The sequence below is a fragment of the Nocardioides sp. TRM66260-LWL genome, from assembly GCF_020075545.1.
In the GTDB taxonomy this organism is placed as follows: domain Bacteria; phylum Actinomycetota; class Actinomycetes; order Propionibacteriales; family Nocardioidaceae; genus Nocardioides.
The window spans coordinates 229,118-285,950 of sequence record NZ_JAIQZK010000005.1 but is presented as its reverse complement, the minus strand read 5'-3'; the positions used below and the strand labels follow the sequence as shown (position 1 = coordinate 285,950).

Sequence of the window (56,833 nt, the reverse complement as noted above, 5' to 3'; positions counted from 1 at the left end):
GGTGACGATCAGCCGGCCCGCGCCGGACAGCGCGCACAGGCGGGTCAGCGCCAGCCCGATCGGCCCCTGGCCGAGCACGACGACGGTCTCGCCGAGCAGGATCCGCAGCCGGTCGACGGTGTTGAGGCCCACCGCGATCGGCTCGAGCAGGGACGCCTGCCAGGCCTCGACGCCGTCGGGCCGCGGGATCAGGTTCACGACCGGCACGGCGATGCGCTCGGTGAGGCAGCCGTCGGACCACAGCCCGATGAGCTTCTTGCGCTTGCAGTCGAACGGCTTGTCCTGCGCGCACTCCAGGCAGTCGCCGCAGGGCAGGGACGGCTTGACCGCCACGGCCTGGCCCACCCAGGCGGGATCGGCGCCCTCGCCGACGCTCTCGACGCGTCCGGAGAAGTCGTGGCCGGGCACCCGCGGGAACGGGGTGTCGATGCGGCCGTCGTACTGGTGGGCGTCGGTGCCGCACAGCGACGCCGACTCGACCGTCACCACCGCCCAGCCGGGACGGGCCTCGGGCTCGGGCCGCTCCTGCAGCTCGACCTGCTCGAGACCGACGAGCACCGCGGCCCTCACGCGTCGGCCCCGGAGTCGGCGCTGCCGTCGATCGCGTCGCCCGCGCCGACCGCGAGCAGCTCGCGGTCGCGCATGATCTCGAAGGCCTGCTCCGCGTGCCCGGCGGCGTGCCCGATGATCAGCGGCGACCACTCCTCGATCGTCATCGTCCCCAGGTCGGGGATGGTGACGGTGCGGGCCAGCACGTCCGGGCCGGCCGAGCCGCCGGCGGTGGCGAGCGTGCGGCGGGTGCTGGCGACCTGCCGGCGCGCGAGCTCGATCGTCGACTGCGGGTAGCCGACCAGGTCGTGGCCGACCTCCTCGCGGAAGACGAAGTCGAGCTCGGGGTCGTTCTCGAGGCGCTTGAGGTCGCCGAGCCACAGGATCGCGCACATCGAGATGTGCGAGACCACCTGGGCGATCGTCCAGCCGCCGTCGCGGTGGGCGCGGTGCAGGTCGCCGTCGCCCAGCGTCGCCAGCGCCGCGTCGAGCCGCTCGAGTGCGGCGTCGGCCTCCGTCAGCGCCGTGGCGATCGCCTCGGGCACGTGCTGCTCGCTCATCTGACCTCTCCTCGGATCCGTCCGTTCGCGCGCGGATGCGCGCGAGGAGAGCGTGACGCCGCTCACCTCCGCGCCGATATCCGACGGCTGCGGGTGGGTGTCCGCTGCGCGCGAGCGCGGGTCGCCGGACGTGTGCCGTCAGCGGCCCAGCAGGTCGAGGCCGCCGACGTCGAGCCACCGCACCGGCAGCAGCAGGCAGGCCAGGATGACGAGCGGGACGAGACCGCTGATCACGCTCATCACCATCCCGACGCCGACACCCCCGACCCCGGCGACGAGCCCACCGCAGACGCACGCGCCGACCATCGCGCCGAGCCCGCACACCCAGCCGGTCAGCGAGCGCTGACCGACGGTGAACAGCCGCATCGGCGCGCCGATCCGGGCCAGGCCGGCCTCCGTCAGCGCCGCCAGCAGGCCGGCCACCAGCGAGATGACGACGACCGCCGGGCTGAGGTCGAGCGCGACGTCCGTCCACCGCTCGCCCTCGACGTGCAGGATCCAGGCGGCGGAGAGCAGCACCGGGACGCACACGAGGGCGACGACGAGCGTCGCCTGCACGGCGACCCGACGCGTCCGGCCCACGGCGTCGAGGCTAGCGGGAGCGCCCCGCGTCGCGGTGTGCGAGCAGCCGCTCGACGAGGGGCAGCAGGCCGAGGGCGATCCGCTGGTGGCCGACCGCGTTGGGGTGGAACCGGTCGAGCAGGTAGTCGTCGACCGGCTCGAGGAACGACCGCGACGACAGCGAGACCTGGCCGGGGATGCGCCGGGCGGCCCGCTCGTAGGCGTCGATGCCGCGGCGCGCCGCGCGGAAGGACGGATGCGCGGCGTGCCCGGTGTGGAGCAGCACGACGACGGCGTCGGGGGAGTCGCGGCGGACCAGCGCCAGCAGCGACTCCAGGGCCGCCACGTACTCCGCCGAGCTCATCAGGACCCGGCTGCCGGTCAGTCCGCGCAGCAGCCGCTGGAGTCGCCAGCGGACGCCGGACTCCACCTGCTCGAGCAGCCGTCGACGTCGTCGGGCGGAGTGGAACGGACGCGGGTCCATCCAGCCCAGCGGCCGCCAGCGGCGCGGCAGCCGGTCGCGGACCCACGGGTGCAGGCGGGGCATCGGCTCGGCGCCACCGCAGGCGACGATCATCAGGTCGACGGCGCGCGGGTGCGCGCGGTACCGGCTCAGGTAGTGCGAAGCGGTGAACCCGGTGTGGCTGTAGTCGATCAGCTCGGCGCCGAGCAGCTCGCCGAGCATCTGCGGCCAGCGCGCCGGTCCGACGCCCAGGCCCTCCACGATGGAGGCGCCGAAGACGCCGAGGCGCAGCGGCTCGGCGCGCGGGACGACGGGCGCGATCTCCACGGGCGGCTCGGACGCCCGGGCCGGGGGCGGGGGCGGCCACGCGGCGGTCGGACGCCGGGGGCTCGACGGCACGGTCAGCCGACCGTCGCCATCAGGTAGCCGTCGGTGCCGGGGTCGAAGTACAGGGTGACCGACCGGCTCAGCGTCGTCGACTTCCCGTTCTTCAGGTACGTGCCGGTGATCAGGATGAGGGCCGGGAAGTTGTTGTCGACGGTGGTGTCGCCTCCTGTGGCGCCGTCGAAGACGGTCCGCAGGGTGGTCGACGACGCCGGGTCGGTGCGCTTGAACACGTACGGGTTCTGGAGCGACCCGACGCCCGCGGGGCTGATCGCCCAGCCGGCGTAGTCGGTGGAGCTCAGCCACGTGGTCGTCTTGCGCGTCACCGCCTTCGGGGCCGACGCGAGCCGGATGAGGTCGGTGAACTTGAACGTGCAGGTCAGGTCGGTCAGCGTCGCACCGAGAACGGTCACCGTGAAGCCGAAGTACACGCCCGAGTGATCGAGGCTCGTCGTGGCGGCGGTGCTGCCCTTGCCGTAGAGGGGCCCGCGGAAGCTGTTGGGGTCCCACGCCACCTCGAGCGTCGGGGCTCCGCTCGCGGCGAACGCCGGTGCGGCGGCCAGGGTCGTGATCGCCGGCGCGGTCCAGGCGGCGGTCCGCAGGACCGCGCGCCGCGACGTCGGCGCGGAGGAGGGCTCGGGGCGGGTGGGCTCGTTCATGGTGGGTCCGGTTCTGTCGGGGAGGGGCAGGCCGCCCGCAGGCTAGATCGTCGGCGGCGGCCCGATGCTGAGATCCCGCGCCGATGGACACGCGAGATCCGTCACGTGCGGGGGACGCCCGGAGCCTCCTCCCCGGGGTGCCGCGGCGAAGCCGCGCCGGTGCTAGGAACGAGGGATGCCGTTCTCGGAGCAGCCGTCCCGCCCGTCCGCCTTCTCCCACCTCAGCCACCTCGAGTGCTCGCGCGAGGGCACCCGTCACGACGCCGACGTCGTCCAGGGCACCTCGCCGGTGGGGGCGCCGCTGCTGGCGCGCTACGACCTGGAGCGGGTGGCGGCCACCGTCACGCCCGCCGAGATCGCGGGCCGGGCGCCCGACCTGTGGCGCTACCACGAGGTGCTGCCGGTGCGGGACCCCGCGCACGTCGTCACGCTCGGCGAGGGCATGACGCCGCTGCTGCCGATGCCGACGGCGGGGGCGCGGATGGGCGTCCCGCGGCTGCTGATGAAGGACGAGGGCCTGGTGCCGACCGGGGCGTTCAAGGCGCGCGGCGCGGCGGTCGGGGTGTCGCGGGCCAAGGAGCTGGGGGTGCGCGGCGTCGCGATGCCGACCAACGGCAACGCCGGCGCCGCCTGGGCCGCCTACGCCGCCCGCGCCGGCCTGGGCGCGCTGGTGGCGATGCCGGTCGACGCCCCCGAGATCACCCGGCGCGAGTGCGTCGTCGCGGGCGCCGAGCTGTTCCTGGTCGACGGGCTGATCGGGGACGCCGGCCGGCTGGTCCAGGCCGCCGTGGCCGACCGGCCGGGCTACCAGGAGACCTCGACGCTCAAGGAGCCATACCGCATCGAGGGCAAGAAGACGATGGGCTACGAGATCGCGGAGCAGCTGGGCTGGCGGTTCCCCGACGTCCTGCTCTACCCCACCGGCGGCGGGGTGGGGATCATCGCGATCCACAAGGCGATGCGCGAGCTGCAGGAGCTCGGCTGGGTCGCCGGCGAGCTGCCGCGGCTGGTGGCGGTGCAGTCCTCGGGCTGCGCGCCGATCGTGGACGCCTTCGAGCGCGGCGCGCGGGAGAGCGTCGCGCCGGCGGACCCGCGCACGGTCGCGTTCGGCATCACCGTGCCGAAGGCGCTGGGCGACTTCCTCGTGCTCGACGCGGTCTACGAGACCGGCGGCACCGCGATCGCGATCGACGACGCCGAGCTGCTCGCCGCCGAGCACACGCTGGCCCGCGAGGAGGGCACGTGGATCTGCCCCGAGGGCGCCGCCTGCTTCGCCGCCGTCGGGCGGCTGCGCGAGTCCGGCTGGCTGCGCGGCGACGAGGAGGTCGTCGTCCTCAACACCGGCAGCGGCCTGATCTACCCCGACACCGTCACCGCCGACGTCCCGACGCTGGCCAAGGACGGCGTCATCCCGGCGCCCGCGACGGGCGGCCCCCGATGAGCGCGACCGTCACGGGCCCGCGTCCGCCCGGACGGGTCTTCGCCGCGATCGAGCGGGTCGGACGCCTCGTCCCGCACCCCTTCTACCTGTTCTGGTACCTCCTGCTGGCCACCGGCGTCCTCTCGGCCGTGCTCGCCGCCGAGGGCGCCACCGCGCAGCTGCCCGGGGCCGAGAGGCCTACCGAGGTGCGCAACATCCTCTCCGTCACCGGGCTGCAGCACCTCGTGACGACGCTCGTCCCGAACTTCATCGGGTTCCCGCCGCTCGGGGTCGTGCTCGTGGTGCTGCTCGGCGTCGGCGTCGCGGAGCGCACGGGCCTGCTGCGCACCGCCGTGGCGGCCTCGCTCTCGCGGGTGCCGCGACGCTGGATGCCGCTGGCGGTCTGCTTCGTCGCGGGCCAGGGCCACGTCATGGGCGACGCCGGCTTCATCGTCCTGCCCCCGCTGGCGGCCCTGGCCTTCCGCGCGGTCGGACGCCACCCGGTGGCCGGCATGCTCGGCGCCTTCGCGGGGCTCTCGGCCGGCTACGGCTCGGGGCTGCTGATCGGCGCGCTCGACGCGAACCTCTCGGCGCTGACGACGGCCGCCGTGCCGTCGGGCACCGAGGCAAGCACGTCGGTGCTGATGAACTACTGGTTCCAGGCCGCCGCCGGCCTCGTGCTGCCGATCGTCGTCGCCGCCGTGCTGGTGCGGTGGGTCGAGCCGACCCTGAGACCGTACGACCCCACTGCGGCCGACGGCTCCGAGCACAAGCACGACGACCTCGCCACCGTCACCGACCAGCAGCGGCGCGCCCTGCGCCTCGGCGGCCTGGCCCTGCTCGCCTACCTGGCGGCCGTGGTGGCGGCCTGGCTGGTCCCCGGCGGCCCGCTGCAGGGCGAGGACGGCGCGCTGATCGACTCGCCGTTCTTCGAGGGCATCGTCCCGCTGGTGACGATCGCCTTCCTCGTCGCCGGGCTCGCCTACGGCATCGCGGCAGGCACGATCACCCGGGCCGACGACGTGCCGCGGCTGATGGCCGAGGCGGTGATGGACATGCGGTTCTTCATCGTCGTGGCGTTCTCGGCCGGTCAGTTCATCGCCATGTTTGCGTGGAGCGGCGTGGGCGACTGGATCGCCGTCGAGGGCTCCTCGCTGCTGCGCGACGCGCACGTCGGGGGGCTGGCGGCCCTGCTGCTCGCGCTGCTGGTCACCTCGGTGCTGGCGCTGGTGATCTTCTCCGGCTCCTCGCTGTGGGCGGTGCTCTCGCCGGTGTTCGTGCCGATCTTCGTGGGGCTGGGCATCCACCCGGCCACCATCCAGGCCACCTACCGCATCGGCGACTCCATCGCGAACCCGATCTCCCCGCTGAACCCGTACCTCTACGTGCTGCAGGACGAGGCGCGTCGCTACGACCCCGACCTCGACCTCGGCCAGGTCTTCGCCCGCATGGCGCTCTTCGTGCTGCCGGTGGCCCTGTTCTGGGTGATCATCCTGATCGCGTTCTACCTGCTGGGCGTCCCGACCGGGCCGGGCGCCCCGGTGCGGCTGTGAGCACCCCGCCGACCGCCGGCGGCCTCTCGACGGCCGCCGCCTGGCGTCGCGACCTGCACGCGCACCCCGAGGTCGGGTTCACCGAGCTCCGCACCGCCAGCCGCATCGCCGGGCACCTCACCGACCTCGGCTGGCGGGTGATCGCCGGGCCCGACGCCATGCCGCCCGACCAGCGCCTCGGCGTCCCGAGCGACGCCGAGCTCGATGCCGCCTTCCACCGCGCCGAGGCCGGCGGCGGCGACCCGCGGTTTCTTCCGCTCGTGCGCGGGGGTCACACCGCCGTCGTGGCCACCCTGGGCACGGGCTCCCCGCACGTCGCGCTGCGCGCCGACATCGACGCCCTGCCGATCGCCGAGACCGACGACCCCGCGCACCCGCCGGTGGCGGGCGGGTTCGCGTCCCGTCACCCGGGCGTCATGCACGCCTGCGGGCACGACGGCCACGTCGGCATCGCGATCGAGCTGGCTGAGCGGCTCACCGCCGACCCGCCGCCGGGCCGCGTCACGCTGGTGTTCCAGCCGGCCGAGGAGGGCGGACGCGGCGGTGCCGCCGTGGCGGCGTCCGGGCTGCTCGACGACGTCGAGCTGCTCGTCGCGCTGCACCTGGGGCTCGACCTGCCCACCGGCGTCGTCCAGCCGTCGAACGACGCGCTGCTGGCCAACTCCAAGCTCCGAGCGACCTTCCGCGGCCGCGCAGCCCACGCCTCCCTGGATCCGCAGGACGGCCGCAACGCCCTCCTCGGCGCAGCGTCCGCGACCCTCGCCCTGCAGGGCATGACGCGGGTGGCCGGGCACGCCACCCGGGTGTCGGTAGGCCGGATCAGCGGCGGCACCTCGAGCAACATCGTCCCCGACACCGCCGAGATGCTGCTGGAGGTGCGGGCCGACGACGGCGACGTCAACGCCGACCTCGAGGCCCGGGCGCGCGCCATGCTCGCGGGCGCCGCGCAGATGCACGGCCTGGAGGTCGACGTCGAGCTGATCGGCGCGGTCACCACCGCCACCGCCGATCCCGCCGCCGTGGCCGCGGTCGCCGAAGCCGCCCGCGCCGTCGCACTCGACGTCGTCGACGCGGCCGCCGGCTCGTCCGTGGCCAGCGACGACGGCACCGCCCTCATGCGCCGGGTGCAGGCCCACGGCGGCCTGGCCACCTACATCGGCCTCGGCTCGACGCTCCCCTCGGGGCACCACACCCGCGCCTTCGACCTCGACGAGGCGGCCCTGCCGCTCGGCGTCGACCTGCTCGAGCGGCTGGTGCGGACGTTCACCGCCTGACGGCAGCGACGAGCCGGCGGGCGGTTCAGATGTCGTCGAGGACGCCGGGCAGGCCGACGAGGTCGAACAGCTCGGTCAGGCCCTCCTCGACGAAGGTGTAGGGCGAATCGTCGTCATCGGTGACGAAGAAGCCTCGCAGCCGCTCGGCTTCGGGGGCGGAGCCGGTGTGCTCGAGCAGGAACGCCCGGAACACCTCGACGCCCGCGCGGACGTCCTGCTCGTCGGCGCTGGAGGCCTCGTCGTCCTCGAAGTATCTGGAGGGGGTGTAGCCGAGGAACAGCTCCGCCGTGCCGGCCGCGCCGGTGCACCACACGCCGGCGAGGTCGCTGTCGTAGACGTGGACCCGCAGCGGCAGCTGCCGCGGGTCGTCGTCCTCCAGCGTGTGCCAGCCGGTGCCGTCATGCCCGCGATCGACCGAGAGACCCATGGACCCTGCTCCTTCGACGATCAGGTGGATGAGGGGTGACAGCGTCACCCAGCGCCAGGGGCCGGCTGCGCCTCTTGGGCAGCCAGCCACGTCGCGTGCTCAGGATGCCGCGGATGCGACGCGGCGTCGCGCATCATCACCAACGCGTCCGGCCGCGTCGTGCAGATGTCCGGCTCGCCCCCGAGCAGCGCCGGTGCCAGCACGTCGAACAGACGCGCAGCCTGCACCCGGGAGTACTCCGAGTGCCGCTCACACGCCTGCACCCACAACCCGCCCTCGAACGGGCCGTCCTCGATCGACCAGAACGCCCCCGACTCCTCCAGCACCGCTCGGCCGCCGACCCGCTCGACCACGGCAGCGTTCACGTAGCTGGCCCATGAGTACCCGCGCAGGAGCGCAGGCTCCCACGACATGGTGTATGGCAACACCGCCTCGACCGAGGTCCTGCCGTCCTGCGAGTCGCAGTCGACGGAGGCATACATCGGCTCGATCGGCAGCGACGCCGTCACCCCCTTGAGGCGGCCCAGCGCCTCGGACGCGATCTGATCCATCTCCTCATCAGACCGATCGAGCGTCACCGGAGCCGACGCGAACAGCGTCGCGCAGTCATCGAAGATCAACAACGAACCCGAGCGTCGCATCTCCAAGTGCGCCAGAAGCCTCTCCTCCCCGCCACCGGAGAAGACGCTCGCGTCCGACCAGGTCTGCCCGCCCCGGACTCGATCCACGAAGACCGACCACGTCTCCTCGGTCAGGTCCGCAGACCACGCGTCCTTCCTCGTCTCGCCGATCGCCATCGGGCAGACCAGCCGACCGAAGGAGTGCTCCGAGCCCCGCCGCGGCACCGCGTGGACCTTCGCGTACGGGTCCGGTACCGCGTGCTCCAACGCCTCGCTCCACATGTTCCCGGCCAGCAACGGCATGAGCTCGACAGCAAACCGCGCGGCGACCTCGCCATGCACCACACGGTCGGGCAGCACGTCGAACCACGCACCGACACCCACCACCCGCGGTCGGATGTTCCACGTCGACTCCGACTTCATCCGGACCCGGCCTCAGTGCGCCATGTCGACGAACCGCGAGTAGTGACCCTGGAAGGCCACGGTGATGTCGCGGGTCGGGCCGTTGCGGTGCTTGGCGACGATGAGGTCGGCCTCGCCGGGGCGGGTCGACTCCTTCTCGTAGACGTCGTCGCGGTGCAGCAGGATCACCATGTCGGCGTCCTGCTCGATGCTGTTGTGCAGGCAGATGCCGTTCGCGACGAAGTTGTGCACCCCCATCACGGTCGCGTCGTAGACCGGCTCGACCCCCGCGGGCTCGATGGAGGCGATCGAGTCCCAGTAGACGTCGTTGGTGGCGAGCACCTCGAGCTCGGCGTCGCCGAGCACCTCGGCCACCCGCGCCATGCGCTGGCGGCTCGGGGCGCGCTTCCACATCGTCGAGCCCGAGAACGAGGTACCCATCGCCGCGGCGAAGGCGCGGTGGCTCATGCCCTGGTCGGCCAGCACCTCACGCACCCGGCCCCAGACCTGCTCGGGCACGGTGTCGAGGTTGGTGTTGGGCCGCACCTCACGCAGCATGGCGGCGAGCCGATCGGCCTTCTCGCCGCGCGCGCCGTGCACGCCGATGTCGTCGAGGAAGCGCAGCTGGTTCTCCGCGCCGACGACGTGCACGTGCCAGCTGTCGCGGTAGCCGCTCTTGCGGACGCGCTTGAGCCGGGTGAAGACGTTGTAGCGAGCCAGCAGCCGCGCGACGTCGTCGGCCAGCCGCCGGCTCGTCGACGCGTAGTAGACGCGGCCCAGGTGGTGCTTCTCGTCGAGGTGGACGCAGCCGTCGGTGGCCCACAGGTGCCGCACGAACAGGCCCACCTGCTCCTTCGGGAGCGCGAAGACCCAGTCGGGCACGAACTTCTCGTGGCTGCGCAGACCGAAGAGGCCGTCCTCGTCGAGCCAGGCCGCGATCGGGTTGCGGCGCCCGCGCGCCAGCCGGAACGGCGCGGGCAGCCGGAGCGTGGTGACCCGGGCGGCCTCGTACTCGTCGCGGATCGCGGTGATGCCGAAGCGACGCGCCGCCGCCTCCGCGACCGCGGTGAGGTTGGCCTCGTCGACGCTGGCGTAGCGGATCGGCTGGCGGCGCACGAACGACCCGTCGCCGAGGAGGTGCGCGAGCAGGACGATCTCGTCGGCATCGCGCGGGGTGATCTGCAGCGGCGGCGGCACGTGCCGCATGACGCCGACCCGCGAGCCCGTCGTCAGCTCGGCGAGCGGCATCCAGCCCTCGTAGGTGAGGAAGGGGTGATTGGCGGTCGCGCGCACCCGGCGACCGGACGCCAGGGTCACGTCGAAGACCTCACGCGTGCCGCTCGGGAACGCGTGCGTCAGCGTGCGGGGCACGAGCTTGAGCCGCTCGTCCAGAGCCCACACGGGGACGTCGGCGGCACCCGTCTCGAGCAGCTCGCCGAGCGTGATCTCGGCGTTGGTGTCGGCTCGGACGAGTCGGGTGTCGGCGGTCAGACAGCCGGACTCGCGCAGGTCGCTCATCATCGGACGCTTGTCGCCGCGCTGCTCGGGACCGCGGTTGAGCTGGGACAACGCGATGATCGGGATCTCGAGCTCCTTCGCCAGCAGCTTGATCTGCCGGGAGAACTCCGAGACCTCGAGCTGGCGCGACTCGACCTTCTTGCCCGAGCTCATCAGCTGCAGGTAGTCGATGACCATCAGCTTCAGGTCGTGCTTCTGCTTGAGCCGACGCGCCTTGGCGCGGATCTCCATCATCGTCATGTTCGGGCTGTCGTCAATGAACATCGGCGAGCCCGACACCTCGGCCATCTTGCGGGCGACCTTGTTCCAGTCGTCGTCGCTCATCTGGCCGTTGCGGATGTGGTTCAGCGGCACCTTCGCCTCGGCCGAGAGCAGGCGCATCGTGATCTCCGAGCGCGTCATCTCCAGGGAGAAGAACGCGCTGGTGAGGTTGTTGGCGATCGAGGCCGCGCGGCAAAAGTCTAGTGCCAAGGTCGACTTCCCCATGGCGGGGCGTGCCGCGACGATGATCATCTGACCCGAGTGCAGGCCGTTGGTGAGGTCGTCGAGGTCGTTGAAGCCCGTGGGCACGCCGTACAGGCCGGCCTCGCGGTTGCCGATCGCCTCGATCTCGTCGAGGACGGAGTCCATGATCGCGCTCAGCGGGACGTAGTCCTCCGTCGAGCGCTTGTCGGCGAGCTTGAACACCTCGGCCTGCGCGGAGTCGACGATGTCGTCGACCTCGCCCTCGCCGGCGTAGCCCATCTGGACGATGCGCGTGCCGGCGTCGACCAGCCGACGCAGCACCGCCTTCTCGCGCACGATCTCGGCGTAGTAGCCGGCGTTCGCCGCGATCGGCACGTTGGCCGAGAGCGTGTGCAGGTACGGCGCGCCGCCGATGCGCTGGAGCTCGCCGCGGCGCTGCAGCTCGGCGGCGACGGTGATCATGTCGACCGGCTCGCCGCGGCCGTAGAGCTCGACGATCGCGTCGTGGATGGCCTCGTGCGCGGGCCGGTAGTAGTCGGGCCCGCGCAGCACCTCGACGGCCTCGGCGATGGCGTCCTTGCTGATCATCATCGCGCCGAGCACCGACTGCTCGGCGGCCATGTCCTGCGGGGGCGTGCGCTCGCCGGGCCGCGGCGGCGGGGCCTCGCCGGGCGCGTAGGCCGCGGGGCCGTCGCCCCACTCGTCGAACGACGAACCGGCCGCCTGCTCCGCGATGCTCACGTTGACCCTCCGAGGTGCTGACGACGACCGACCCGACGGCCGTCCCGAGGGACGCTAGGGGTCGCCACCGACAGAACCGGGAGGCGACGCGACGAGCACGTCCACCGCCCGCAGGGACGACCGCCCGAGCCGGCGGAACGAGCACCGTAGGCAGCGCGCGGGGGCCGGGGGAAGCGGCGTGTCCACAGGCCCCTGTGGAAAACCGGGGTCACCCCGTGGACGACACGCGCCACGGTGTGCACAGCCTGGGGAGGAGCATGTGGACGACACGCCCGAGCAACCTCCCACACGGACTCTGACCTGCGACGACGTCGTACCAGGGCTGTGCACCCGAAACAGTGGACGGATTTCTCGCGACACGCCCGGGACCCGCCGGACGGTTTGTCGACAAAGGTCCCGGTCGGTGAATCCTCCACAACATACGGTCGGTTATCCACCGGCTCCGACATGGCCCGATCGGGTCATTCCCGATGGCCGTCGTCAGCCATCCGGCCCGCGGACCCCCGTCCCGCCGTGGCCTAGGGTTCCCCCGTGCCAGGTCCGGACGACGTCGCCGAGCCGGCCGCGTCCGAGCAGGCCCGGCAGTCCGGCACGCCCCCGCAGCACCCGCAGCCCGCAGGTCGCGACCTCGACCGCGCCATCGCCCGCCTGGCGCTCCCGGCGCTCGCCACGCTCGTCGCCGAGCCCCTGCTGCTCCTGGGCGACTCCGTGATCGTCGGCCACCTCGGCACCCGCGAGCTGGCGGCTCTCGGCCTCGCCGGCGCCGTCGTCCAGACCATCGTCGGGCTCTGCGTGTTCCTCGCCTACGGCACCACCGCGCAGGTCGCCCGTCTCCTCGGCGCGGGGCGCGGCCGGGACGCGCTGGCGCAGGGCGTCGACGGGCTGTGGCTCGCCGTCGCGATCGGCGTGCTGGTGACGCCGGCAACCGCCCTGCTCGCCGAGCCGCTCGTCCGCGCCCTCGGGGCCGGCGACGCGCTCGCCGCACCCGCCGCGCAGTACCTGCGCATCGCCGCGCTCGGCGTGACGCCGCTGCTCGTGCTGCTCGCCGCCAGCGGCGTGCTGCGCGGCCGGCAGGACACCCGCACGCCGCTGCTCGTCACGACCGCGATGGCCCTGGCCAACCTCGGGCTCAACGCGGTGCTCGTGCTCCCCCTGGGGCTCGGCCTGGCGGGCTCCGCGATCGGCACCGTGATCGCCCAGACCGCCGGCGCCCTGGCCCTCGCCGCGGCAGTGCTGCGACAGGCCCGATCGTCGGGCTCGCGGCTGCGGCCGGACGCCGCGGGCGTGCTCGCCGCGGCGCGGGCCGGGGTGCCGCTGGTCGTCCGCACCCTGACCCTGCGTGCCGCGCTGCTGGCCACCACCGCCGCGGTCGCCGCCGGCGCGACCGGCGCCACAGGTGCGACCGACGCCCGCGCCGTCGACCTCGCCGCCCACCAGCTCGCCCTGACCCTCTGGACCTTCACCGCCTTCGTGCTCGACGCCCTCGCCATCGCCGCCCAGGCGCTGGTCGGTCAGGCGCTCGGCGCCGGCGACCCCGACCGCGTGCGTCGCACCGTCCGGCGCCTGGTCGGCTGGTCGCTCGCGGTCGGCGTCGGCACCGGCCTCCTGCTGCTGGCGACGCCGCTGGCCGGCGGCGTCCTGACGCCCGACGCCGCCGTCCGCGCGCGCCTGGGGGACGTCCTGCTGGTCGCCGCCCTCGCGCAGCCGCTGGCCGCCTACGTCTTCCTGCTGGACGGCGTGCTGATCGGCGCCGGCGACGGCCGCTACCTCGCTCGCGCCGGGCTCGTCGTGCTCGCCGTCTACCTGCCGGCGGTGGCGGCCGCGACGAGCGGCGGACTGGTGGCGGTGTGGATCGCCTTCGCCGCGGTGCTGATGGGCGCACGGGCCGTCGTGCTGGGCCTGCGCACGCGCTCGGGCCGGTGGATGGTGCTCGGCGCCGACGGGACGTCCGCCCGCACCTAGACTCCGGGGGTGCGCCCCCTGCTGATCCTCGCCGTCGGGGTGCTGCTGGTCTGGCTGCGGCTGACGGTCGGCGGCGTCGACCTCGCGGCCGATCCGCTCGGCTGGCTGCTCGTGCTGGTCGGCCTGCAGCGTCTCCCGGGACGCGGGCGCGATCTCGCCCGCGGCTTCGCGCTGGTCGCGCTCCTCGTCTCCCTGCCCCTCGCCGTGCCCGAGGTCGCGCAGCGCCTGGCCGACGCCGACCCCTCCCTCGGCTGGGCGGTGAGCCTGCCCGGCCTGGGCGCCTTCGGCTGCCTGGCCCACCACCTCGGCATCCTCGCCCTCGGCGGGGCGGACGCCGCCGCCTTCGGCTGGTTCGCCGCCGTCCGCACCGGCGCGATCGTCCTGGCGATCCTGCCGGTGCTGGCGTTCACCACCGGCTCCGAGCTCGTGCTGGTCGCCACCGCCCTCGCCCAGGTGGGCGTGCTGCTGACCCTCGTCACGCTCCTGCTCGTGCTCGCGGAGCGGCCCTGGGCGTCCGGCCTGGATCAATCGGGCCCACGGCCCGGCACCGCTTCGTAGGCTTCTCCCGCACCGACGCCCGGCCCCGCGCCGGCTCCTCCCCTGAAGGATCGACATGCCCCTCTCCCGCCACCGTCGCCTCGCGCGCACCGCCTCCCTCGGCGTGGCCGGCCTGCTGCTGGCCGGTCTGCCGATGCTCGCCCCGCCGAGTGCCCAGGCCGCCGCCTCCTGCCTCTCCGAGGCGCCCAGCGGCGGCTTCGGCGGCCTCGGCCAGACCCGCTGCGACGACGACACCGCCCCCACCACCGACCTCGGCACCAGCAGCCCCGCGATCCTCGACGGCACCCTGAACGCCACCGGCGTCCAGATGCGCTTCACCGGCGCCTACACCGACGCCGACACCGGCACGCTCGGCTTCGAGTGCCAGCTCTACACCGGCTCCACCGCCCCCGACGCCTGGCAGGCGTGCACCAGCCCGCAGACCTACCCCGGTCTGACGCAGGGCGCCCGCTACACCTTCCGGGTGCGCGCCGTCGACCTCTCCGACCGCGCGATCGACGCGACCAGCGCCCCGGGCCTGCTCGGCACCGGCGCGGCCACCGACGTCCCCGACGTCGACGCCACGCCCGCGGCCACCACCTTCCGGGTCGCCGCCGCCGCGGCCTCCACCTGCACCAGCGAGGCGGCCGGCCCGTTCCAGACCCGGTGCGACGACGTCACGCCGCCGCAGACCGCGATCACCGCGACGTCCCCGAAGGTCAACCGCGGCTACGTGAAGGCCACCAGCGTCGACGTCTCGTTCGCCGGCTCCTACACCGACGGCGACACCGACCCGCTCGCCTACGAGTGCCAGGTGTACAGCGGCTCCACCCCGCCGGCGACGTGGCAGGCGTGCACCAGCCCGCAGCGGGTCGGCAACCTGAAGGAGGGCACCCGCTACGTCTTCCGCGCGCGGGCGATCGACGCCGCCGACAACGCGATCGACGCCACCTCGGCGCCGCCGTTCGGCGCCGGCGCGTCGGCCGACAAGGCGGACGTCGACCAGACCCCCGCCACCCAGGTCATCATCCCCGACCTCACCGCCCCGACCACGCGGATCAGCGGCCTGCCGGTCGACTTCTCCACGCCGAAGGAGCCGGTCGTCACCACCGACAGCCCGATCCTGACCCTGGACAGCAACGAGCGCGCCGTCACCTATCGGTGCACCATCGACGGCAAGGCCTACCCCTGCCGTGACGGTCGCACCCGGTTCCGCGACATCCCCCCGGGCCCGGCGGTCCTGAGGGTGACCGCGGTCGACTTCGCCGGCAACGCCGACGCCACGCCCGCGAGCGTCCGCTTCTTCGTGCCCCGCGACCTCACCGCGGCCCGCGGCTCGGGCTGGAGCACCGTCAAGGCCGTCGGCTACGTCGACGGCGACTACCTCTCCACCAAGCGGGCCGGCGCGACGCTCAAGGCGACCGCCCGCAACAACCGCGAGCTGCGGATCATCGCCCCGATCGGCCCTGGCTACGGGTCGCTGAGCGTCACCGTCGCCGGCGAGCAGTACCTGCTGAACCTCAACTTCTCCCAGGCCAACCGGCACGCCGTGTTCGTCCTGCGCGACTCCCGGGCCAAGCCGGTCAGCGGCACCGTCGTGATCCGCACGGTCGACTCCAAGCGCGTGCTCGTGGACGGCATCGTCCTGCGCTGAGGCGCCCCGTCGACACCGCGAGCGGACCCGAACGACACAGCGGCCCGGCCCCCGCGAGGGGGACCGGGCCGCTGTGCGTTCCCCCGGTCGGGGGAGCGGATGCTGCGTGCGTCAGCCCTTGACGACGTTGAGCGCCACCGTGGCGGTGACCTCGTCGTGCAGGCGGACGGTGACCTCGTGGGCACCGAGCGCCTTGATCGGGTTCTTCACCGCGATGGTGCGCTTGTCGACGGTCTCGCCGGACGCCTCGGAGAGCGCCGAGGCGATCTCGGCGACGGTGACGGCGCCGAAGAGGCGACCGCCCTCGCCGGCCCGGACCTTGACGTTGACCTGCGCGGCCTCGAGCTTGGTCTTGACCTCGCCGGCGTGGCCGAGGTCGCGGACGGCGCGGGCCGCACGGGCGGCCTTGATCGACTCGACGGTCTTCTCGCCGCCGCGGGTCCAGCGGATGCCGAGACCACGGGGGACGAGGTAGTTGCGGCCGTAGCCGTCCTTCACCTCGACGACGTCGCCGGGGCCACCGAGGCCGGTGACCTCCTGGGTCAGGATGAGCTTCATCTCCTCGACTCCTCTCAGCGACCGGTGGACGTGTAGGGCAGCAGGGCGACCTCGCGCGCGTTCTTCACGGCGGTGGCGACGTCGCGCTGGTGCTGGACGCAGTTGCCGGTGACCCGACGAGCGCGGATCTTGCCGCGGTCGGAGATGAACTTGCGGAGGAGACCGGTGTCCTTGTAGTCGACGCCGGTCGCCTTCTCCTTGCAGAACTGGCAAACCTTCTTCTTCGGCTTGCGCATCACTGCCTTGGCCATTGTGGTGCTTCCTTTCTAGAAGCCCGTCCCGGACTGGCTACCGGGTCGGAATGGTGAGGGTGTGCACGGATGGATCAGCCCGTCGCGGACGACGGGGGCCCGGGATGGGGCGGGAGGATCAGAACGGCGGCTCGTCGGCGGCGCCCGGCGCCGCCCACGGGTCGTTGCCCGCGGCGGGACGCTGGCCTCCGCCGTAGCCGCCACCACCGCCGCCGCCCTGGGGGGCGGGGGTGGCCCACGGGTCGTCGCCCCCGGCCGGAGCGGCCGAGCCGCCGCCGGAGTACCCGCCCCCGCCGCCGGAGCGGCTGGCGCGAGTGACCTTGGCGGTGGCGTACTTGAGCGACGGACCGACCTCCTCGACCTCGATCTCGAAGACGGTGCGCTTCTCGCCCTCACGGGTCTCGTACTGACGCGACTTCAGGCGACCCTGCACGACGACGCGCATGCCGCGCTGCAGGGACTCGGCGACGTTCTCCGCGGCCTGACGCCAGACCGAGCAGGACAGGTACATGGACTCCCCGTCCTTCCACTCGTTGGACTGACGGTCGAAGGTGCGCGGCGTCGACGCGATCCGGAAGTTCGCCACGGCCGCCCCCGAGGGGGTGAAGCGCAGCTCCGGGTCGTCGACGAGGTTGCCGACCACCGTGATGACGGTCTCGCCTGCCATGAGGTCTCCCTAGGGTCCGAACGCCGACCCGGGAGGGCCGGGGCGTCCTGAGGTGTCCGGGTGCTGATCCTGTTGCGGGTGCGTCCGGCGCGGGCGGATGCCCGACGGCGGCCATCGTGGCCGAGGCCGCCGACAACCGGACAGGGGTCGTCCACAGACGACGCCGCGAGGGCGGGGCCGCGGCCCCGGACCTCAGTGGGCGTCGGGGCGGATGACCTTGGTGCGGAGGATCGACTCGTTCAGCGTGAGCTGACGGTCGAGCTCCTTGACGGTGGCCGGCTCCGACGTCAGGCTGACGACGGCGTAGATGCCCTCGGCGTTCTTCTTGATCTCGTACGCCAGGCGCCGACGGCCCCAGACGTCGACGGACTCGACCGAGCCGCCGTCCTTGGTCACGACGCTGAGGTACTTCTCGAGCGAGGGCGCGATGGTGCGCTCTTCGAGACTCGGGTCGAGGATGACCATCACTTCATACTTGCGCACAGCGGTCTCCACCTCCTCTGGACTAGAGCGGCCACGGTCTCTCCGTGGCAGGAGGGCTGGTGCGTCTCCCGACGGCCGAGAGGGCCGTGGGAACGTCCCCCGGGACGAGCACCCGTCGGTGGGGTCGCGCGAGGGACGTCGCAGGCTATCAGCCGGCGTGCCGACCTCACCAACCGTCGCGGACCCGGGCGCGACGGCCGGCTGTGGACGCGCCCGAGCCCGCGCACGGACCGCGGGCAGGAGGACCCCGTGCGCCTCCCGACCCGTGCCGCCCCCGGCCCGGGCGACTGCGTGCTCGGACCCGTCCTCGGTCACGGGGCGACGGCCACCGTGCACGTCGCACGGGTCCGCGGACGCCGGGCGCCGGTGGCCGCGAAGGTCCTCCGCGACCCCGGCCCCGACGCGCTCCGGGCCGCGCACCGCGAGCACGCGGCGCGGCACGTCGTCCACCCCGCGCTGCTGCACCCGGACGCCTGGCTGGCCGACGGCGCCGTCGTCGTCCTGGTCGCGCCGCTGGCCCGCGGCGGCTCGCTGGCCACCCTCCTCGCGACCACCGCGCCGCCGCCGGGCACAGCGGCCTGCGTCGTCGCCCGGCTCCTCGACGGCCTCGCGGCCCTGCACGCCGCGGGCCTCGTGCACCGCGACGTGACGCCCGGCAACCTGCTGCTCGACCCCTCGGCGGGCACGCCGCCCCGCGTGCGGCTCGGCGACCACGGCCTGACCGTGCCGGTCGGCCACCGCGAGCCTCCCGCCGCCCGGCTGCGGTCCGAGGTCGTCGGGACGGCCGGTGCCGTCGCCCCGGAGGCGGGCGAGGGCCACCCGGCCCACCCCGCGCAGGACGTCTGGGCGGCCGGTCGCCTGCTCACGCGCCTGCTCGACGCCGCCGCTCCGCCGCAGCCGGACGCGCCGGACGCCCTCGGCCGGCACGCCCTGCACAGCCTGGCCGCCCGGCTCGCCGCCCCCGATCCGGCCGACCGCCCTACCGCGGCCGAGGCGGCCCGGCTGCTGCGCGCGGCCCCGACGGCGCCCGACCCGCACCCCGCCGTCCCGGACCGGGTGTCGGCGCTGCTCCGTAGGGTGAGGCCATGAGCAGCGACGCCCTCGTCCTCGGCGCCCACGTCGACCAGGCCGACCCGATCGCCGAGGCGCAGGCGCGGCAGGCGCCGATCGTCCAGATGTTCCTGGGCGACCCCCAGTCGTACAAGGGCCCGGTCGTCGCCTACCCCGGCGGAGCGGCGGCGCTGCGCGCGGCGGCCGAGGAGGCCGGCGTCGGGCTCTACGTCCACGCGCCGTACGTCGTCAACGTCGCCACCACGAACAACCGCATCCGCATCCCGAGCCGCAAGCTCCTCCAGCAGCACCTGGACGCCGCCGCCGAGATCGGCGCGCGCGGCCTGATCGTCCACGGCGGTCACGTCAACAAGGACGACGACCCCGAGAAGGGGTTCGACAACTGGCGCAAGGCCGTCGAGGCCACCGACCTGAAGATCCCGCTCCTGATCGAGAACACCGCAGGCGGCGACAACGCGATGGCCCGGCGGCTCGACCGGCTGGCGCGGGTGTGGGACGCCGTCTCGCGCGCCGAGGGCTTCGAGCAGGTCGGCTTCTGCCTCGACACCTGCCACGCCCACGCCGGCGGCAACCCGCTCGACACCGTGGTCGACGACGTCCTGGCCATCACCGGCCGCATCGACCTCGTGCACTGCAACGACAGCCGCGACGCCTTCGACTCCGGCGCCGACCGGCACGCCTCGTTCGGCGCCGGCGAGATCGGCGACGTGCTGGCCGACGTCGTCCGCGCGGCGAAGGCGCCCGTCGTCTGCGAGACCCCCGGCGGCGCGGACGAGCACGTCGCCGACTTCGCCTGGCTGCGCGAGCGCGTCTGAGCCCGGCCCGGGCGGGGCATCGGCCCGGGGTAGCCTCTGGCGCGTGCTGAGCGTCCGCGAGATCTCCCCCGAGGACCACCTCGCCCACCTCGCCACCCGCCGGTCGGTGAGCTTCCTGCAGACGCCGGCGTGGGCGGCGGTGAAGCCGGAGTGGCAGCACGCGTCGCTCGGCTGGTTCGAGGGCGAGCGGCTCGTCGGCAGCGGCCTGGTGCTCTTCCGGAGCCTGCCGCGGATCGGCCGCTCGCTGGCCTACCTGCCCGAGGGCCCGGCGATCGACTGGTCGGTCGACGACCTGGACGCCTGGCTCGCCCCGCTCGCCGCCCACCTGAAGGGCCGCGGCGCGTTCGCGATCCGCATGGGCCCGCCCGCGGTGGTCCGCACCTGGAGCGCGGCGCAGATCAAGGACGGCATCGCCGACCCCTCCGTCCGCCGGCTCGGCGACCTCGCGCCCGCCGAGCGCGACCACGTGGGCGCGCGGGTCGTCTCCCAGCTGCGCGAGCTCGGCTGGCAGCCCCAGCTCGCCGAGGGCGGCTTCAGCGCCGGCCAGCCGCAGTTCGTCTTCCAGATCCCCCTGCGCCACCCCGACGGCGCGCCGCGCACCGAGGCCGAGGTGCTGGCCGGCATGAACCAGCTGTGGCGGCGCAACATCAAGAAGGCCGACAAGGCCGGCGTCGAGGTCCGCAGCGCGGCGCCTGGCGCGCCCGGCTTCGACGACGACCTCGCCGCCTTCCACGCCCTCTACGTGCACACCGCGGAGCGCGACCACTTCACCCCGCGTCCGCTCCCCTACTTCCGCACGATGGCGGCCGCGCTCGGCGCCGAGCACCCCGACCGGCTCCGGCTGCACCTGGCCCACCACGAGGGCGACCTGGTCGCGGCCACGATCGCGATCCGCGTCGGCGGCCACGCCTGGTACTCCTACGGCGCCTCCTCCACCGAGAAGCGCGACGTCCGCGGCTCCAACGCCGTCCAGTGGCGGATGATCCGCGACGCCCTGGAGGCCGGCTGCGACGTCTACGACCTGCGCGGCATCACCGACACCCTCGACGCCGACGACGCCCACGTCGGGCTCATCCAGTTCAAGGTCGGCACCGGCGGCGAGGCCGTCGAGCACGTCGGCGAGTGGGACCTCCCGCTCAACCGGGTGCTGTACCGCGCCTTCCAGCTCTACCTGCGGAGGCGCGGATGAGCCTGACGCTGCACGTCGCCGGCGATCGCTGGCGGGCCCACCTGCGCTCGGTGGCCGAGCGGCATCCCGGGCTGGTGCCGGTGTGCAAGGGCAACGGCTACGGCCTCGGCCTGGCCCGCCTGGCGCGCAAGGCCCAGTGGCTCGGCGTCGACGCCGTCGCGGTGGGCACCTACGCCGAGGTCGGCGAGATCGCGACCCGCTTCGACGGCTCGATGGTCGTCCTGACCCCGTGGCGCCCCTTCGGCCCCGCTCTCGACGTCACCGACGACGACGCCCTGGCCGACCGGATCGTCCACACCGTCAGCCGGGTCGAGGACCTCGACGCGCTGCTCGCCCGCCGTCCCGACGCCCGCTTCGTGCTCGAGCGGCTCACCAGCATGCAGCGCCACGGCCTGGCCGCGCGCGAGCTGTGGGCCGCCGCCCGGGCGCTGCACGAGCACCCGCGCGCCCGGCTCGAGGGGGTCGCGATGCACCTGCCGCTCGCGCAGGGCTCGCACCTGAGCCAGATGCAGCGGCTGATGACCGACGTCGTCGGCGCCGAGCTGCCCGAAGGCCCCGGCGCGCGCACCGTCTGGGTCAGTCACCTCACCGACGCCGAGCTGGAGACGCTGCGCGGCGAGTACCCCGACTTCGTCCTGCGCCCGCGCATCGGCACCGCCCTGTGGCTCGGCGACCGGGAGGCACTGACCGTCACCGCCACCGTGCTCGACGTGCACGCGGTCGAGCGCGGCGACGCCTTCGGCTACCGCGGCCGCACCGCGCCGAAGGCCGGCCACCTGCTGGTGGTCTCCGGCGGCACCGCGCACGGCATCGGCCTCGAGGCCCCCACCGGCGAGCTCGACCTGCGGGGCCGGGCCGGCACGCTGGCGCGCGGCGGCCTGGACGCGCTCGGCTTCGTCCGCTCGCCGTTCTCGATCGACGGCAAGCAGCGCCTCTTCGCCGAGCCGCCGCACATGCAGGCGTCCATGCTGTTCGTGCCCGCGGGGGCGCGGGTGCCCGCCGTCGGCGAGCGGATCGACGTGCGCGTGCGGTTCACGACCACCCGCGTCGACGCCGTCGAGATCGACTAGCCGCTCGCCGCGACCGGCGCCGGCCGCCGCAGCCGGGGTGGCGGCGTGACGACGTCGGGCGTGCCGCGGCGGATGTCGCGCACGACCATCGCGATCAGGTAGAGCTCGCCGGCCATGCGCACCCAGATCGCCAGCCAGTAGAAGCCCGGGTCGCCGCCCGCGGCCGGGGCGAGGTCGCCGTCGAGGAACCACCAGACGCTGCAGAAGTAGACGATCTCGGTGGCCTGCCAGATCAGCTGGTCGCGCCAGCGCGGGCGTGCCAGCACCGCCAGCGGCAGCAGCCACAGCACGTACTGCGGCGAGTAGACCTTGTTGACCAGCAGGAACCCGGCGACGATCAGGAAGCCCAGCTGGGCCAGCGACGGCGTGCGTCGCGCGCGCCAGCCGACGAACGCCACGAGCAGGCACCACACCGCGAAGAAGAGCTCGGAGCCGAGGTTGACGGCGTCGGCGCTGATGCCCCTGCCCGCGACCTGCTGCATCACCAGCCAGATCGAGCCGAGGTCGGGGCCGCGCTCCTGGTTGAAGGTCCAGAAGACCTTCCACTCCGTCGGACCGGTGAGCAGCGCGGGCAGGTTCAGCGCCACCCAGCCGGCGGCGGTGGCGGCGGACGCCGCGCCGAGGTCGCCCCAGCGCCGCTGTCGCACGCAGATCACCAGGATCCCGCCGAGCAGGAACAGCGGGTAGAGCTTGGTGGCCGTGCCGAGGCCGATGAGCAGCCCGGTGGCCAGGGGCCGGTCGCGGGCCCACGTCCAGAGCGCGGCGGCCACCAGCGCGACGGCCAGGAGGTCCCAGTTGATCAGCGCCGTCAGCGCCAGCACCGGCGAGACCGCGAACCACGTGGCGTCCCACGGACGCCGTCGGTCGACGCCGGCCAGCAGCCAGGTCGTCAGCAGCACCAGCAGCGCGAAGCCCACGGCGTTGACGACGATGAACAGCGTGCTCTCCCGCTCGACGGCGTGATCGCCGAACAGCTGGTCGGACGGGATCTGCGCGCGCGCCGCGGCGTCGTACTCCCCGCCGATCGCCTGGGCGATCACGGCCGTGCCGTAGGCCCAGTACGAGATGCCGACCGGGTACTCCATCACCTGGGGGTACCGCTCGCGGGTCGTGGCGTCGTCGGAGTACGGCCAGGCGCGCTCCGCGAACCCGCGCCCGCTGTAGAGGTAGGGCAGGTCGGAGTAGCACATGTGCGTGTAGCGGGTCTCGCCGTTGAGCCACGACTGCTGCGCGCAGGAGTTCTTCTGCAGCATGCCCATCGCGAAGGTCAGCGTCACGAGCACGAGCAGGACGCGCACCGGCGTCCACCAGCGGTGCCGGCGGGCCCGGGTGCCGAGCGGCCCTCCGACGACCTCGCTCCACTCCCGGGCGAGCGGGTCCTCGCGCGTGGGGCCGTCGAGCGGTGCGCCGCCCCGGCTCAGATCCACCACCACGGCTCCACCGACCAGTAGGCCGCCGTCGCCGGGTTGACCTCGCGCATCGCCACCGTCCGGGCCGCCGGGGAGGCGGTCGGCGTGGGCGTGGGGGTCGGCGTGGGCGTGGGCGTGGGGCTCGGCGTGGTGGGGCAGGTGAGCAGACCGCACTGGCCGGTCGGCGACGGCTTGGGCGTCGGCGTCGGCTTCGGGGTCGGCTTGGCCGACGGCCGGACGCTGGGGGACGGCGTCGGGGACGGCGTCGGGGTCGGCGTCGCGCTCGGCTGGGACGGCTGCGGCTGGCTGGGCCGGGGACCGGTGGTGGCCGAGCCGCCGGGACGGTTGCCGTCGACGTAGGCCGGCTGCGGGAACTGCTCGACCGGCTGGCCCTCGAGGTCGATGCCCATGATCGCCCGCCAGGTGCGGGTCGGGAAGTCGGCGCCGAAGTACGACGGCAGGAACTTGGTGCCGTCCTTGTTGAAGTCGATGGGGTCGTAGCCGTCGCCGCGGGCGTACATCACGGCGGTGGCCAGCTGCGGGGTGTAGCCCACGAACCACGAGGAGATGACGTTGCCGTCGTCGTTGGTGGCGGTGCCGGTCTTGCCGGCAGCGGGACGTCCGAGCGCCTGCGCCTGCCGGCCGGTGCCGCCCTTGACGGTCTGCTGGAGCGTGTAGGAGACGTCGGCGGCGATGTCGGCGCTGATCGCCCGCTGGGGCTCGGCCTTGAACGTGTAGTCGTCGCCGTCGGGGCTGGTGACCTTGTCGATGACGTGCACCTGCGCGCGCTCGCCGCCGTTGGCGATGGTGGCGAAGGCGTTGGCCATGTTGATCGGGCTGACCCGCGCGGTGCCCAGCGTGACGCGGCTCTGCGGGGCGAGGTCGCCGGAGGTGTTCGGCAGGCCGGGGTAGTCGTTGTCGGCCTTGGACGGCGGGACGCCCATCCGCTCGGCCATCTGGACGATCTTGGCCGGGCCGTTGCTCATCGAGACGGTCATGTCGATGAACGCGGTGTTGACCGACTGCTGCATCGCGTAGATCGCGTTGATCTTGGCCCCGTAGTCGTTGCCGAGCCCGGGGCCCTCGTTGACCACACGGCTGCCGTCGGGGAAGTAGTACGGCGAGTTGCCGTCGAAGCCGTCACGCAGCGAGAAGCCGTCCTTGAGCGCCGCGGCGAGCGCGAACGGCTTGAAGGTCGAGCCGACGGACGCCCCGCGCAGCGCCCAGTTGATCTGCGACTTGAGGTAGTCCTGGCCGGCGTAGAAGCCCTTGAGGTCGCCGGTGCCGGGCTCGACGGTCGCCGCGGCGACGTGGAGGTCCTTGTCGGAGAGGTCGGAGGGACGCTCCTGCTTGATGCCCTGCTCGGCCGCCCGCATGCCCGACTTCGTCAGCGTCGTGGTGACGCGCAGGCCGCCGCCGTCGATCTGGCTGTCGGTGTAGCCCAGGCGCTGCAGCTCGCTGCGGACGAGGGCGAGCACGTGGCCCTTCTGGCCGCCCTGGCTGTTGCGCACCCGGGGCTTGGGGATCTCCGGGAGCCGCTTGCCGGTGCGCGCGGCCGTCGAGGGCGAGATCATCCCGAGCCGGCCCATGCTGTCGAGCACGTACTGGTAGCGGCCGAGCAGCGCCTTGCGGTTCGCCGAGCCGTTCGCGGGGTCGAACTGGGTCGGGTTGTTGATCACCGACGCCAGCACGGCGGACTCGGCAAGACTGAGGTCGCCGGCATCCTTCCGGAACCAGGTCTGTGCGGCGGCCTCGATGCCGTACGCGCCGCGGCCGAAGTAGATGGTGTTGAGGTAGCCCTCGAGGATCTGCTGCTTGCTCTGCTGGCGCTGCAGCTTCAGCGCCAGGATCGCCTCGCGCAGCTTGCGCGTGTACGAGCGCTGCTGGTTGAGGTAGAGGATCTTGACGTACTGCTGGGTGATCGTCGACCCGCCCTGCACGGCGTCGCCCTGCGCGTTGTTCAGCGCGGCGCGCAGGATGCCCTTCGGGTCGACGCCGGAGTCGGTGTAGAAGGTCTGGTTCTCGGCCGCGACCACGGCGTCCTTCACCGTCTGCGGCATCTTCGAGAACGGGATCGACACCCGGTTCTGCTCCGCGAAGCGGCCGATCTCGCTGGTGCCGCCCGCGTAGTAGACGAACGACGTCTGGGTCTGGAACTCCTTGTTGGGGTCCGGGATGTCGATGCTGCGGTAGGCGACGTAGAAGCCGATGACGAGGGTCAGGAACCCCGCGAGCGTCGCGATCAGGCCCCACTTGACGACGAACCGCACCCGCCGCCGCCAGCCGCCGGGCTTCGGCGCGCCGGGCGCGGCTGCGTCCTTCGACCGCTTCTTGACGGCCGGGCCCTCGGCCCTGCGCTTACCGCTCACGTCGTCTCAGGCCTCGCTGGTCGGGGTCGGGATCCACGACAGGGTACGGACCCTCCCGGCCCACCCCAACCCGAGCGCCACCTGTCGGCCGCCGGCGGCACCGCTGTGACGCACGTCGTTTCCCTCCGATCCATCGAGAGTTTCCGATCCACGGATATATCGCTACGATATGTCTCGTGGCACGTCGCGCAGAGACCATCGAGCTCGCAGTCCTCGGACTGCTGCACGAGGGACCCATGCACGGCTACGAGCTGCGCAAGCGGCTCAACCTCATGCTCGGGTGGGGCCGGGTGCTCTCCTACGGCTCCCTATACCCGACGCTGAAGAAGATGCTGCGCTCCGGCCTCATCGAGGAGACCACCGCGGGGGCCGCCGCCAGCCGCCGTCCGCGCATCGTCTACCAGGTCACCGAGGACGGCCACCGCGAGTTCGAGCGCCTGATGTCCGAGGTCGGCCCCGCCGCCTGGGAGGACGACACGTTCGACATCCGCTTCGCCTTCTTCTCCTCCACCGACATGGAGATCCGGCTGCGCGTGCTCGAGGGCCGCCGCACCCGCCTCCAGGAGCGGCTGGAGCGGGTCCAGCAGCAGCTGACGATCACGCAGAAGGAGGTCGACCGCTACGCCGCCGAGCTGCAGAGGCACGGCGTCGAGTCGGTCGAGCGCGAGGTCCGCTGGCTCTCCGACCTCATCAACGCAGAGCGCAACACCCCCCCGACCGCCTCCGGCGGTCTGCCCGACGCCGGCCCCCGGGCCGAGCACCAGTGAGACAGAGAGGAAACGACCCGATGGGTTCGGTTCGAGTAGCAATCGTGGGCGTCGGCAACTGTGCCACGTCGCTGATCCAGGGCGTCGAGTACTACAAGGACGCCGACCCGTCCGGCACCGTGCCGGGCCTCATGCACGTCGCCTTCGGCGACTACCACGTCAAGGACGTCGAGTTCGTCGCCGCCTTCGACGTCGACGACAAGAAGGTCGGCAAGGACCTCTCCGAGGCGATCAACGCCTCCGAGAACAACACGATCAAGATCACCGACGTCCCGACGCTGGGCGTCGAGGTGCAGCGGGGCCACACCCTCGACGGCCTCGGCAAGTACTACCGCCAGACCATCGAGGAGTCCTCCGCCGAGCCGGTCGACGTCGTCTCGATCCTCAAGGACCGCCAGGTCGACGTGCTGGTCTCCTACCTCCCGGTGGGCTCCGAGCAGGCCGACAAGTTCTACGCCCAGTGCGCCATCGACGCCGGCGTGGCCTTCGTCAACGCCCTGCCCGTCTTCATCGCCTCCGACCCCGAGTGGGCCCAGAAGTTCGAGGACGCCGGCGTCCCGATCATCGGCGACGACATCAAGTCGCAGGTCGGCGCCACCATCACCCACCGCGTGATGGCGAAGCTCTTCGAGGACCGCGGCGTCGTGCTGGACCGCACCTACCAGCTCAACGTCGGCGGCAACATGGACTTCAAGAACATGCTCGAGCGCGAGCGCCTGGAGTCCAAGAAGATCTCCAAGACCCAGGCCGTCACCTCGAACCTCACCGGCCCGCTGTCGGGTCTGGTCGACGACAAGAACGTCCACATCGGCCCGTCCGACTACGTGGCGTGGCTCGACGACCGCAAGTGGGCCTACGTGCGCCTCGAGGGTCGCGCCTTCGGCGACGTGCCGCTGAACCTCGAGTACAAGCTCGAGGTCTGGGACTCCCCGAACTCCGCCGGCATCATCATCGACGCCATCCGCGCCGCGAAGATCGCCAAGGACCGCGGCGTCGGCGGCCCGATCATCTCGGCGTCGTCCTACCTGATGAAGTCGCCGCCGGTCCAGCTGCCGGACGACGAGGGTCGTCGTCGCGTCGAGGCGTTCATCCGCGGCGAGGAGTGACGATCCGTCGCTGATCCCGCACCACCACGAAGGCCGGTCCCGCTCGTCGGGGCCGGCCTTCGTGCGTCCGCGGGAGCGGCACCGTCGGTTTCCCCGGGCGCCCGGGGAATCCGACGCTCCGTGACGCGCCCGGCACCTCGAGTCGCCGCGAAGGGTGCCGTACGCGTCACGGATGCTGGACGCCCCCGCGACCGCCCCGCGATCGCCGCTGACAAGCGCCTCAGCCGACCGCCAGCAGGGCGAGGAGCAGGACGTCGTGGCCGGCGACGGCCCGCAGCACGGTCTGCACCGGCAGCGGCCCCGCGGGGGTCGAGAGGAGCACGAGCCCGGCGGCGGGCCGGGCCGAGGCGACCTGACGCCACGCGTCCAGCGGCGGGAGCAGGAGCGCCACGAGCAGGAGCGCCGGCGATCCGGTCGGCGCCGCGACGACGAGCGCCCAGGCCAGCACGATCGACGGAGCCGCCAGCGCGACCAGCGGACCGGCTCCGGGCAGCGCCCACGCGGCCGCGGGCGCGGGGGCACCCGCCCAGGCCCGGGCCACGCCGAGCGCGCCGGTCACGACGACGTGCTGCGCCGCCACCAGCAGCACCGCGGCCGCCGTCGGGTGCCCGGACGCCAGCGCGCGCACCGCGATCGCGGCCCCGATCAGCCAGGGCGCCCAGGAGGCCGCGACCCGCAGGCCGGTGAGGCGCGCGAGGTCCAGCAGCGGCCGCCCGGTGACGGTCCGGCGCAGCGTCGCCGCACCGGGCCGGGCACGACGGGCGACGTCCTGGGCGCGTCCGACCGCCGCGACGACCTCGGCGTCCAGGAGCACCGCGCCGGCCCGCGCCGCCCAGCGACGACGGGCCGCGGTGGTGAGCTGCCACCGCGGCACGCGCGCACGGCGCCGGAGCCGCATCGCGCCGCCCCCACGAGCGACGGCCTGCGCGGCCATGCCCACCGCCCAGACGATCGACGCGGCCGACGTCGCCCCGCCGGCGCGGAGCGCGAGCACGACCACGGCGCCGATCGCCACCGCCGACGACGTCGCGCTCACCAGACGCACCGCGTCGAGCCGCTGGGCCAGCGCGGCGAGCACCGCCGCGGCCACCACGACGAGCGCGGCCCCGACGCCCGTCGCCGAGCTCCGCGCGACCAGGCCGACGGCCGCGACCGCGGCCGCCGCGGCCAGCACCTCGAGGACCGCGCGGCCGACGAGCGGTCGCTGGGAGGCGGCGCCGTCGTCCAGCCGCCATCGCAGTCGGGCCGGGTCGGCCGCGATCGGCCCGGCCCAGAGCGCCACGCGCAGCGCGGCGGCCAGGCCGAGCGCCAGGACCGCCAGCCCGATCACCGGACGCTCACCGGACGCTCACAGCCGGACGAGGCGGTCGGCCGCGGCCTCGAGCCCACGATCGTGGGTGGCGACGAGCGCGGCGCGATCCTCGCCGACCAGGGCCCGCACCCACCCGCCGAGCCGGGCGGTGGCCTCGCGGTCGAGGTGGCGCTCGGGCTCGTCGAGCAGCAGCACCTCCCACGGCCGGACGGCGGCGGTGGCCAGGACGACCCGCTGGCGCTGGCCGCTGCTGAGCGAGGCGGGCGTGCGGTCGGCGACGGCGTCCACGCCGAGCGCCGCGAGGGCCGCGAGGGCCGCGAGCACGGCCTCCTCGGCGGCCGCACCCGGACGACCGGCCAGCAGCGTCAGGTGGTCGAGCACCGTCAGGCTCGGCAGCCACGCGGTGTCGCCGAGCAGCGCGTGCACGGCCCGCAGGTGCGCCCGCGAGGTGACGTCGCTGGGGCGTCCGTGCCGCTCGATCACCCCGCGGTCGAGCGCGTGACGTCCGGCGAGCCCGCCGAGCAGCGTCGACTTGCCCGAGCCGTTCGCGCCGACGACCGCCACGACCTCCCCGGGGCGCACCGCGACGGAGAGGCCGGCCAGCACGGGCTCGTCGTCCCAGCGGTGGTGCAGGTCGGTCGCCGCGAGCAGCGGCGCGGGATCCGGAACGGCGGAGGTCACCCGTCCGGCATGCCCCGCGACCGGCAGCCCGAACCGTCCGGCGACCGGACGGTCCCCGGGGTCAGCCGCGCTCGGCCTCCGCCTTGAGCGCCTCGAGGGTCTGCCGCATGCCGCTGCGGAGGCCGGTGGTGAACTTCGGCTGGCCGCCGAAGGCGATCTTCGTCAGCCGCATCGAGACGTCCGAGATGCCCTGGGGGGTCTCGCGGCGCTGGGTCAGGCGGGTGCCGCCGTCGGCGGTGGGCTCGAGCTCGAAGGACCACACGGTGCGGTTCTCGCGGATCTTGAACGCGAAGCGGCGCTCGGGCTCGAACGTGACCACCTTCCCGGACGTCGGCCAGAAGAGGAACCGGTCGCGGTTGAGGTTCGAGAAGGTCGCGCCCTCGCGGACCACGCCGCCCTTGACCTTGGTGCGGACGACCTGGGGGCTGCGCGCGGACATCGCGGGCAGGTCGGTGACCAGGGCCCAGACGCGAGCGGGGGGAGCGGCGATCTCGATGGAGTCCTCGAGGAGGGCCTCGTACGTGTCGGTCATGCGCGGCAACCTAGCCGCGCCGCCCCGCGGACGGCCGACGTCTCAGGCGTCGGCGGCCGTCGCGTCCTGCTGCGCGTCCTGCTGAGCGGCCCACCAGGCGCGCAGCGCGGCCTCGGCGGACTCGGGCGTCTGCGGCCCCTCGTCCATCCGCAGCTCGAGCAGGAAGGCGTAGGCGCGGCCGACGTCGCGTCCCGGGCCGATGCCGAGGATGCCCATGATCGCGTTGCCGTCGAGGTCGGGGCGGATCGCGTCGAGCTCCTCCTGCTCGGCGAGCCGGGCGATCCGCTCCTCGAGCTCGTCGTAGGTGCGCTGCAGCCGCGCGGCCTTGCGCCGGTTGCGGGTGGTGCAGTCGGCGCGGGTGAGGATGTGCAGCCGCTCGAGCTGGTCGCCGGCGTCGCGCACGTAGCGCCGCACCGCGGCGTCGGTCCACTCCCCCGAGCCGTACCCGTGGAAGCGCAGGTGCAGCTCGACGAGCCGCGAGACGGCGTCGATCTGGTCGTTGGAGAAGCGCAGCGCCTGCATCCGCTTGCGGGTGATCTTGGCGCCGACGACGTCGTGGTGGTGGAAGGTGACGGTGCCGTCGTCGAGGAAGCGCCGGGTGCGCGGCTTGCCGACGTCGTGCAGGAGCGCGGCGAGCCGGACGAGGAGGTCCGGGCCCTCGCCGAGCCGGTGCTCCAGGTCGATGGCCTGCTCGAGCACCCGGAGGCTGTGCTCGTAGACGTCCTTGTGTCGGTGGTGCTCGTCGCGCTCCAGAGCGAGGGCCGGAAGCTCGGGCAGGACGCGCTCGGCCAGGCCGCTCTCGACCAGCACGGCGAGGCCGCGCACCGGGTCGGGCGCGCAGATCAGCTTGACCAGCTCGTCGCGCACCCGCTCGGCGGAGACGATCGAGATGCGGTCGGCCATCGCGCGCATCGCGGCGAGCACCGGGGCGTCGACCTCGAAGCCGAGCTGGGCGGCGAACCGGGCCGCGCGCAGCATGCGCAGGGGGTCGTCGGAGAAGGAGTCCTCGGGGCGTCCCGGCGTGCGCAGCACCCCGTGGGCGAGGTCGACGACGCCGCCGAACAGGTCGACGACCTCGCGGTCGGGCAGCGTCACGGCCATCGCGTTGACGGTGAAGTCGCGTCGCCCCAGGTCGCCGGCGAGGGTGTCTCCGAAGTCGACGTCGGGCTTGCGGCTCTCGGGGTCGTAGGTCTCGGACCGGTAGGTGGTGATCTCCACCTGGTACTCGCCGCGACGGCAGCCGATGGTGCCGAAGGCGCGGCCCATGTCCCACACCGCGTCGGCCCAGCCGCGCAGCAGCCGCTCGGTCTGCTCCGGGCGCGCGGAGGTGGTGAGGTCGAGGTCGGTGTGGCGGCGGCCCAGCATCGCGTCGCGGACGGGGCCGCCCACCAGCGCGAGCTCGTGCCCGGCCTCGGCGAAGCGACGACCGAGCTCGTCGAGCACGGGCGCGAGCCGGTCCAGCTCGGCCGTCACCGCACGCTGCACCTCCACGATGGTGAGCGGTGCGGGGGCCTGGGACACGGGCGGGGAGTCTAACGAGGGCTCGTCCCTGGCCTAGAGTCGACGCGTGCCCCGCCTCCGCTCGACGACGCCGGCCGGCGTCGATCGGCCCGCGGGGCCCGGGGTCCCACCCGGCGCGTCGAAGCGTTCGCCGGCGGCGCTGCTCGTCGCGGTCGGCGCCCTGCTCGTGCTGGTGACGACGCTGCTCGCCGCCGCCCCGGCCACCGCCGGACCCGCCCGGGCGGCGCAGCGGCCCGCAGCGCGGGTCGACGCCGGCACCGAGCCGCTCGCGGTGCGCATCGACACCCTCACCCCGTCCCAGCTGCAGCCCGGCGACCGCGGCTCGGTGGTCGTCACCGGACGCGTCACCAACCGCGACTCGGTGGCGTGGTCACGGGTGAACCTCTACCCGTTCGTCTCCGACGCCCCCCTCACCACCGCGCCCGAGCTCGCCGACGCTGTGGGCACCGACCCGTCCGCCCCGGTCGGCGACCGGCGCACCGACGGCGGCCCCGACCGCACCATCGAGCGGCTCGCGCCGGGCGCGTCGGCCAGCTACCGCATCAGCATCCCGATCCGCCGCCTGCGCGTGAGCGAGCCGGGCGTGTACTGGTTCGGCGTCCACGCGCTCGGCGAGGGGCCCGACGGCCGGGACGACACCGCCGACGGGCGCGCGCGCACGTTCCTGCCGCTCGTCGGCTCGCGCCGCGAGACCCGCGGGGGCGTCCGGGCCGTGCGCCCCACCCCGCTGCCGGCGTCGCTCGTCGTGCCGCTGCGGCAGCGCGTGGCCTACGCTGCCGACGGATCCATCGGCCGGCTGCGCGAGTGGACCGGCCTGCTGCGGCCCGGCGGCCGGCTCGACCGGCTCGTCGACGTCGGCCGTCAGCTGCCCTCGGCCACCTGGCTGCTGGACCCCGCCCTGCTCGACGCGGTCGAGCAGATCGCGGGCGGCGACCGCGGACGCTCGCTGGCCAGCACGCTGCGCGAGGACGGTCAGCCGACGGCAAGCGCGTCGCCCACGACCGCCACCACGAGCCCGACGGGCACCGCGATCGATCCCGGCGAGGACCCGTCGTCGGCTGCCGCCGCGGCCCCTAGCGCGACCCCGAGCGCGACCGCCGGCGCAACCCCTGCCCCCGCCGCCACCGGCCGGCTGCGCGACCCGGTGGTCGCTGCGGCCGCGGCGGCGGCCCAGCGCTGGCTGCCGCGGGCGCTCGAGGCGCTGCGCGGCGCGACGGTCCTCGCCCTGCCCTACGGCGACCCCGATCTCTCCGGCCTCGCCCGGCACGACGCCCGCCTCTACCCCGCGCTGGCCGACCGCTCCGCCGCGGCGCTGCAGGCCCGCGGCCTGACCTCGAGCCCGGCCGCCGCCGCGCCCGACGGCTACCTCAGCCCCGAGGCGCTCGCCCTGGTCGGCGGCGGCGACGGGCGACGTCCGGCCACCGTCGTGCTCGCCGACCGCGCGATCAGCCGACCGTCGAGCGCGGTCCGCGCCCTGCCGCCCGTCGTCCGGCTCGGGAGCACGCCGGCGATCCTCGCCTCCGCCGCGGCCGCCGACGGCGGGCCGGGCCCGACCCCCGCGCGCGGCGACGTCGCGCTGCGCCAGCGGATCCTCGCGGAGGCGGCGCTGCGGCTGCTGCCGACCGGCGGACGCCGTCCGCTGGTCGTCGCCCTCCCCGACGGCTGGGGCCCCGCGGACCCGGCGGGCTTCGCCGCCGGGCTCCGCGCGCCGTGGCTGTCCTACCGCGACCTCACCCTCCTGCCGCAGAGCGGGCCCTCGCAGACCGTGGCGGCGAGCCGCCTGCGGTACCCCGCGTCCGTGGAGGCGCTGGAGATCGACGGTCCCCGGTTCGCCGCCGCGCAGGCGCTGGCCCGCGCCGGGTCGGTGCTCGACGCGATCCTGCCGCTCAACGACCGCATCGGCGGCGTGGTGGAGCGCGAGGCGGTCGCGACGGTCTCCTACGGGGCCCGGGGCAGCGCCAGCGCCCTCGCGCGGGCCCGCGCCGGGCAGCGCGCCGTCCAGCGCACCCTCGACCGGGTGCGGATCAGCGCGCCGCGCGGCGTCACGCTCTCCAGCGCCACCGGCCGCTTCTCCGCCAGCGTCGTCAACGGCCTGCCGGTGCCGGTGGAGGTGCGCATCGTGGCGCAGTCGTCGGCCCCGCTGCGGATCAGCACCCCCGCGCCGCTGCGGCTCCCCGCCCGCGGACGCGCCACCGTCCTGCTCGACGCCGTCAGCGACCAGGCCGGCGTGCACAACGCCTCGCTGCTGCTGGCCGACCGTGACGACCGCCCGCTGGGCGGCCGGGTGGCCGTGCCGGTGCGGTCCGCCCAGGTCAGCATGGTGATCTGGCTGTTCCTGGCCGTCGGCCTGACGCTGCTCTTCGGCACCGTCGCGCTCCGCACGGTGCGCCGGCTGCGGGCCCGGCGCCGCGGGGCCGCCCCGGACGGCGTCGACGGCGCCCTCAGCGACCCCCGACCCCAGGAGCCCGTCCGATGAGCCACCTCGCCGCGCCCTCGACGTCCCGACGTCTGCTGTCGGCGAGCGCGGTGATGGCGGCCGGCACCGTGGTCTCGCGGCTGAGCGGCTTCGTGCGGGCCGGTCTGCTGGCCGCGGCCCTGGGCGTCAGCCTGCACGCCGAGCTGTTCACGATCGCCAACACGATCCCGAACATGCTCTACATCCTGCTGGCCGGCGGCGTCTTCAACGCCGTGCTCGTGCCGCAGCTGGTGCGGGCGGCCAAGGAGGATGCCGACGGCGGGGCCGCCTACATCGACCGGATCGTCACGGTCGCCTTCGTCTTCCTGGTGGCCGTCACCGCGCTGCTCATGCTGCTCGCGCCGCTTCTGCTCGACGTCTACCTCAGCAGCGCGTACGACGCGCCCGGCCTGGCGGCGCAGCGGGCCTCGATCATCGACCTCACGCGCTACTGCCTGCCGCAGGTGTTCTTCTACGGGATGTTCGTGCTGGTGGGCCAGGTGCTCAACGCCCGCGGCCGCTTCGGACCCATGATGTGGGCGCCGATCGCGAACAACGTGGTGTCGATCGCGGTGCTCGTGGGCTACCTCGTGGTCTTCGGCCCGGCGCTGGGCGACGAGGCGCGCGGCGCCTACTCCACGACCCAGGAGCTGGTGCTCGGGGTCGGCTCGACGATCGGCATCGCGGCGCAGCTGCTCATCCTGCTGCCCTACCTCCGCGCGGCGGGCGTGCGCCTGCGGCCGCGGTTCGACCTGCGGGGCACCGGCCTGGGCCGCACCGCCCGGCTGGCGGTCTGGACGGTCGCCTTCGTCGTGGTGAACCAGATCGCCTACGCGGTGATCGTCCGGCTGGCGTCCGGCGGCGTGGCCGAGGGGGCGTCCGGAACCGGCTACACCGTCTACTCGCTCGCATTCCTGATCGTGATGGTGCCGCACGGCATCGTCACGGTCTCCCTGGCCACCGCGGTGCTGCCCGACCTGTCCGCGAGCGCCGCCGACGGCGACCTGCGCCGCCTCAGCCGGGTGCTCGGCGGCGTGCTGCGCAGCGCGCTGGTGCTGATCGTCCCGTTCGCGGCGCTGCTGCCGCTGGTGGCCGAGCCGATCGCGCGGGTGATGCTGCACGGCGCCGCCGGCACGGCCAGCGACGTCGACCTCCTCGTGCCGACCCTCGCCCTCTTCGGCCCCGGCATCGTGCTCTTCACCGTGCACTACGTGCTGCTGCGCGGCTTCTACGCGATCGAGGAGACCCGCACGGTCTTCGTCAACCAGTGCTGGGTGGCGCTGACGAACGTCGTCGTGGCGCTCGTGCTGGTGCACCTCACCGATCCCGAGCACACCGCGCCCGCCCTCGTCGCGGCCTACACCTGCTCCTACCTCGTGGGCAGCGTGCTCGGGTTCTCGGTGCTGCGACGTCGCACCGGCGGACTCGAGGGTCGCCGCCTCACCCGCTTCGCCGTCCGCCTGGGCCTCGCGGTGCTGGTCGCGACCCTCGTCGCCGGCCTCGTCGTGCTCGCCGTGCACCGACTGCTCGGCCGCGGCGGCCCGTCCGGCTGGCCCTCGGCGATCGTCGAGGGCGCGCTGGTCACCGCGGTCGAGGCGGGCGTGCTGCTGCTCGCGGCCCGCGCGCTGCGGCTCACCGAGGTCACCGACGTGGTCGACGTGCTCACCCGACGGCTGCGTCCCGGCGCCCGCGCCTGACGCCTACGATGGCCGCGAGCGGCGGTCGAGCCGCTCCCGGGTCGAGGAGGTCGCGTGCCGCAGTCGAACCGGCCCGGTGACGTCCTCGCCGGCCGGTACCGCCTCATCGACCTCCTCAGCGAGAGCGGGGGAGGTCGCTTCTGGCGGGCCCAGGACGACGTGCTCGAGCGCGACGTCGCCCTGCACGTGATCGCGGCCGACGACCCCCGCGCCGACGACCTGCTCGACGCCGCCCGCCGCTCCGCCGCGGTGCTCGACCCGCGGATCCTGCGGGTGCTCGACGCCGACGTGCGCGACGGCCGGTGCTTCGTCGTCAACGAGTGGGGCTCGGGCACCTCGCTCGACATCATGCTGGCCGCCGGCGGGCACCTCGGCTCGCGGGCGGCGGCCTGGCTGGTCGCCGAGGTGGCCGAGGCGATCGCCGTCGCCCACGCGGCCGGCGTGCCCCACGGCCGGCTGCTGCCCGAGGCCGTGCTGGTCGACCGCACCGGCTCGGTGCGGGTCATCGGGCTGTGCGTCGACGCCGCCCTCCACGGCACCGGCCAGGGGCGCCCCGAGGACGACGTCGCCGACCTGGCCCGCCTCCTCTACGCCGCCCTGACCGGCCGCTGGTCCGGCGCGCCCGGCTCCGGCGTGGAGCCGGCACCACGCGAGCACGGCCGGCTGCTGCGGCCGCGTCAGGTGCGCGCCGGCGTGGCCCGCACGCTCGACGAGCTGTGCGGCGAGCTGCTCTGCACCGTGCCCTCGCCCTCGCGCCCCCGCGACCTGCGCGGCCTCTCGACCGCCCGGGGCGTCTCCGACGTGCTGCGCGACTTCATCGGCGATCCCGCGGGCCTCGACGACCTGCTCCGCTCCCGGCTGGTGGTGCGCGGCGACGAGACCGTCACCTTCTCCGCGGTGCCGGAGTTCGCCGTGCGGGAGCCCGTCGACCCGCTGACCGCGCCGCTCGAGCAGGTGCTCGACGGCGCGGCGCCGACCGTCGCGACCCCGGCAGCCCCGGCCGCGGCGGACCGCTCCGCACCCACCGAGCCCGCCGAGCCTGCTGGACCGCCGCCCACCGAGGCGGCACTGCCGGCCGTCCCGGAGCCGGACGTCGAGGTGACCCCGCAGCCGTCGCACCCGGACGCGCCCGACGCGAGCTCCACCGACCTGCCCACCGAGGCCGGGCTGCCGATCTTCGGCGACGACGACGTCTCCTGGGTCGCCGCGCCCGGCGCCCGCCGCGAGCCGTCGGCCCCGCCCCCGCCGCTGGAGGACGTCCCGGCCCGACCGCTCTTCGCGCCCACCTCGGAGCGCCGACCGCGCCCGCACGCGGTCGCCGCGGCCGCGGCCGACCCGCGCGACTTCTGGCCCTTCGAGAGCACGGGCACCGGCGTCCCCGGCCTGATCGGCCCGGTGGGCCCGTCGGACGAGCCGGGCGAGGACGACGAGGTGCCCGGCCGGCGCTGGCTGCGCGTCGCGGGCGCGCTCCTGGCCTCGCTGCTCCTGCTCCTCGCGGTCGTGATCGTCACCAACCTCGTGCGGGGGCGCGGCCCCCTGGGCGAGGCCGACCCCGCCGCCGCGGCCGACGAGCCGACGCCGAGCGCGAGCGCCACCGCCGCGGCCACCGCCCTGACCGGGCTGAGCGCCCGCGACTTCGACCCCGAGGGCCAGCCCGCCAGCGAGAACCCCGAGCTCGCCCCGCTCGCCGTCGACGGCGACCCGACCACCGGCTGGCGCACCCTCACCTACGACCAGGACCTCGGTCCGGGCGGCCTGAAGTCCGGGCTCGGGCTGGTGGTCGACCTCGGCCGCACCCGCACGGTCGAGTCGGTCACGCTGACGCTCACCGGCGCCCCCACCGAGGTCACGCTGTACGCCTCGACCACCGCCCCCACCGCGGCTCCTGCCGACGGAGCCGCGGGTCTGACCCGGCTGGTCGAGCAGTCCGTCGACACCCAGGCCACGCTCACCCCCACGCGCGCCGCGCGCGGGCGGTACCTGCTGGTCTGGCTGACGTCGCTGCCGCGGGTCGGCGACGGCTTCCAGGGCCAGATCGACGAGGTGGCGGTGCGTGGACGCTGAGCCGCCGCGGTCGTCCGGGCCCAGCGACGCCGACCTCCTCGCCGCGCACGTGGCCGGCGACCCCGACGCCTTCGCCGAGCTCTTCCGCCGCCACCGCGACCGACTCTGGGCGGTCGCCCTGCGCACCTGCGGCCATCGCGAGGACGCCGCCGACGCGCTGCAGGACGCCCTGGTCTCGGCGTACCGCCGGGCCGACGGCTTCCGCGGCGACTCCGCCGTCACGACCTGGCTGCACCGCATCGTCGTCAACGCCTGCCTCGACCGGCTGCGCGCGACGCGCGCGCGACGCACCGAGGCCCTGCCCGACGACCTTGAGGAGTACGGCGCCCGCCGCGCCGACGCCCGAGGCGTCGAGCCGGGCATCGAGGACCCCGCCGAGCTCAGCGTGCGCGACGACCGGCGTCGTCGCGTCGTGGCGGCGCTCGCGACGCTGCCGGACGAGCAGCGTGCGGCCATCGTCCTGGTCGACCTCGAGGGCCACTCGGTGGCCGAGGCCGCCGACATCCTGGGCTGTGCGCCGGGCACGGTGAAGTCCCGCTGCTCGCGCGGCCGCGCCCGGCTCCTGCCGCTGCTCGAGGGCCTGCGCGAGGACGCCGGACAGTCGCCGCCGGCCACCGGGAACCACCCGAGCGACGCGGCCGTCCCATCGGCGGACGCCGCGCGCGCCCCACCGGCCTGAGCATCCGCCCCGCCACCGCCACGAGAGGAGGAACCGTGACCCCGCAGGACCCGGTCGACCCGTCGGACCAGCACGACCAGCACGCCCCCGACGGCCAGCACGACCCCGACGGTCCGCCGCTCGACCCCCGCGCGGAGGCCGAGCTGCGCCGTCTGCTCGCCGACGCCCGGCACGCCGAGCCGATGCCCTCCGACGTCGCGGCCCGCCTCGACGACGTCCTGGCCCGGCTGCGCAGCGGCGAGTCCGACGACGCGCCCGTCGTGGCGCTCGACCACCACCGTCGCCGCGCAGCGCTGCGGCTCCTCGGCGCGGCCGCGGTCGTCGTGCTGCTCGGCGGGCTCGGCGCCCGGCTCTTCGTCTCCGGCGACGACCGCCTGGTCTCCACCGCCCAGCCCTCGACCCAGCGGACCGGCGTCGCGACCGACGCCGATCCCAACCGCGAGGGCACCGAGGCCGCCCCCGCGCCCGCCTCCGGGAACGTGCCCGCACCGTCCGCCGCGTCGACGGCGCGCGACGCGCAGGAGGGCCCGCTGCTTCTCGATCCCGTGCCGACCCTCGCGGCCGACGACTTCGTCGGCGGCGCGGAGGCCGTACGGGCCGATCTGGCCCCCAGCCTGACCGGCCTCGCCGCGCGGCCGCAGAGCTACGACCGGAGCGCCGACGCACCGTGCGCGCCGACGTCCTACGGCGAGGGTCGGGCGATCGTCGTGCAGTACGACGGCATGCCGGCCCTGCTCGTCCTGCGCGCGGCGTCCGGCCAGACGCAGGTCGCCGATCTGCTCCAGTGCGGCACCGGCGAGGTCATCCGCACGGCGACGCTCGAGGGCCGCTGACGTCGCCGCGGTCACCCCGCCGAGGGGAATGGCCGACGCCTAGGATCGGTTGGGACGAGCGACCCCGCACCGGGGTCACGCACCCGATCAGAAGGGCCCTCATGTCCGAGACCGCCACCCCCCGCAACGTCATCATCATCGGCTCGGGACCGTCCGGCTACACCGCCGCCGTCTACGCCGCGCGCGCGAGCCTGGCGCCGCTGGTCTTCGAGGGCTCCGTCACCGCCGGCGGGGCGCTGATGAACACCACCGAGGTCGAGAACTTCCCCGGCTTCCGCGACGGCATCATGGGCCCGGCGCTGATGGACGAGATGCGCGCGCAGGCCGAGCGGTTCGGCGCCGAGCTGGTGCCCGACGACGTCGTGTCGGTCGACCTCACCGGCGACGTCAAGGTCGTGCGCACCGCCACCGACGAGTTCCGGGCGCACGCCGTCATCCTGGCCACCGGCTCGGGCTACCGCCGGCTGGAGCTGCCCAAGGAGGACGAGCTCTCGGGCCGCGGCGTCTCCTGGTGCGCCACCTGCGACGGCTTCTTCTTCCGCGAGCAGCACATCGCCGTCGTCGGCGGTGGCGACTCCGCCATCGAGGAGGCCACCTTCCTGACCCGCTTCGGCAGCAAGGTCTCGCTCATCGTCCGCCGCGACGAGCTGCGCGCCTCGAAGATCATGCAGGAGCGCGCCTTCGCCGACCCCAAGCTCGAGATCGAGTGGAACTCCGTCGTCGAGGAGCTGCACGGCACCGACCGCCTCGAGTCGGTCACGCTGAAGGACACCGTGACCGGCGAGACCCGCGAGCTCCCGGCCACCGGCCTGTTCATCGCGATCGGCCACGACCCGCGCTCGGAGCTGCTGAAGGGCCAGGTCGACCTCGACGAGAACGGCTACGTCGTCGTCAAGCACCCCTCCACCGCCACCAACCTGCCCGGCGTCTTCGCCGCCGGCGACCTCGTCGACCACCACTACCGGCAGGCGATCACGGCGGCCGGCACCGGCTGCTCCGCCGCCCTCGACGCCGAGCGCTACCTCGCCGAGCTCGAGCACGTCACGAACGACCCGGCGATCGCCCAGGCCAAGGCCGACGCCGTCGCGCTCGACACCGCGAACGCCTGACCGGCGCTCGTCCCAGCACCACCCCACCCGCGGCGCGGGAACATCCCCGCCGCACCCGGCGTTCCAGCCGGTACGCCACCAGAGAAGGGAAGAACCGTGGGCAACATCGAAGCCGTCACCGACGCCGAGTTCGAGGCGCAGGTGCTCAAGTCCGACAAGCCGGTCCTCGTGGACTTCTGGGCCGAGTGGTGCGGCCCGTGCCGCCAGGTCGCGCCCATCCTGGACGAGATCGCGGGCTCGCACGCCGACAAGATCACCTTCCTGAAGATGAACGTCGACGAGAACCCCGTGACGCCGTCCACCTACCGCGTCACCGGCATCCCGACGCTCAACGTCTACCAGGGCGGCGAGGTCGTCAAGACCATCGTCGGCGCCAAGCCGAAGGCCGCGCTGCTCAACGAGCTCTCCGAGTTCATCGGCTGACGCAGTCGCCGCGCACGACGGCCCCCGGACCCCTGGTCCGGGGGCCGTCGGCGTCTCCGGCGGGAGATCAGGCGTCGGTGCGCGCGGCCGGGTCGCGGTGGGCCGGTGCGGGCGCGGGCGTGGGACGCACGACGCCCACCAGCCGCTCGAGCGCCGCCTCGACCTCGTCGCGCCAGGTGAGGGCGGAGCGCAGGTCCATGCGCAGCCGCGGGACGCGGGGGTGCGGTCGGTGCGTGCGGAAGCCGACGGCCTCCAGGAACCCCTGGGGCAGCACGTGCTCGGCGTCGCCCCGGGCGGAGGCGAAGGCCTCGACGGCCCGGATGCCGCCGCGGCCGATCAGGTCGCGGGCCATGCCCTGCACGAGCATCCGGCCGAGGCCGCAGCCCCGGTCGTCGGGGTGCACCCACGCGGAGGTGAGCAGCACGGCGTCCGGCGAGGCCGGCGCGGTCGCGAAGCCCGCCGCCCCCGGCACGTACGCCGCGGGGGCATAGACGACGTAGCCGCGCACGACGCCGTCGACCAGCACCGCCCGTCCGCACGAGCCCCACTCGCGCAGCACGGTGGAGAGCCAGGTCAGCTTCTCGTGGGAGGCGTCGTCCTCGGGCACCCGCGCGCGGCGGACCGGGTCGAGCTCCCAGAACAGGCACGACCCGCACGGCGTGCGGGCCTCCTCGAGCCGGTCGAGGGTGAGGCGGACGACGCGTCGCGACACCGGTGCACCTCCTGACGTGCAGCCGCCGCGGGTGACCTGGGGCCCATCGGGCGGGCTCCACGTGCGCGGGGTTGATCCATCGTCCATGCTAGGGGGGCCATGGATGCCGTTCCCGATCGCACGCAGACCCGTCTCGACTCCTTCGTCGACCGCTACGCGGCGCGCACGGCCGGCATGACGGCCTCGGAGATCCGGGCGCTCTTCGCGGTGGCGTCGCGTCCCGAGGTGGTCTCGCTGGCCGGCGGCATGCCGAACATCAGCGGCCTGCCGCTCGACGTCGTCAGCGGCGCCGTCGGCGACCTCATCACCCAGCACGGCGCGGTGGCGATGCAGTACGGCTCCGGCCAGGGCGTGCCCGAGCTGCGTGAGCAGATCACCGAGGTCATGCGCCTGGAGGGCATCTCGGCGCACCCGGACGACGTCGTGGTCACGGTCGGCTCGCAGCAGGCCGTCGACCTCGTCACCCGCATCTTCATCGACCCCGGTGACGTCGTCATCTGCGAGGCGCCGTCGTACGTCGGCGCGCTGGGCGTCTTCAAGGCCTACCAGGCCGACGTCGTCCACGCCGAGATGGACGCCGACGGGCTCGTGCCCGAGGCCCTGCAGCAGGCGATCACCTCGGTGAAGGCCTCGGGCCGCACGATCAAGTTCCTCTACACGATCCCGAACTTCCACAACCCGGCCGGCGTGACGATGGCCGCGGCCCGCCGGGCGCAGGTGCTCGAGATCTGCAAGCGCGAGGGCGTGCTGGTGCTCGAGGACAACCCGTACGGCCTGCTGGGCTTCGACCGCGACCCGCTGCGCGCCCTGCGCGCCGACGAGGCCGACAACGTCGTCTACCTGGGGTCGTTCTCCAAGACCTTCGCGCCCGGCTTCCGGGTCGGGTGGGCGCTCGCGCCGCACCCCGTCCGCGAGAAGCTCGTGCTGGCGCAGGAGTCGGCGACCCTGTGTCCGCCGCAGTTCTCCCAGATGGCCATCTCGGCCTACCTGGCCAAGCACGACTGGCTCGGGCAGATCAAGCAGTTCCGCGAGATGTACCGCGAGCGTCGCGACGCGATGATCGGCGCCCTGGACGACCTCATGCCGGCGGGCTGCAGCTGGAACGTCCCCGACGGCGGCTTCTACGTCTGGCTGACGCTGCCCCCCGGCGTCGACGCGAAGGCGATGCTGCCGCGCGCGGTCACCGCGCGCGTCGCCTACGTGCCGGGCACCGCGTTCTTCGCCGACGGCTTCGGGTCCCGCGCCATGCGGCTCTCGTACTGCTACCCGACGCCCGAGCGCATCCGCGAGGGCGTGCGTCGGCTCGCCGGGGTGCTCGAGGCCGAGATCGAGCTGCGGGCCACCTTCGGCGCGGCCGCGCCCGAGCGCGGACTGTCGACCTATCAGGGCTACGACGGCCCCGGAACGGACGTGAGCTGACGATGCGCGACTACACCTACCCGGCGGTCATCGTCACGGCGAAGACGCTGTTCCGCGTGCTCGGCCAGCGGTTCATCATGACCGGCACCGAGCACGTCCCGACCTCCGGCGGCGTGATGATGGCCTTCAACCACATCGGCTACGTCGACTTCGTCTACGGCGGTCTCGCGGCCCAGCCGTCCAAGCGCCTGGTGCGCTTCATGGCCAAGCGCGAGATCTTCGACCACCCCGTCGGCGGACCGGTGATGCGCTCGTTCCACCACATCGAGGTCGATCGCGGTGACGGCGTCGCGAGCGCGCAGAAGGCCGTGGAGTACCTGCGGGCCGGCGAGGCCGTCGGCATCTTCCCGGAGGCGACGATCTCCCGCTCCTTCGAGCTCAAGGAGTTCAAGACCGGCGCGGTGCGCATCGCAGCCGAGGCCGGCGTCCCCGTCGTCCCGGTGATCATCTGGGGCACGCACCGGATGATGACCAAGGACCACCCGCGCGACTTCTCCCGGGGCAAGACCATCGCCCTCACCGTCGGCGAGGCGCTCCACCCCACCGGCGACGACCCCGTCGCCGAGACCGCCGCGCTCCGCGAGCGGATGAGCGCGATGCTCGACGACACGATCGCCCGCTATCCCGCCGCGGAGCAGCCGGCCGGCTCGTGGTGGCTCCCGGCGCGCTTCGGCGGCTCGGCGCCGACGCCGGCCGAGGCCGAGGAGCTCGACGCCGCCGAGAAGCGGGCACGGGCCGAGCGCCGTCGCGCCGCGGCCGAGGCACGCCGCCAGGAGAAGTGATCCAGCGATTCATCGCTTTGTCGACAAAGCGATGAATTGCTTCGGCTCCTCGGGTCAGATGGGCCGGTCGGTCCGATTGCGCGGGTCGATGATGTCGACGATGCGGCGCAGGTCGTCCAACGAGGCGAACTCGATCGTCACCTTGCCCTTGCGCTGACCGAGGTCGACCTTGACCCGGGTCTCCAGCCGGTCGCCGAGACGCTCGCTCAGGTCGGAGAGACCCGGTGCGACCGGCTTGGCCCGGCGGACGGGCGTGGGTCGCGCGTCGTCCTCGCCCAGGGCGACGATCTCCTCGAGGCCCCGCACCGAGATGCCCTCGTTGACGACCCGCTGGGCGAGCCGGTCCTGGGCGTCGGAGTCCTGCACGGCGAGCAGGCTGCGCGCGTGGCCCGCCGAGAGGACGCCGGCCGCCACCCGCCGCTGGACGGCGGGGCTGAGCTTGAGGAGGCGCAGCGTGTTGCTGATCTGGGGCCGCGAACGGCCGATCCGCTGGGCGAGCTCCTCGTGGGTGCAGCCGAAGTCCTCGAGCAGCTGCGCGTACGCCGACGCCTCCTCCAGCGGGTTCAGCTGGGAGCGGTGCAGGTTCTCCAGCAGCGCGTCGCGCAGCATGTCGACGTCGTCGGTCTGCCGCACGATCGCGGGGACGCTCGTCAGGCCGGCCTCTTGGGAGGCGCGCCAGCGACGCTCGCCCATGATCAACTCGTAGCGCTCCTCCCCGAGCGAGCGCACGACGATCGGCTGCAGCAGGCCCACCTCACGGATGGAGTGCACGAGCTCGGCCATCGCGTCCTCGTCGAAGACCTGCCGCGGCTGCACACGGTTCGGCGTGATGGCCTCGACGGGCAGCTCGGCGAACCACGCCCCCTCCACCGGGGCGAGCACCGGACCTGTGCTCCCCGGCACCTGCGGCGCCTCCGGAGACTCCGGGGTCCCCGACGACGCCGAGGCCGCGGTGGGGTCGGAGCGCAGCGTGCCGCCGTCGCCTTGCACCGGTGCCGTCGGGATCAGCGATCCGAGACCACGTCCGAGACCTCGGCGGGCAGGGGGACGCTGGGTCATGCGGGGGCTCCTCGGTGGGCGATCTCGCGCGCCGCCTCGAGGTAGCTGAGCGCGCCGGGCGATCCGGGATCGTAGGTCATCACGGTCTGGGCGTAGGACGGCGCCTCGGACACCCGGACGGAGCGCGGGATGGCCGTGTTCAGCACCTGCCCGCCGAAGTGCTCGCGCACCTCGTCCGCCACGCCGGCGGACAGCCGCGTACGCGCGTCGTACATCGTGATCAGGATGGTCGACACCGTGAGGGTCGGGTTCAGGTGCGCCTTGACCATCTCGACCGTCTCGAGGAGCTGACCGAGGCCCTCGAGGGCGTAGTACTCGGCCTGGATCGGGATCATCATCTCCGCTGCGGCGCACAACGCGTTGAGCGTGAGCAGGCCGAGGGACGGCGGGCAGTCGATGAGGACGTAGTCGAACCGCTCGTCGCCGGCCTCCGCGCCCACACGAGGGTGTCCGAGGATCGCCTTGCGCAGGCGTCCCTCCCGCGCGACGACGCTGACGAGCTCGATCTCGGCGCCCGCGAGGTCGATCGTCGCCGGGACGACCCACAATCCCGGGAGGTCCGGGCACTCGACGGCGACCTCGACGAGCGGCTGACCGTCGACGAGCGCGTCGTACGTCGACGGGGTTCCGCGTCGGTGCTCGATGTTGAGGGCCGTCGAGGCGTTGCCCTGGGGGTCCAGGTCGATCACGAGCACGCGCTGTCCCTGCTGGGCGAGAGCTGCGGCGACGTTCACCGTGGTCGTCGTCTTGCCGACGCCGCCCTTCTGGTTGGCCACCACGAAGATCCGGGTGGCCGCGGGCCGCGGCAGCGGGGGCCGCAGTCGTGCGCCCTCGCGCACCAGCAGGCTGTGCTCGGTGGCGCGGGCCAGAGGAGTCTCGTCGTCGTGCAGGGGCGCCGGATGCTCGGCGAGATCGCCGGCAGTGCGGATCGGGTACGTCGGTCGGCTGGCCTCGTCGGGCACGGTCCGGACCTCCTCGTTTCACGTGAAACAACGGGCTGCACCTTGAGGTGCGCCTGTGGACAACGACCACCGAACGGTGGACAACCAGCCGATCTGAGCGGGAGACGACCGGTGGAAAACCCTCGCCTCAGCGCCGACGACGGGAGGTCGCACCGCTGCGGCTGCGAGCGCCCCACACTATCGCCGTCCGGCTCGCCCACCGAACTGAGACCACGGTGATCGACTCCGCCCCGGCCTCCTCGATCGTCTCCACCTCTGGCTTCGCCGAGCCCTTGCGCCCCAGCACCGCCGCACACGAGGCCACCTCGCTCTCCGCGGACGAGCCCTTGAGAGCGAGCATCCGGCCCTCGCCTGCGACGAGCGGCATGCACCAGTCCGCCAGACGCTCGAGAGGCGCCACCGCCCGCGATGTGACGACATCGAAGCGACGACGGCCGTGCAGGCTGTCGGCCCGCCCCCGGTGCACCTCGACGTTGTCCAGCCCGAGCTCCGCGACGACCTCCTCGAGGAAGGTGGTCCGGCGCAGCAGCGGCTCGATCAACGTGACCTCGAGATCAGGCCGCGCGATGCCGAGGACGAGACCGGGCAGCCCCGCGCCGGTGCCGACGTCCGCGACGGACGCGCCAGATCCGATCGACCGGTGCAGCAGGCCACAGTTGACGAGATGCCGATCCCAGAGCCGCGGCACCTCACGCGGGCCGATCAGCCCCCGGACCACGCCGTCGTCAGCCAGCCGGGACGCGTAGGCCTCCATCAGCGAGAGCCGTTCAACAGCGAACACCCGCCGTGCCACTTCCGGCACGACGGGTGTTTCACGTGAAACCTCGGGATCGGTCACTCCGGGAGGACCACCACGAAGCGACGGGGCTCGACGCCCTCGGACTCCGAGCTCAGACCGGCCTCCGCCACGGCGTCGTGCACGACCTTGCGCTCGAACGGCGACATCGGGTCGAGGCGCACCGCCTGACCGGACTCCCGCGCCCGAGACACGGCGTCGGCCGCGATCGCCGCGAGCTCCTCGCGTCGCTTGGCACGGAAGCCCGACACGTCGAGCATCAGCCGCGACCGCTCACCGGTCTCCCGGTAGACCGCCAGCCGGGTGAGCTCCTGGAGGGCGTCGAGGACGACGCCGTCCGAGCCCACGAGGTGCTGCAGGTCGGCACCGACGATCGAGACCGCCGCACGGTCGCCGTCGACATCGATGTCGAGATCGCCGTCGAGGTCGGCGATGTCGAGCAGCTCCTCGAGGTAGTCGGCGGCGACGTCACCCTCCCGCTCGAGCTGCTGGAGACGCCCTCCGGGCGCCGTGGTCTCCTCGGTCACTTGCGACCTCCCTTGTTCGGCGGGGCGGACCCCTTGCGCTGCTGCTTGGTCATCCGCTTCGGCTGCTGACGTGTGGCCGGGCGCGGCGGCTCCGGCACCGACTCAGTCGCCTCCTCGACGACCGCGCCGTGCTTGCGGGCCTTCGCCCGGTCGCGCTCGGCCTTCGCCGCGGCCGCCGGGGTGCCGGGAGCGGGGTTGTTGCGGATCACGTAGAACTGCTGGCCCATCGTCCAGATGTTGCTGGTGGTCCAGTACAGGAGCACGCCCACGGGGAACGCCACGCCGCCGAGGCCGAAGGCCACGGGCAAGACGTAGAGCAGCATCTTCTGCTGCTGCGCGTACGGGCCGCTCAGCGCGTCGGCCGGCATGTTCTTGGCCATCAGCTGACGCTGGGTGAGGAAGGTGGTCGCCGTCATCGACAGCACCAGGATCAGCGCCAGCACCATGACGAGCCCATCCGGCGTCGGGCCCCACGTCCGCGCCGCCCAGAAGCTCTCCGAGATCGGGATGTTGCCGAAGATCCGGCTCTGACCGAAGGACCGCGCGAGGTCGACGGTCAGGAAGCCATGCGCGGTGTTGTTCTTCGCCGCCTGGTCGAGCAGCCGGAACAGCGTGAAGAAGATCGGCATCTGCAGGAGGATCGGCAGGCAGGACGCGAACGGGTTGGTGCCCGAGTCCTTGTACAGCTTCATCGTCTCCTGGGCGAGACGCTCGCGGTCGTGGCCGTACTTCTTCTGCAGCTCGCGCACCTGAGGCTGGATGAGCTGCATGTTGCGGCTGGACTTGATCTGCTTGACGAACAGCGGGATCAGCAGCGCGCGGATGGTCAGCGTCAGGCCGATGATCGACAGCGCCCAGGCCGAGCCGCCGTCCGGGTCGAGCCCGACGAGCGTGAACAGCTCGTGCCAGGCCAGCAGGACGGCCGAGATCGCGTAGTAGAGCGGGGTGGCGATGAAGCCGCCGATGTCTCCGATGAAACCCACCGGTCAGACTCCTTCTCGGGTTGCGGGGGAGTGCGGCACGGGGTCGTAGCCCCCGGCCGCCCACGGATGACAGCGGCCGAGCCGCCGCAGCGCGAGCCAGCTGCCGCGCAGCGAGCCGTGCACCTGCACCGCCTCGAGGGCGTAGGCCGAGCAGGAGGGGTGGTACCGGCAGACCTGGCCGTAGAGCGGGCTGATGAGCGCACGGTACGCACGCAGCAGCGCGATCAGGAGGAGTCTCACGGGCACACCCGCTGGAGACAACGATCGAGGTCGGCGCCGAGTTGCGCCGAGGAGGACGTCGCGGCGGCCGGCTGGGCCCGCACGACGACGATCGAGCCGTCGAGGTGCGCCAAGCGCTCGGCCACGAGCGCGCGAAGACGACGCTTGACCCGGTTGCGGACCACGGCGTTGCCGACTCCCTTGCTCACGACGAAGCCGACGCGCACCGGCGCTGCGCCCTCGAGCGCATGCACGACCACCGAAGCAGACCCGGCTCGCCGCCCTCGACGGGTGGCGAGCCGGAAGTCCTGGGGATCACGCAGCCGGTGCTGCGACGGCAGCACGCGCGTCGATCAGACGGCGAGGCTCTTGCGACCCTTGCGGCGGCGGTCCGAGAGGATCGCGCGCCCGGCGCGGGTGCGCATGCGCAGGCGGAAGCCGTGCACCTTGTGACGGCGACGGTTGTTGGGCTGGTAGGTGCGCTTGCTCACGAGCGTGCCTCTTTCGATGGGAAGTGGTTCTGCGATGGCCGTTCGGCTGGCACCGCCCACCCACGCCGCTCCCGGCATGGACATGCGGCACCGGTCGCACCGGTGACCACGAAACGGTACGCGTCCGCGCGAAGGGGGGTCAAACCGGCGCGACGCCCGTCCATCCCACCGCCGCCGCGCCTGTGGATGAATCCTTGCCGGTGCGAGGTCGCGCCGACTACCTTCGGGGCTCCTCCCGGGGCGGCGAGGCGCGGTCGAAGGAGACCCCGCATCGCCGGCACTCCGAGCGCCTTGATCCGGGAACTGTGCACATGACCTGCACGAACGCGGTGGTGAGTGCGGTCCGGTCCGACGCCGGCGGTCGCGCACCCCGACCCCCGGGCGGTCGATGCACAACCTGTGGAAAATACTGTGGACGTGCGACGGCGCCGGTCGTCGCGGACGGAGGGACAGCGGCATGGACGACGTACGGGAGCAAGGCGACGACGCCCGCCTGCACCGCACCTGGCGCGACGTCCTCGGCGAGCTCCAGCCGCACCAGGCCGCCTGGGTGCGCAACAGCGAGCCGGTCACCCTCCACGGCAACACCGCCATCGTCGCGGTGCCGGACGACTTCACCCGGGGCCAGCTCGAGGGACGCCTGCGGGGTCAGCTCGAGAACGCGCTGAGCGAGCGCTTCGGCCGCGAGATCCGCATCGCCGTCACGGTCAACCCCGAGCTCGAGGTCGACGCCACGCCGCCGCGACCGGCCGTCAGCGCCGTGCCCGACCCCGTCGAGGACGCCCGCGCAGAGGCCCCCACGTCCTGGCCGCAGCCGATTCAGGACGACTTGTCGACATATCGATCTGACGACCCGGTGGCGCCCGTCCGCGCCGCAGGCGCCCCCGAGACCCGCCTCAACCCGAAGTACACCTTCGAGACCTTCGTCATCGGCTCCTCCAACCGCTTCCCGCACGCGGCCGCCGTGGCCGTCGCCGAGGCGCCGGGCAAGGCCTACAACCCGCTGCTCGTCTACGGCGACTCCGGACTCGGCAAGACCCACCTGCTCCACGCCATCGGCCACTACGTCCGCTCGCTCTACTCCGGCGCGGCCGTGCGCTACGTCTCGAGCGAGGAGTTCACCAACGAGTTCATCAACGCCATCCGCGACGACCGGCAGGACCGCTTCAAGCGCCGGTACCGCGACGTCGACGTGCTGCTGATCGACGACATCCAGTTCCTGGAGGGGAAGACCCAGACGCAGGAGGAGTTCTTCCACACCTTCAACACGCTCCACAACGCGAACAAGCAGATCGTGCTCACCTCCGACCGCGCGCCCAAGCGCCTCGAGGCGCTCGAGGACCGACTGCGCAACCGGTTCGAGTGGGGCCTGATCACCGACGTCCAGCCGCCCGACCTCGAGACCCGCATCGCGATCCTGCGCAAGAAGGCGGCGATGGACCGGCTCACCGCGCCGCCGGACGTGCTCGAGTTCATCGCCTCGAAGATCCACACCAACATCCGCGAGCTCGAGGGCGCGCTCATCCGCGTCACCGCCTTCGCCGCCCTCAACCGGCAGGAGGTCGACATGACCCTCGCCGAGATCGTGCTGAAGGACCTGATCCCCGAGGGCGGCGAGCCCGAGATCACCGCCGGGCTGATCATCGCCCAGACGGCCGCCTACTTCGGGCTCTCGATCGAGGAGCTCACCGGGCCGAGCCGCGGGCGCCACCTGGTGATGGCCCGCCAGATCGCCATGTACCTGTGCCGCGAGCTGACCGACCTGTCGCTGCCGAAGATCGGTGCGCAGTTCGGCAACCGAGACCACACCACCGTCATGTACGCCGACCGGAAGATCAACCAGCTGCTCGCCGAGCGACGCGCGGTCTTCAACCAGGTCTCCGAGCTGACCAACCGCGTCAAGATGCAGGCCCGCCAGGCCTGAGTCGCCCTGTGGACGACGCCCTCCTCGAGGTGCGAACTACACGGGGAGGATCTGTGACGCCCCCGGCGCCGAGCCCACACGGCCGCGTCGAGGCCCACACCCGGGGTCGGGTCGCCCACATCCCGTGCACACCCGGCTGTGCACGGCGATCGCGCCGCACGACCTGCGATGACGTCATTCGTCCACAGAGTCCACAGACGCTATGACGACCATGGACCTCCACACGCACCAGGTCCTCCACCTCCACCACCCGGGCCCCTCCCTGGGGATGACGCCCACCGAGTCGAGCAAGCGGCGCCCCTCGCAGCGGGACCACCAGCGCCCGCCCCTCGCACGGTCCCGACGCGCATGGCAGGATTCGGCACCCACCCGCTCTCACGTCGAAGGACCGCTCCTGTGAAGTTCCGCGTCGAACGCGACGTGCTGGCCGACGCCGTCGCCTGGGCCGCGCGCAGCCTCCCCGCCCGCCCGAGCAACCCCGTCCTGGCCGGCCTGCTGATCACCGCGGGCGACGAGGGCCTGGTGCTGTCGACCTTCGACTACGAGACCTCCGCGCGCGCCACGCTCACCGCCGAGGTCACCACGCCCGGCACGGTGCTGGTCAGTGGACGCCTGCTCGCCGACATCTGCCGCAGCCTCCCGGCCAAGCCGGTCGACATGGTCCTCGACGGCGCCCGCGTGTCGCTGACCTGCGGCTCGGCGCGCTTCAGCCTCCAGACGATGCCGGTCTCCGACTACCCGACGCTGCCCGACATGCCGGGCGCCACCGGCACGGTCGACGGCGAGGTGTTCGCCCACGCGGTGAGCCAGGCCGTCACCGCCGCCGGCCGCGACGACATGCTGCCGGTGCTCACCGGCGTCCGCCTGGAGATCGACGGCGACACGATCTCGCTGCTCGCCACCGACCGCTTCCGCCTCAGCCAGCGCGAGATCACCTGGAGCCCGCGCACCCCCGACCTCACCCTCGCCGCGCTCATCCCGGCCAAGGTGCTCGGCGACACCGCCAAGGCGCTGGCCGGCAGCGGAGAGGTGACGATCGCGCTCTCGGCCGGTGGTCAGGGCGAGGGCATCATCGGCTTCGAGGGCGCGGCTCCCGGCGGCGTCCGCCGCACCACGACCCGCCTCCTCGACGGCGAGTTCCCGAAGGTCCGCAGCCTCTTCCCCGCCGAGCACCTCACGATCGCGACGGTCGACAAGGCCGCGCTGGTCGAGTCGGTCAAGCGCGTCGCGCTGGTGGCCGAGCGCAACACCGCGGTGCAGCTCGCGTTCGCCGACGGCGTCCTGACCCTCGACGCCGGCTCCGGCGACGAGGCCCAGGCCTCGGAGTCGATCGAGGCGAGCATCTCCGGCGACGACCTCACCACCGGCTTCAACCCGCAGTTCCTGCTCGACGGCCTCGGCGCGATCGACGAGGGCAGCGTCGAGCTGGCCTTCACCCAGGCGTCCAAGCCGGTGGTGCTCAGCGGCCACCGCGACGACGGGCAGGACGCCGGCTTCCGGTACCTGCTGATGCCGCGCCGCCTGCTGTCCTGACGCCCCGTGACCCGGCCGACCCGTCCGGGTCTCACCGACGTCATCTCACGCGAGTAGCGTCGCCGCCGCCGGACACCGGCACCCAGCAGACATCAGCGGGCCCCGCCCAGCGCAGGAGGAGTGACACGTGGACATCGGACTCGTCGGTCTCGGCAAGATGGGCGGCAACATGCGCACCCGGCTGCGTCAGGCCGGGCACACCGTGGTCGGCTTCGACCGCAACCCCGACCTGGCGGACGTCGACTCGCTCGCCGCGCTCGTCGAGGCGCTCCCGGCGCCCCGCGTCGTGTGGGTGATGGTCCCCGCCGGCGATCCGACCCACCAGACGATCGACGAGCTCGCCGACCTGCTCTCCGAGGGCGACCTGGTCGTCGACGGCGGCAACTCCAAGTACACCGACGACGCCGCCCACGCCGAGCAGCTCGCGCAGCGCGGCATCGGCTTCGTCGACTGCGGCGTCTCCGGCGGCGTGTGGGGCCTGCAGAACGGCTACGCGCTCATGGTCGGCGGCCCGGCCGAGCAGATCGCGCTCGTCCAGCCCGCCCTCGACGCGCTCAAGCCGGCCGACGGCGGCTTCGTCCACGCCGGCTCCAAGCCGGGCGCGGGCCACTTCGCCAAGATGGTCCACAACGGCATCGAGTACGCGATGATGCAGGCCTACGCCGAGGGCTGGGAGCTGCTCGAGGCCACCGACCTCGTCGAGAACGTGCCCGAGGTGTTCGGCTCCTGGCGCCAGGGCACGGTCATCCGCTCCTGGCTGCTCGACCTCCTGGTCAACGCGCTCGACGAGGACGCCCACCTCGACGCCCTGCGCGGCTACGCCGACGACTCCGGCGAGGGCCGGTGGACCGTCGAGGCGGCCATCGACCACGCCGTGCCGATGCACGTCATCGCGGCCTCGCTCTTCGCCCGCTTCACCTCCCGCCAGGACGACAGCCCGGCGATGAAGGCGATCGCGGCGATGCGCAACCAGTTCGGCGGTCACGCCGTGCACGCCGGCCCGCCGGCCGGCGGCGACGCGTCCTGATCGCTCCCGCCCGTCCCGTCCCGACCCCCGACCGGATCCGCCCATGCACGTCTCGCACCTGACGCTGCACGACTTCCGCAGCTACGGCGCGGTCGACGTGGCGCTGGAGCCGGGCGTCACGGCGTTCGTCGGTCGCAACGGCCAGGGGAAGACGAACCTGGTCGAGGCGATCGACTACCTCTCACGGCTCTCCTCGCACCGCGTCGCGACCGACGCGCCGCTGGTGCGGTCGGGCGCGCCGCAGGCCGTCGTCCGGGCCGCGGTGGTGAAGGACGGACGCACGGCGGTGCTCGAGGTCGAGATCAACCCCGGTCGGGCCAACCGCGGTCGCATCAACCGCTCGCCGCTGCCGAAGGTGCGCGACCTCGTCGGCCTCGTGCGCACGGTCGTCTTCGCCCCGGACGACCTGACGCTGGTCAAGGGAGACCCGTCCGACCGGCGACGCTTCCTCGACGACCTGCTGGTGCTGCGCATCCCGCGGCTGGCCGGCGCCCGGGCCGACTACGAGCGGATCCTGCGCCAGCGCAACACCCTGCTCAAGACCGCCGGCGCGGCCCGTCGCGGCGGCGAGGGCGCCCTGGCCACGCTCGGGGTCTGGGACGAGAGCCTGGCCCGGGTCGGCGGCGAGCTGCTGGCGCACCGGCTGCGGCTCGTCGACGACCTGCGTCCCTTCGTCGGCACCGCCTACGAGGCCGTGGCACGCGGGGCCCGGCGCGACGACGCCGCGATCGAGTACCGCGCCTCCGTCGGCGTGCCGGACGATCGGGAGCAGCGCACCGCGTCGACGCTGGCCGAGGCGATCCTCGCCGGCATCGAGGAGCGACGCCGCGACGAGCTCGACCGCGGCGTCTCCCTCGTCGGCCCGCACCGCGACGAGCTGCTGCTCTCCCTGGGCCACGGCGACGCGGACGGCTCGACCCGGCTGCCGGTCAAGGGGTACGCCAGTCACGGCGAGTCCTGGTCGTTCGCGCTGGCGCTGCGGCTGGCGTCCTACGAGCTGCTGCGGGCCGACGGCGACGACCCGATCCTGGTGCTCGACGACGTCTTCGCCGAGCTCGACACCGGGCGCCGCGCGCAGCTCGCCGAGCTGGTCGCCGGGGCCGAGCAGGTGCTCGTCACGGCCGCCGTGCCCGAGGACGTGCCGCCCGCGCTCGCCGGCGTCCGCTACACCGTGGCGGACGGGACGGTGACGCGTGACGCCTGAGGACCAGGAGGACCGGACCGAGCCTGACCCGAGTTCGGTGGTCGAGCGGGGTTCGGTGGACGAGCGGGGTTCGGCGGTCGAGCCTGTCGAGACCCACCGCGACGACGGCCTCGACCTCGCGCGTGACGCCATGCGCTCCGCGGCGGGCAGCACGCCCCGCGCGACCCGGCGTCGTCGCCCGGGCAAGGCCGGCGGGGCCGGCCGCGTCGAGGAGTCCAACGCCCGCGGCCGCTCCGGCTTCAGCGGCGCGCACCCCGACGAGCGCGACCCGCAGCTGCTCGACGCCACCTTCTCCCGCCTCGTCCGCGACCGCGGCTGGGCGCTCGACCTGCGCGTGCACGGCCTCTTCGCCCGCTGGCCCGAGGTGGTCGGCGCCGAGATCGCCTCGCACTGCACGCCGGAGTCGTTCGTCGACGGCCGGCTGCTGGTGCGCACCGACTCCACCGCGTGGGCCACGCAGCTGCGTCTGCTGACCCCGCAGGTGATGCGTCGGCTCGCCGAGGAGCTCGGCGAGGGGGCCGTCACGACGCTCGAGGTCGCCGGCCCGCACGCGCCCAGCTGGAGCAAGGGGCGCCGCTCGGTGCGCGGCGCCCGAGGCCCCCGCGACACCTACGGCTGAGGCCGCCGCAGGGGCGTCACGGCGGCCGTCGGACGTTGGGGGGAGTAGGTCGGGACCCCCGCGGCGGCTCTCACGGGCCTTCCCGGGCCGCTCGGAGGCCTTCTGGCGACGTGGGGGACGCCCTGTGCACAGGTCGCGGGCCCGTCTGACGTGGCCACGGGCCCTTCTGCCGGTAGGCTGGGAGGAGTCCGCGCGCGCGGGCGAGCCCGCCAGGCTCGGGGTCGAGCCGGAACAGAAGAGGTGCACGTGACCGATCAGGCTCCGGCGACCGACGCCGGCACCGTGGCCGCGACGACGACGACCGCCGATGCGGGCGCGGTGCCCGACGAGGTGTCCTACGACGCGTCGGCGATCCAGGTCCTCGAGGGCCTCGAGGCCGTGCGCAAGCGTCCCGGCATGTACATCGGCTCCACCGGCGAGCGCGGCCTGCACCACCTCGTGTGGGAGATCGTCGACAACGCCGTGGACGAGGCGCTGGCCGGCCACTGCGACCGCATCGTCGTCACCCTGCTCGCCGACGGCGGCGTGCGGGTCGAGGACAACGGCCGCGGCATCCCCACCGACACCGCGCCCGGGCAGGAGCTGCCCGCCGTCACGATCGCGCTCACCGTGCTACACGCCGGCGGCAAGTTCGGCGGCGGCGGCTACAAGGTGTCCGGCGGCCTGCACGGCGTCGGCATCTCGGTGGTCAACGCGCTGTCGAGCCACCTGATCGTCGAGGTGCGCAACCGCGGCCACGAGTGGCGTCAGACCTTCAGCCTCGGCGACCCCGACGGCCCGCTGCAGCAGGTGCGTCCGATGGCCGAGGGCGAGCGCACCGGCACGACCGTCACCTTCTACCCGAGCCCCGACATCTTCGAGACCACGGTGTACTCGCTGGAGACCATCACCACCCGCATCCGCGAGATGGCCTTCCTCAACAAGGGCCTCGAGATCGTCGTGCGCGACGAGCGCCCGGACGCGGCGGGCATCGTCGACGCCGTCGAGGGCGAGACCGGCGCGGCCGAGGCCGGCCAGGACGTCGAGACCGCCGGCATCGGCCGCTCGCACACCGGCGGCCTGGAGCAGGTGTTCAAGTTCGACCGCGGCCTGGTCGACTACGTCGAGCACATCAACCGCAAGAAGCAGGTGGCCAACCCGTCGGTCATCAGCTTCGAGGCCGAGACGCCCGAGTCGGTCGAGAACCACATGAGCGTCGAGATCGCGATGCAGTGGAACACCTCGTACACCGAGTCGGTCCACACCTTCGCCAACACCATCAACACCCACGAGGGCGGCACGCACGAGGAGGGCTTCCGTGCGGCGCTCACCTCGCTGATCAACAACGCCGGCCTCGAGTGGGGCCTGATGAAGAAGCCCGACGACCGCGTCAGCGGCGACGACATCCGCGAGGGCCTCACCGCGATCATCTCGGTCAAGATCGGCGAGCCGCAGTTCGAGGGCCAGACCAAGACCAAGCTCGGCAACACCGAGGCCAAGGGCTTCGTGCAGCGCGTGGTCAACGACCAGCTCGGCGCGTGGCTGGAGCAGAACCCCGCGGAGGGCAAGGACATCGTCCGCAAGGCGCAGGCCGCGGCGTCCGCCCGCATCGCCGCGCGGAAGGCGCGCGACCTCGCCCGCTCGCGCAAGGGCTTCGGCTCCGGCGGCGGTCTGCCCGGCAAGCTCTCGGACTGCCAGTCGACGAACCCCGAGGAGTGCGAGGTCTTCATCGTCGAGGGCGACTCCGCCGGCGGCTCGGCGCGGCAGGGCCGCGATCCGCGCATCCA

At 73.7% G+C, this 56,833-nt stretch carries 54 protein-coding genes (2 of these 54 cut by a window edge); 27 read left to right on the top strand and 27 right to left on the bottom strand.

The window, feature by feature from the left end; translation table 11 throughout:
• From K8Z61_RS13975 to K8Z61_RS13955, 5 genes are all read right to left on the bottom strand, one after another.
• Positions 1-570 carry the 5' portion of a zinc-binding dehydrogenase gene (locus K8Z61_RS13975; protein WP_224130492.1) on the bottom strand. 450 nt of this gene lie to the left of the window's left edge, so 570 of the gene's 1,020 nt are visible here — the first part of the coding sequence; its start codon is at positions 568-570; its stop codon lies beyond the left edge, outside the window.
• Positions 567-1,109, bottom strand: coding sequence for a DinB family protein (locus tag K8Z61_RS13970; RefSeq protein ID WP_224130491.1), 543 nt, complete (start codon positions 1,107-1,109; stop codon positions 567-569). Before K8Z61_RS13970 ends, K8Z61_RS13975 begins: the two co-directional genes overlap by 4 nt.
• Before the next feature lie 138 nt (positions 1,110-1,247).
• Positions 1,248-1,691 carry a hypothetical protein gene (locus K8Z61_RS13965; RefSeq protein WP_224130490.1) on the bottom strand — a complete coding sequence of 148 codons (444 nt, stop codon included), beginning with the start codon at positions 1,689-1,691 and terminating at the stop codon, positions 1,248-1,250.
• 10 nt (positions 1,692-1,701) lie between these two features.
• Entirely contained in the window at positions 1,702-2,460 is a 759-nt protein-coding gene (locus K8Z61_RS13960) for an SGNH/GDSL hydrolase family protein (protein ID WP_224130489.1), read from the bottom strand.
• A 74-nt stretch (positions 2,461-2,534) separates the two neighbouring features.
• Positions 2,535-3,176, bottom strand: coding sequence for a hypothetical protein (locus K8Z61_RS13955; RefSeq protein WP_224130488.1), 642 nt, complete (start codon positions 3,174-3,176; stop codon positions 2,535-2,537).
• Between the two features lie 175 nt (positions 3,177-3,351).
• On the opposite strand from K8Z61_RS13955, the gene K8Z61_RS13950 reads away from it, so the two are divergent.
• Genes K8Z61_RS13950 through K8Z61_RS13940 form a run of 3 tightly spaced genes read left to right on the top strand, consistent with a single transcriptional unit; the run spans position 3,352 to position 7,423 of the window.
• Positions 3,352-4,617: a threonine synthase gene (locus tag K8Z61_RS13950; RefSeq protein ID WP_224130487.1), complete on the top strand. Its 1,266-nt coding sequence runs from the start codon at positions 3,352-3,354 to the stop codon at positions 4,615-4,617.
• Positions 4,614-6,149, top strand: coding sequence for an AbgT family transporter (locus K8Z61_RS13945; RefSeq protein ID WP_224130486.1), 1,536 nt, complete (start codon positions 4,614-4,616; stop codon positions 6,147-6,149). Before K8Z61_RS13950 ends, K8Z61_RS13945 begins: the two co-directional genes overlap by 4 nt.
• Positions 6,146-7,423 carry an amidohydrolase gene (locus K8Z61_RS13940; RefSeq protein ID WP_224130485.1) on the top strand — a complete coding sequence of 426 codons (1,278 nt, stop codon included), beginning with the start codon at positions 6,146-6,148 and terminating at the stop codon, positions 7,421-7,423. The genes K8Z61_RS13945 and K8Z61_RS13940 overlap by 4 nt, the downstream gene beginning before the upstream one ends.
• A gap of 25 nt (positions 7,424-7,448) precedes the next feature.
• Here K8Z61_RS13940 and K8Z61_RS13935 read toward each other — a convergent pair whose 3' ends face one another.
• Genes K8Z61_RS13935 through K8Z61_RS13925 form a run of 3 tightly spaced genes read right to left on the bottom strand, consistent with a single transcriptional unit; the run spans position 7,449 to position 11,476 of the window.
• Positions 7,449-7,850 (bottom strand): hypothetical protein, encoded by a 402-nt coding sequence (locus K8Z61_RS13935; protein WP_224130484.1) that lies wholly within the window; start codon positions 7,848-7,850, stop codon positions 7,449-7,451.
• A gap of 44 nt (positions 7,851-7,894) precedes the next feature.
• A complete protein-coding gene (locus K8Z61_RS13930) occupies positions 7,895-8,893 on the bottom strand; it encodes a hypothetical protein (protein WP_224130483.1) in 999 nt (332 codons plus the stop codon).
• A 12-nt stretch (positions 8,894-8,905) separates the two neighbouring features.
• On the bottom strand, positions 8,906-11,476 hold the full coding sequence (locus K8Z61_RS13925; RefSeq protein WP_374227960.1) for a replicative DNA helicase: 2,571 nt from the start codon (positions 11,474-11,476) through the stop codon (positions 8,906-8,908).
• 651 nt (positions 11,477-12,127) lie between these two features.
• On the opposite strand from K8Z61_RS13925, the gene K8Z61_RS13920 reads away from it, so the two are divergent.
• From K8Z61_RS13920 to K8Z61_RS13910, 3 genes are read left to right on the top strand one after another with little or no spacing between them, the layout of a single operon-like run.
• Complete coding sequence (locus K8Z61_RS13920) at positions 12,128-13,558, top strand: MATE family efflux transporter (RefSeq protein ID WP_224130481.1); 1,431 nt, start codon at positions 12,128-12,130, stop codon at positions 13,556-13,558.
• 9 nt (positions 13,559-13,567) lie between these two features.
• A complete protein-coding gene (locus K8Z61_RS13915; protein ID WP_224130480.1) occupies positions 13,568-14,116 on the top strand; it encodes a hypothetical protein in 549 nt (182 codons plus the stop codon).
• A gap of 55 nt (positions 14,117-14,171) precedes the next feature.
• Positions 14,172-15,749 carry a hypothetical protein gene (locus tag K8Z61_RS13910; RefSeq protein WP_224130479.1) on the top strand — a complete coding sequence of 526 codons (1,578 nt, stop codon included), beginning with the start codon at positions 14,172-14,174 and terminating at the stop codon, positions 15,747-15,749.
• A gap of 111 nt (positions 15,750-15,860) precedes the next feature.
• On the opposite strand, the gene rplI is transcribed toward K8Z61_RS13910, so the two are convergent.
• From rplI to rpsF, 4 genes are all read right to left on the bottom strand, one after another.
• Positions 15,861-16,307 carry a 50S ribosomal protein L9 gene (gene rplI / locus K8Z61_RS13905; RefSeq protein WP_224130478.1) on the bottom strand — a complete coding sequence of 149 codons (447 nt, stop codon included), beginning with the start codon at positions 16,305-16,307 and terminating at the stop codon, positions 15,861-15,863.
• 14 nt (positions 16,308-16,321) lie between these two features.
• Positions 16,322-16,558, bottom strand: coding sequence for a 30S ribosomal protein S18 (gene rpsR, locus K8Z61_RS13900; protein WP_224130477.1), 237 nt, complete (start codon positions 16,556-16,558; stop codon positions 16,322-16,324).
• Positions 16,559-16,676: 118 nt separating this feature from the next.
• Positions 16,677-17,225, bottom strand: a complete 549-nt coding sequence (locus K8Z61_RS13895) for a single-stranded DNA-binding protein (RefSeq protein WP_224130476.1) — start codon at positions 17,223-17,225, stop codon at positions 16,677-16,679.
• A 192-nt stretch (positions 17,226-17,417) separates the two neighbouring features.
• Positions 17,418-17,708, bottom strand: a complete 291-nt coding sequence (gene rpsF / locus K8Z61_RS13890; protein ID WP_224130475.1) for a 30S ribosomal protein S6 — start codon at positions 17,706-17,708, stop codon at positions 17,418-17,420.
• Between the two features lie 249 nt (positions 17,709-17,957).
• On the opposite strand from rpsF, the gene K8Z61_RS13885 reads away from it, so the two are divergent.
• Genes K8Z61_RS13885 through K8Z61_RS13870 form a run of 4 tightly spaced genes read left to right on the top strand, consistent with a single transcriptional unit; the run spans position 17,958 to position 21,853 of the window.
• Positions 17,958-18,797 (top strand): protein kinase domain-containing protein, encoded by an 840-nt coding sequence (locus K8Z61_RS13885; protein WP_224130474.1) that lies wholly within the window; start codon positions 17,958-17,960, stop codon positions 18,795-18,797.
• Positions 18,794-19,594, top strand: coding sequence for a deoxyribonuclease IV (locus K8Z61_RS13880; protein WP_224130473.1), 801 nt, complete (start codon positions 18,794-18,796; stop codon positions 19,592-19,594). The genes K8Z61_RS13885 and K8Z61_RS13880 overlap by 4 nt, the downstream gene beginning before the upstream one ends.
• A 43-nt stretch (positions 19,595-19,637) precedes the next feature.
• Positions 19,638-20,783 carry a peptidoglycan bridge formation glycyltransferase FemA/FemB family protein gene (locus K8Z61_RS13875; protein WP_308116783.1) on the top strand — a complete coding sequence of 382 codons (1,146 nt, stop codon included), beginning with the start codon at positions 19,638-19,640 and terminating at the stop codon, positions 20,781-20,783.
• Positions 20,780-21,853, top strand: coding sequence for an alanine racemase (locus tag K8Z61_RS13870; protein WP_224130472.1), 1,074 nt, complete (start codon positions 20,780-20,782; stop codon positions 21,851-21,853). The genes K8Z61_RS13875 and K8Z61_RS13870 overlap by 4 nt, the downstream gene beginning before the upstream one ends.
• Here the strand turns inward: K8Z61_RS13870 and K8Z61_RS13865 are convergent.
• Together K8Z61_RS13865 and K8Z61_RS13860 are read right to left on the bottom strand one after the other, a co-directional pair.
• Positions 21,850-23,283: a glycosyltransferase 87 family protein gene (locus K8Z61_RS13865; RefSeq protein ID WP_308116782.1), complete on the bottom strand. Its 1,434-nt coding sequence runs from the start codon at positions 23,281-23,283 to the stop codon at positions 21,850-21,852. The genes K8Z61_RS13870 and K8Z61_RS13865 overlap by 4 nt on opposite strands.
• The gene (locus tag K8Z61_RS13860; RefSeq protein ID WP_224130471.1) at positions 23,271-25,631 is read right to left on the bottom strand and encodes a transglycosylase domain-containing protein; all 2,361 of its coding nucleotides are present in this window, start codon (positions 25,629-25,631) and stop codon (positions 23,271-23,273) included. The genes K8Z61_RS13865 and K8Z61_RS13860 overlap by 13 nt, the downstream gene beginning before the upstream one ends.
• A 176-nt stretch (positions 25,632-25,807) precedes the next feature.
• On the opposite strand from K8Z61_RS13860, the gene K8Z61_RS13855 reads away from it, so the two are divergent.
• Both K8Z61_RS13855 and K8Z61_RS13850 read left to right on the top strand, forming a co-directional pair.
• On the top strand, positions 25,808-26,398 hold the full coding sequence (locus K8Z61_RS13855) for a PadR family transcriptional regulator (protein ID WP_224130470.1): 591 nt from the start codon (positions 25,808-25,810) through the stop codon (positions 26,396-26,398).
• 20 nt (positions 26,399-26,418) lie between these two features.
• Entirely contained in the window at positions 26,419-27,504 is a 1,086-nt protein-coding gene (locus tag K8Z61_RS13850; RefSeq protein WP_224130469.1) for an inositol-3-phosphate synthase, read from the top strand.
• A 220-nt stretch (positions 27,505-27,724) separates the two neighbouring features.
• Here K8Z61_RS13850 and K8Z61_RS13845 read toward each other — a convergent pair whose 3' ends face one another.
• The 4 genes from K8Z61_RS13845 to K8Z61_RS13830 form a co-directional block, all read right to left on the bottom strand.
• Positions 27,725-28,834, bottom strand: a complete 1,110-nt coding sequence (locus K8Z61_RS13845) for a hypothetical protein (RefSeq protein WP_224130468.1) — start codon at positions 28,832-28,834, stop codon at positions 27,725-27,727.
• A gap of 18 nt (positions 28,835-28,852) precedes the next feature.
• Positions 28,853-29,497, bottom strand: coding sequence for an ABC transporter ATP-binding protein (locus K8Z61_RS13840; protein ID WP_224130467.1), 645 nt, complete (start codon positions 29,495-29,497; stop codon positions 28,853-28,855).
• Positions 29,498-29,558: 61 nt separating this feature from the next.
• The gene (locus K8Z61_RS13835; RefSeq protein ID WP_224130466.1) at positions 29,559-30,029 is read right to left on the bottom strand and encodes an SRPBCC family protein; all 471 of its coding nucleotides are present in this window, start codon (positions 30,027-30,029) and stop codon (positions 29,559-29,561) included.
• A 42-nt stretch (positions 30,030-30,071) separates the two neighbouring features.
• Entirely contained in the window at positions 30,072-31,550 is a 1,479-nt protein-coding gene (locus tag K8Z61_RS13830; protein ID WP_224130465.1) for a CCA tRNA nucleotidyltransferase, read from the bottom strand.
• Positions 31,551-31,596: 46 nt separating this feature from the next.
• Here K8Z61_RS13830 and K8Z61_RS13825 point away from each other — a divergent pair, with 46 nt between their 5' ends.
• From K8Z61_RS13825 to trxA, 7 genes are all read left to right on the top strand, one after another.
• Positions 31,597-34,026: a DUF6049 family protein gene (locus K8Z61_RS13825; protein WP_224130464.1), complete on the top strand. Its 2,430-nt coding sequence runs from the start codon at positions 31,597-31,599 to the stop codon at positions 34,024-34,026.
• Positions 34,023-35,702: a murein biosynthesis integral membrane protein MurJ gene (gene murJ / locus K8Z61_RS13820; protein ID WP_224130463.1), complete on the top strand. Its 1,680-nt coding sequence runs from the start codon at positions 34,023-34,025 to the stop codon at positions 35,700-35,702. Before K8Z61_RS13825 ends, murJ begins: the two co-directional genes overlap by 4 nt.
• A 54-nt stretch (positions 35,703-35,756) precedes the next feature.
• Positions 35,757-37,766: a protein kinase family protein gene (locus K8Z61_RS13815; protein WP_224130462.1), complete on the top strand. Its 2,010-nt coding sequence runs from the start codon at positions 35,757-35,759 to the stop codon at positions 37,764-37,766.
• The gene (gene sigM, locus K8Z61_RS13810; RefSeq protein WP_224130461.1) at positions 37,756-38,445 is read left to right on the top strand and encodes an RNA polymerase sigma factor SigM; all 690 of its coding nucleotides are present in this window, start codon (positions 37,756-37,758) and stop codon (positions 38,443-38,445) included. Before K8Z61_RS13815 ends, sigM begins: the two co-directional genes overlap by 11 nt.
• A 35-nt stretch (positions 38,446-38,480) precedes the next feature.
• The gene (locus tag K8Z61_RS13805; RefSeq protein ID WP_224130460.1) at positions 38,481-39,278 is read left to right on the top strand and encodes a hypothetical protein; all 798 of its coding nucleotides are present in this window, start codon (positions 38,481-38,483) and stop codon (positions 39,276-39,278) included.
• A gap of 101 nt (positions 39,279-39,379) precedes the next feature.
• Positions 39,380-40,387, top strand: coding sequence for a thioredoxin-disulfide reductase (trxB, locus tag K8Z61_RS13800; protein ID WP_224130459.1), 1,008 nt, complete (start codon positions 39,380-39,382; stop codon positions 40,385-40,387).
• 96 nt (positions 40,388-40,483) lie between these two features.
• Complete coding sequence (gene trxA / locus K8Z61_RS13795) at positions 40,484-40,810, top strand: thioredoxin (protein ID WP_224130458.1); 327 nt, start codon at positions 40,484-40,486, stop codon at positions 40,808-40,810.
• Positions 40,811-40,877: 67 nt separating this feature from the next.
• On the opposite strand, the gene K8Z61_RS13790 is transcribed toward trxA, so the two are convergent.
• Positions 40,878-41,522: a GNAT family N-acetyltransferase gene (locus K8Z61_RS13790; protein ID WP_224130457.1), complete on the bottom strand. Its 645-nt coding sequence runs from the start codon at positions 41,520-41,522 to the stop codon at positions 40,878-40,880.
• A 99-nt stretch (positions 41,523-41,621) separates the two neighbouring features.
• On the opposite strand from K8Z61_RS13790, the gene K8Z61_RS13785 reads away from it, so the two are divergent.
• Both K8Z61_RS13785 and K8Z61_RS13780 read left to right on the top strand, forming a co-directional pair.
• On the top strand, positions 41,622-42,941 hold the full coding sequence (locus K8Z61_RS13785) for a PLP-dependent aminotransferase family protein (protein ID WP_224130456.1): 1,320 nt from the start codon (positions 41,622-41,624) through the stop codon (positions 42,939-42,941).
• Between the two features lie 2 nt (positions 42,942-42,943).
• Positions 42,944-43,723, top strand: coding sequence for a 1-acyl-sn-glycerol-3-phosphate acyltransferase (locus tag K8Z61_RS13780; RefSeq protein ID WP_224130455.1), 780 nt, complete (start codon positions 42,944-42,946; stop codon positions 43,721-43,723).
• Between the two features lie 54 nt (positions 43,724-43,777).
• Here K8Z61_RS13780 and K8Z61_RS13775 read toward each other — a convergent pair whose 3' ends face one another.
• The 8 genes from K8Z61_RS13775 to rpmH form a co-directional block, all read right to left on the bottom strand.
• On the bottom strand, positions 43,778-44,782 hold the full coding sequence (locus K8Z61_RS13775; protein WP_224130454.1) for a ParB/RepB/Spo0J family partition protein: 1,005 nt from the start codon (positions 44,780-44,782) through the stop codon (positions 43,778-43,780).
• A complete protein-coding gene (locus tag K8Z61_RS13770) occupies positions 44,779-45,744 on the bottom strand; it encodes a ParA family protein (protein WP_308116781.1) in 966 nt (321 codons plus the stop codon). The genes K8Z61_RS13775 and K8Z61_RS13770 overlap by 4 nt, the downstream gene beginning before the upstream one ends.
• Before the next feature lie 127 nt (positions 45,745-45,871).
• Complete coding sequence (gene rsmG, locus K8Z61_RS13765; RefSeq protein WP_224130453.1) at positions 45,872-46,582, bottom strand: 16S rRNA (guanine(527)-N(7))-methyltransferase RsmG; 711 nt, start codon at positions 46,580-46,582, stop codon at positions 45,872-45,874.
• A complete protein-coding gene (locus K8Z61_RS13760) occupies positions 46,579-47,067 on the bottom strand; it encodes a R3H domain-containing nucleic acid-binding protein (protein WP_224130452.1) in 489 nt (162 codons plus the stop codon). The genes rsmG and K8Z61_RS13760 overlap by 4 nt, the downstream gene beginning before the upstream one ends.
• Positions 47,064-48,050 carry a membrane protein insertase YidC gene (gene yidC / locus K8Z61_RS13755; RefSeq protein WP_224130451.1) on the bottom strand — a complete coding sequence of 329 codons (987 nt, stop codon included), beginning with the start codon at positions 48,048-48,050 and terminating at the stop codon, positions 47,064-47,066. Before yidC ends, K8Z61_RS13760 begins: the two co-directional genes overlap by 4 nt.
• Positions 48,051-48,053: 3 nt before the next feature.
• Positions 48,054-48,290: a membrane protein insertion efficiency factor YidD gene (yidD, locus tag K8Z61_RS13750; protein ID WP_224130450.1), complete on the bottom strand. Its 237-nt coding sequence runs from the start codon at positions 48,288-48,290 to the stop codon at positions 48,054-48,056.
• On the bottom strand, positions 48,287-48,613 hold the full coding sequence (rnpA, locus tag K8Z61_RS13745) for a ribonuclease P protein component (protein ID WP_224130449.1): 327 nt from the start codon (positions 48,611-48,613) through the stop codon (positions 48,287-48,289). Before rnpA ends, yidD begins: the two co-directional genes overlap by 4 nt.
• 9 nt (positions 48,614-48,622) lie before the next feature.
• Complete coding sequence (rpmH, locus tag K8Z61_RS13740) at positions 48,623-48,760, bottom strand: 50S ribosomal protein L34 (RefSeq protein WP_134765807.1); 138 nt, start codon at positions 48,758-48,760, stop codon at positions 48,623-48,625.
• 457 nt (positions 48,761-49,217) lie between these two features.
• Between rpmH and dnaA the strand changes: the two genes are divergently transcribed.
• The 6 genes from dnaA to gyrB form a co-directional block, all read left to right on the top strand.
• Positions 49,218-50,684: a chromosomal replication initiator protein DnaA gene (gene dnaA, locus K8Z61_RS13735; protein ID WP_224130448.1), complete on the top strand. Its 1,467-nt coding sequence runs from the start codon at positions 49,218-49,220 to the stop codon at positions 50,682-50,684.
• Between the two features lie 396 nt (positions 50,685-51,080).
• Complete coding sequence (gene dnaN / locus K8Z61_RS13730; RefSeq protein ID WP_224130447.1) at positions 51,081-52,217, top strand: DNA polymerase III subunit beta; 1,137 nt, start codon at positions 51,081-51,083, stop codon at positions 52,215-52,217.
• 127 nt (positions 52,218-52,344) lie between these two features.
• Positions 52,345-53,244, top strand: a complete 900-nt coding sequence (gene gnd / locus K8Z61_RS13725) for a phosphogluconate dehydrogenase (NAD(+)-dependent, decarboxylating) (RefSeq protein ID WP_224130446.1) — start codon at positions 52,345-52,347, stop codon at positions 53,242-53,244.
• A 43-nt stretch (positions 53,245-53,287) separates the two neighbouring features.
• Positions 53,288-54,448, top strand: a complete 1,161-nt coding sequence (gene recF / locus K8Z61_RS13720) for a DNA replication/repair protein RecF (RefSeq protein ID WP_224130445.1) — start codon at positions 53,288-53,290, stop codon at positions 54,446-54,448.
• Positions 54,449-54,503: 55 nt separating this feature from the next.
• Positions 54,504-55,067 (top strand): DUF721 domain-containing protein, encoded by a 564-nt coding sequence (locus K8Z61_RS13715; protein ID WP_224130444.1) that lies wholly within the window; start codon positions 54,504-54,506, stop codon positions 55,065-55,067.
• 282 nt (positions 55,068-55,349) lie between these two features.
• On the top strand, positions 55,350-56,833 hold the 5' portion of the coding sequence (gene gyrB / locus K8Z61_RS13710) for a DNA topoisomerase (ATP-hydrolyzing) subunit B (RefSeq protein ID WP_224130523.1). 604 nt of this gene lie beyond the right edge of the window; 1,484 of the gene's 2,088 nt are visible here — the first part of the coding sequence; its start codon is at positions 55,350-55,352; the stop codon falls past the right edge of the window.

Bases quoted from the DNA above. Each gene is read 5' to 3' on its own strand.
- K8Z61_RS13970 (WP_224130491.1), bottom strand. From the start codon at position 1,109: ATGAGCGAGCAGCACGTGCCCGAGGCGATCGCCACGGCGCTGACGGAG.
- K8Z61_RS13955 (WP_224130488.1), bottom strand. From the start codon at position 3,176: ATGAACGAGCCCACCCGCCCCGAGCCCTCCTCCGCGCCGACGTCGCGG.
- K8Z61_RS13950 (WP_224130487.1), top strand. From the start codon at position 3,352: ATGCCGTTCTCGGAGCAGCCGTCCCGCCCGTCCGCCTTCTCCCACCTC.
- K8Z61_RS13945 (WP_224130486.1), top strand. From the start codon at position 4,614: ATGAGCGCGACCGTCACGGGCCCGCGTCCGCCCGGACGGGTCTTCGCC.
- K8Z61_RS13935 (WP_224130484.1), bottom strand. From the start codon at position 7,850: ATGGGTCTCTCGGTCGATCGCGGGCATGACGGCACCGGCTGGCACACG.
- K8Z61_RS13930 (WP_224130483.1), bottom strand. From the start codon at position 8,893: ATGAAGTCGGAGTCGACGTGGAACATCCGACCGCGGGTGGTGGGTGTC.
- K8Z61_RS13925 (WP_374227960.1), bottom strand. From the start codon at position 11,476: ATGGCCGCCGAGCAGTCGGTGCTCGGCGCGATGATGATCAGCAAGGAC.
- K8Z61_RS13910 (WP_224130479.1), top strand. From the start codon at position 14,172: ATGCCCCTCTCCCGCCACCGTCGCCTCGCGCGCACCGCCTCCCTCGGC.
- rplI (WP_224130478.1), bottom strand. From the start codon at position 16,307: ATGAAGCTCATCCTGACCCAGGAGGTCACCGGCCTCGGTGGCCCCGGC.
- rpsR (WP_224130477.1), bottom strand. From the start codon at position 16,558: ATGGCCAAGGCAGTGATGCGCAAGCCGAAGAAGAAGGTTTGCCAGTTC.
- K8Z61_RS13895 (WP_224130476.1), bottom strand. From the start codon at position 17,225: ATGGCAGGCGAGACCGTCATCACGGTGGTCGGCAACCTCGTCGACGAC.
- K8Z61_RS13880 (WP_224130473.1), top strand. From the start codon at position 18,794: ATGAGCAGCGACGCCCTCGTCCTCGGCGCCCACGTCGACCAGGCCGAC.
- K8Z61_RS13870 (WP_224130472.1), top strand. From the start codon at position 20,780: ATGAGCCTGACGCTGCACGTCGCCGGCGATCGCTGGCGGGCCCACCTG.
- K8Z61_RS13850 (WP_224130469.1), top strand. From the start codon at position 26,419: ATGGGTTCGGTTCGAGTAGCAATCGTGGGCGTCGGCAACTGTGCCACG.
- K8Z61_RS13835 (WP_224130466.1), bottom strand. From the start codon at position 30,029: ATGACCGACACGTACGAGGCCCTCCTCGAGGACTCCATCGAGATCGCC.
- murJ (WP_224130463.1), top strand. From the start codon at position 34,023: ATGAGCCACCTCGCCGCGCCCTCGACGTCCCGACGTCTGCTGTCGGCG.
- trxB (WP_224130459.1), top strand. From the start codon at position 39,380: ATGTCCGAGACCGCCACCCCCCGCAACGTCATCATCATCGGCTCGGGA.
- K8Z61_RS13785 (WP_224130456.1), top strand. From the start codon at position 41,622: ATGGATGCCGTTCCCGATCGCACGCAGACCCGTCTCGACTCCTTCGTC.
- K8Z61_RS13780 (WP_224130455.1), top strand. From the start codon at position 42,944: ATGCGCGACTACACCTACCCGGCGGTCATCGTCACGGCGAAGACGCTG.
- K8Z61_RS13775 (WP_224130454.1), bottom strand. From the start codon at position 44,782: ATGACCCAGCGTCCCCCTGCCCGCCGAGGTCTCGGACGTGGTCTCGGA.
- dnaA (WP_224130448.1), top strand. From the start codon at position 49,218: ATGGACGACGTACGGGAGCAAGGCGACGACGCCCGCCTGCACCGCACC.
- recF (WP_224130445.1), top strand. From the start codon at position 53,288: ATGCACGTCTCGCACCTGACGCTGCACGACTTCCGCAGCTACGGCGCG.